This window comes from Roseibium sp. AWQ4_290 (assembly GCF_056160985.1).
In genome coordinates, this window is record NZ_JBSWYG010000013.1 from 114,235 (window position 1) to 171,905 (window position 57,671).

Consider the following 57,671-nt stretch of genomic DNA (forward strand, 5'->3'; position numbering starts at 1 on the left):
ACATCCCAGACCAGAAACGGGCGGCCGGACACATCCAGCGCGCAGCGGGTCAATGCTTCATCCATGGCAAGATGGGTGTCGGCATAGCGGGTGATGCCCGCCATCCCGCCCAGCGCCTTTGAGACCGCCTGACCCAGCGCAATGCCGGTGTCTTCCACCGTATGATGGAAATCAATATGGGTGTCGCCCTCGGCGCGGATCTTCATGTCGATCAGGGAATGGCGCGCGAGCTGCTCCAGCATGTGATCGAAAAACCCGACGCCTGTCTGGACGTCATAGGCCCCGGTTCCATCGAGATTGATCTCGAGGGAGATACGGGTCTCCTTGGTGTCGCGCGATACACTCGCTGTGCGCATGGGATGCTGTCCTTGCTGAAACTTGCGGAACGGCGGTGTTGTAGCAGCCTGAACCTGCTAATGAAATAGCAACATAAAGCACCGGGTGAGAACAGCGCTCCAAACGGGGCTGAATTTGCCTGACCCCGGGGCCAGGCGTATCATGGCCGGTGGCCACAATGGCAAGGGAGGCAGGGCAGATGTATCGTCAAGCAGTTGCACAAGGGGGACTGGCGGTGGTGACCGGAGCCGCGAGCGGGGTCGGATTGGCCGCCGCAACCCGGTTTGCCGAAGCAGGGCTCGGCGTGATCCTTGCGGATCTGCCCGGCGACGCGCTGGAGAGCGCAGCGAAGACGGTTCGCGAGGCCGCCAGGACAGACGTCCCCGTTCTGGCCGTTGCAGCCGATGTCTCCGACACGGACCAGGTCAACGCCCTTGCCGAACGCGCCTTTGAGACCGGTCCGGTTGCGGTGCTGATGAACAATGCAGGCATCGGACAAGCCTCCACCTGCCTGGACGGGTTTGACGCCTGGGCCCGCCTGATGGATGTCAATTTCTTCGGGGTCCTGCGCGGCGTTCAGGCCTTTGCCCCGCGCATGCGCGCCGCCGGGCGCCCCTCCGTCATCATCAACACCGGTTCGAAACAGGGCATCACCACCCCGCCCGGCAATCCGGGCTATAATGTCTCCAAGGCCGCCGTGAAAGTGCTCAGCGAACAGCTGGCCCATGAATTGCGCGAGGCCGGTGCCCCCATCTCCGTGCATCTGTTTGTGCCCGGCTTCACCTATACCGGCATGACCGCCGCGCATTTTGCCGAAAAACCCGCCGCCGCCTGGACCAGTGAGCAGACCGTCGACTATTTTATCGGCCGGATGGCGGAGGGAGATTTCTATATCCTGTGCCCGGACAATGATGTCGACAGCACCCGGGACCGGCGCCGGGCGGAATGGGCCATCGGCGACATCATTGAAAACCGGCCCGCCCTGTCCCGCTGGCATCCGGACCACAAGGACGCCTTTGCGGTCTTTGAAAAAACCGGGGCCTCCTGATCCGGCCTGCTCTGGCCACGACGCAGGCAGGATGATATGCAAAGGGCGCCTTCCGAACATCCTGACAAGGAGCCTGCTCCCTCATGCCGACCAGCCCGTTTGCCCCGAAAACCGCGCGGGACCGCCTCATGCTGCCTGTCGATGTTCCGACCCTGAAGGAGGCCGAGCAGCTTGTCCGCCAGACGGAGGGCAAGGTGGGCGTCTACAAGATCGGCATGGAACTGCAATTTGCAGGCGGACTGGAATTTGCCCGGGATCTGGCCGCCGACGGCAAGAAGATCTTTCTGGACGTCAAACTGCACGATATCGACAACACGATTGCCAAGGCCGTCCGGAACGTGGCCAGGATGGGCATGACCTTCATGACCCTGCACGGCTATCCGAAAACCATGCGGGCCGCCGTCCGGGGGCTGGCGGAAGAGGGCAATCCCGGCCTGTGCCTTTTAGGCGTCACGGTGCTGACCTCCATGGATGAAGATGACCTCGCGGCCGCAGGCTATCGCGGCCCGCTGGCCGATCTGGTCGAGGCGAGGGCCCGGGATGCCCGCGCCGCCGGCATGGGCGGCATCGTCTGTGCCGCGACGGAAGCCACCAGGATGCGCACGGTCCTGGGGGAGGATCTGGTCATCGTCACGCCCGGCATCCGCCCTTCAGGCAGCGCGGCAGACGACCAGCGCCGGGTCATGACCCCGGAAAAGGCCATCCGCGCCGGCAGCGACTATCTGGTGGTCGGCCGCCCGATCAGCCAGGCGGCAGACCCGGGTGCAGCGGCGGATGCTGTGGTGGCGGAAATCGAAGCGGCACTGGCATAAGGCGCATAGCGTCTGCGGCGCGTTTGTTTCCCGTTCAGATCTTTTTTGAGCCTGCCGGTTTTTCGGCGTATTTTGGGTGGTTTCCGCTAGCGGGCAGGATCGTCTCTCAAGTCTTGGAATTTCTGCCTTGCGGAAGATGTTTCCTTCGAGCCCTTCCTTCGGTGCCAGCTTCCGGCTAGGTCTGTGGCTCTCAGCCCTTAGGAGAAGTCCAACGAAGTAGTCGATACTGCGTCGCAGCTTCTCCAGAGCGGACATTGACCTACCAATTCATACGCATTGTGGCACTATCGGAGCGAATGCCGAGGGTTCTTCATGCAGCTATTAATCGTCTTCCTTGTTTTTCTCGCGACTTCGTTGGCCTCGGTTTTCTTGTTGTCAAAGCGCTCGGATCGATTTTGGGAGGTTACAGAGTACATACTTTTGTCAGTTGCATTGGTCGGTATTGCTGCAGCGGTTGCCGACATAACTGCATCCCGGAAGCAACAGGCGATTTCTGACGCTGCAGCTGCTTCCCTGTCCGCCAAGTCCAGTCTCAACTATCGCACGGAATGGGTGATGAATTCCTGCGGGGTTTGGTGGGATGACGTTTTGAACCAAACCAATGATACGCCGCCAGCGTGTTTTCGAACTCATCCAACGATAGTCGGCACAACCTGCGAGTCTTCGTGTCGCGCAGCTCACTTTGTCGGCCAACATAGAATGCAAACGTATTCTCCGACCGAAGAGCATGAGGCTGCCTCAGGTCTATATATGAACATCTGCTACGATGGTGCGGAAGATATTGGCATGTGCTCCAACTTGGCTTCCTATCTCGAACTGGCTGCCAAGCATGCCGAACTGAGCAACTCAAAAACTCTCTACGACTACTTTTTTGGCGGCCAAGCGTCCTTTTGGATCCAAGTTTTGTTTGCCCTGACACTTGGGATTCAAGCAGGAAAGATCAGAAGAGACACAACGAGCAGAAAAGCTTGATTTGGAACGGCCCCAACCTGCCGTACGGGCGAAATAGTTCTGGTGACCGCTCTCGGCCCGTAGCTGCCTTTCATCACGTTATCGAAATGCTACGATGCTCCCTGTTATAGCTGCCGTTCGCAGCGAGTGGGAAATCTATGTTTCTACAGCGCCAAGTCAGTGGGATTTGAGAACTCGTTTGCGATATGGCACTCAACTTTGGTGACTGTTCATGCTTGCGCTGTCGCCATGAAGGATCATCTGGACCATATATAGCGTTCCGTTTAACATACCCCCTGACAATTTTTAGTGGTGTTGCTGTGGCTAAACCTCTTTCACGGTCAGCCGTAAGAATTTACGGCGCTCTTTCCGCTCTAGGCGATGGTTCGTCGGATGTTTTGACAAGGCTTTTGCCTTTCTTCGAACCCGTGCTTAGCGAATGTAACGGGAAACGATTTGATCCTGAGGAATTTGCGTCCTCTGTGCGGGCTGCATACAAATGGAACTTCAACACTGATGTAGTCGAAGTTTTTGTTCCAAGGTTAGAAGAAGCCGGTTGGCTAACTGCCTCGGAGCCCCAAGGGCAATCTCAATCCTATGTAGTTTCAATACCAGAAGAAATTCCAGAAACTGAAAGCGAGAAGACAGCAAGCGAACATCTCAGAGAAATTGCCGAACGCTTTCGTAGTTTTGCAAAGGAGCTTTCTCCACTTACGGCAATACCGCTCGAAGTCGAAGAATATGAAGACATGCTCATCGAGTGGCTCATCTACGTCGAAGCCTACAGTGAGGATAGTATTGATTTTAGACAGTCTGTTAGGACTGACGGTTCCGGTACGTTGCGGCAAATCGTGGAGGTGCCAAACACAACATCCCTGGATGACGAGCAAAAGTTTCTTTGTGCAAGGTTCGTTCAACATGAAATTGAGCAAGGTGGTACGGCTGCAGAAACGTTGGCGGGTATCGCATCAATCGGTTTGCTAACAGAGGTTGTACAAGACTTTGTGCGGCCGTCCGATGCCGTCGATGAAACTGACCTTGTTGTCTATTTGGACGCGCCGATCGCAATGGAGATGTTGGGGGTCTCCGGTCGAGCAGCCCGGGAAAACACTGTTCCAGTAATCCAAGAACTTCAACGCATTGGTGGGAAAACAAGGATTTTTTCGCAGAGTCTGGATGAAATGGGTGCTGCTTTAAAGGCTGTGCTTCAGAACCCACGACCTACAGGACCTACTGCGCAAGCACTCGCTCGGGGTGAAGTTCTCAGGGATTTCGTTGCGCAAGTAGCTGCAAATCCGGCACCGTTTCTAGAAGAACAAGGTGTTGTAGTGGTCTATAGAACACTTGAACAGACTCCTTCTGAACATCGGCATTTCACAGCGGAGCAGCGGGAAGAGATTTTTGCGGCGCAAAATTTTCAACAAAACATGAATGCTCGCGCTCATGACGCTGACATCACAACCTTCGTAATGCGCCAGCGTCTCGGAAGGTTCGATAGCGACATATTCCGCTCTCGATTTGTTGTGATGACGCGAAACGGTCTATTGGCACAGGTTGTGCGCCGAGTTTGTCTAGATATGGGGCTTGTTGGACGAACTCAAGTACCGCCCGTTGTCCATCGCCGGGTCTTGGCGGCGGCAATGTGGCTGAGAACGGGCCTCGGCGCAAGTGAACTGGAAATACCAAAGCGGATGCTTCTAGCAAATTGCGAACGTGTGCTTGCGGTCCGAGGAGGAGTTGTAGAAGCGGTCAAGAGGCTTACTGACGCTCTACATGACGAAGAAAAGGTGCGTCAGTTGGACATACTTATTCAGCAAGACAGAAGCACACAGATGCTGATGGATAAGACACTTGGGGCCGCGAGCGTAGTTACGGAGCAAAACCTGTCTGTTCTGTTGACGGAGATGCTGCATCCGCATCTTGAGGAAGAACGCGAAAAAGCACAACAGGCAGTCCTAGAAGAGAAACAGCGTGGAGGCGAAAAGGCGAAAAAGCTTCGCGGCCAATTAGAAATAGCTCAAAGCGAAGCAAAGTCGGTGGAAGAGAAACTGCGGAAGAGTCTTGCAGAAGATCGCGCCGCCGTAGTCGCTCTCGCAAAGGATGTTGCTAAGGACCTTGTCTCCAAAAACAATTGGCGGCGAATATTAGCCTCATTACTTGCCTTAGCTTCATGTGTGCCTGTGGCATTATCCCAAACGCCTCTTAGTATTGGAATTGCAGTGGCGGTGACCGGTCCGTTGGCTTACCTAACGATAACTGGAAGCGGTTTGATTGGAGTAACGACTGAGCCCAAGAAAGCACTTGCAGCGCTAAGGAGCGAAGCCAGACGGCGCATGTTGGATGCAAAAGTCAATCGCTTTTCGGTCACATGGAAGGGAGACCGTTTTGGTGTGGAAGAGGTTGCTGATGCGTCCGCCGAGGATCTACTGACTAATGTTGACGACAATCTTCATAATTGACGAAAGTGATTGTTTTGGCTGGGACATTGCAAATGTCCGCTTTCGCGTTGCCCACAGGTTCTTGCCGCACGGCAGCGAATTCACACTCCCCGCCCGATTGAGACCTTTGGCACTTTAAAGTGAATGTCTCGAATCTCCGCTTAGCGGACCTTTGCCGTATCAGGTGAACGAGTGATTGTTAGCGGCAAATTCCGCGCCGGCAAAATCAAGGACTTGCAAGACGACACTCTGTGGAGCCTCAACTGGGACACTGCGAGGGGCGGATTGTGCCGTGTGCTGGACACGGCCGTCAGGCTGCCCGGTCATCCCCATTGGCGGCAGAGCGCAGGACCATGCCGTAAAGATCGCGCGGGTCGTCCGGGTCTGCCAGAAGGTCCAGCTTTTCAAAATGGCCCGTTTGCGGCAGAAGATCGCGGATGTAGCGCAGGGCCGCAAAATCCTCGATGGCAAAGCCGACACTGTCGAAGAGGGTGATCTGGTCCCTGGAGCTGCGGCCCGGGGCCTTGCCCGCATAGACCTGCCACAGCTCTGTCACCGGATGATCCGGGGCAAGCTGCTGCAACTCGCCTTCAATGCGCGTCTGCTCGGGAAATTCAACAAAAAGGGCGGACCGCAGCAGAATGTCCCGGTGCAGTTCCGTCTTGCCGGGGCAATCCCCGCCGACTGCGTTGATATGAACCCCGGCGCCGACCATGTTGTCGCTCAAGATGGTGGCGCATTTTTTGTCGGCGGTCACCGTGGTGATCACCTCCGCACCTTCAATGGCATCTTCCGGGGTCTTGCAGATGGTGAGGTTCAGGCCGGACCGGGCCAGATTGCGCGACAGGCGCAGGCTCGCCTCCGGGTCAATGTCATAGGCCCGGATCTCGGTGATCCCCAGAACCTCCTTGAAGGCCAGGCACTGGAAGTCGGACTGGGCGCCATTGCCGATGATGGCCATGGTCTTCGCGCCCTTCGGCGCCAGGTATTTTGCCGCCAGAGCCGATGTCGCCGCCGTGCGCAGGGCCGTCAGAATGGTCATTTCGGTAAAAAGCACCGGATAGCCGGTGGCAAGCTCCGACAGGACCCCGAACCCGGTCACGGTCTGGCGCCCGTCGCGGGTGTTTTGCGGGTGGCCATTCACATATTTGAAGCCGAAGGTTTCCCCGTCATCGGTCGGCATCAGCTCGATCACCCCCTGGGGCGCATGGGCGGGAATGCGCGGCTTCTTGTCGAACCGCTCCCAGCGCAGGAAATCCTGCTCGATATAACCGGCAAGGCCGACCAGCATCTTTTCAATGCCCACCGTGCGGATGGTGCGCATCATGTTGTCGACGCTGACAAAGGGCACATAGGCCAGATCCGAGGGCTCTGCGTTAAACCGGGCAATCGTCATGTGCCTTCCTCCTTTAGAAACTGTGTGTGGGGCGGTCGAACACCCGGCGGCCGAACAGGCTGCCGGTGAGATCCACCATCAGCCGGGCGGTCTTGCCGCGCTCATCGAGAAACGGATTGAGTTCGACCAGATCCAGCGACGTGACCAGCGCGCTGTCATGGAGCATTTCCATGACCAGATGGGCCTCGCGGAAACTGGCGCCGCCTGGCACCGTGGTGCCCACGGCCGGGGCAATTTCGGGATCGAGAAAATCCACATCCAGACTGACATGAAGCAGGCCGCCGGCCGCCGCCACCCGGGCAAGGAACGGCGCGAGCAGGGCGGCAATGCCGCTTTCGTCAATCCGGCGCATGTCGCTGACGCCAACCCCGTGGCCCAGCAGCAAGTCCCGTTCGGCCGCATCAATGGACCGGACCCCGAATATCTCCACATTCTGCGGCGCGACCGGTGTTTCCAGCCGGGCGCCAAGCACGGTTTCAAACCCGGGCAGACCGCAGGCAAAGGCGAGGGGAGTGCCGTGCAGATTGCCGCTGCCGGTGCTGTCAAATGTGTGAAAATCCGAATGGGCGTCCAGCCAGAGCACGAAGAGCGGGCGGCCCAGACTTGCGGCCGCCCGGGCGTGGCCGGACACTGTTCCGGCGGCCATGGCGTGATCGCCGCCCAGATAGATTGGAAAGACCGGCCGTGTGCCCAGCTCTGCCGCCTTGGCATGGAGCGTGCGGGCCCAGCCCGCATAGGCCTTGAAATTCTTCAGGCCCGGCCTTGGCGCTTCAAGGCTGCCCACATCGGCCGGCCGCAGATTGCCGAGATCCTCAACCCTGTGGCCAAGGGCCTCAAGCTGGGTGGCAAGGCCCGCCGTGCGGACCGCATCGGGGCCCATCAGGCAGCCTTTCTGGCCTGCCCCTTCATCCACCGGCGCCCCGACCAGCACGATCTGTTGTGTCTGTGGTGCCATTGCCTGCTCCGCCCGCTGTCACCTGTTTCAAGCGTGCCGGACCGGCGCGGCGGAGTAAATCCGGCCACTTGATCAAATGTGCAGCTCTTTTTATCATTTTGATATGTTGAATTTGGCAAAATGAGACAATGGACGATCTGGACCTGCGATTAATCGCGCTTCTGCGCCATGACGGGCGGCGGTCCGTTTCCGATTTGGCAACTGACCTCTCCGTCTCCCGCGCCACCGTGCGTGCGCGCATGGAAAAGCTGAGCGAGACTGGCGAGATTCTCGGCTTTACCGCCGTCTTACGGGACGATTGGCGGGACCTGCCTATCCGGGCCATCACGCTGGTGGTGGTGGCCGGGCACAACACGGACCCGGTCATCCGCGCCTTGAGCGCCATGACCGAGGTGCGCGCCATCCATTCCACCAATGGCAAGTGGGATCTTGTTCTGGAGATTGCGACCCGCGACCTGACCGCTTTTGACGATGCGCTGAACCGCCTGCGGCTGATTGACGGCATCACCGGATCGGAAACCAATCTTCTGCTTACGACCCGCAAGGGCCCGGCGGTGGTTCCCAACGCTTGAGGGCAGGGACCTTTGCCTCGCAAAACGGGTCGCCTGGTCCGCCGAGAGCGCCTAGACTTGGCCAACACGAACACAAGGTGGCCCAAATGACAAAGGCACTGGATCTAATACCAACCTCACTAGATAGAAACCCATCTGATGGCGCTGGTCCGGATTGGCCGGCAAGGCGCGTTGCGCAGGACGGCCTTTTTGGCCGTTCAAGCGGCGCAACGCAGTCCGGCGGGCCGGAGCAGGCCACCGAGGCCGTGTTTGAGGTTGGTATTAGCCGTCTCACCAGCCCGCCGGAACCGGTTGCTGTTGGCACGGAGGCCGCGGAAAACTACGACATTGTCCGGAAAACCCTGCAGCGGATCACCGGCGACTGGCGGGCGCAGCCTTCCTTGGAGGAACTGGCGCGGGACGCCGGATTGCAGCCCATCCAGCTGCAGCGGGTCTTTGCCCGCTGGGCCGGGCTGACGCCGAAACAGTTTCTGCAGGCCATCACGCTGGATCATGCCAAGGCCCTGCTGCGCGACACCGCCAGCGTTCTGGACACCTCCTATGAGGTGGGGCTGTCCGGGTCCTCACGCCTGCATGATCTCTTCCTCACCCATGAAGCGATGACACCGGGGGACTACCGCGCCCGGGGCAAGGGGCTCAGGATTGCCTATGGGTTTCACCCGTCTCCCTTTGGCCAGGTGCTGATCATGGCAACAGACAAGGGGCTCGCCGGTCTCGGCTTTGCCGATCCGGGGGAAGAAGACCAGGCGCTGGCCGATATGTGTGGCCGCTGGCCTGCGGCCGGGTTTGAAGAGGACCCTGCGGCAACCGCCGCCTATGCAAGCCGGGTGTTTGACCCGGGCCAATGGCGGCAGGACCAGCCCTTGAACATTGTCATGATCGGCACGGATTTTGAGATCCGGGTCTGGCGGACCTTGCTGAAGATCCCCATGGGTCAAGCGGCAACCTACTCTCAGGTCGCCGCCTCGCTTGGCAACCCGAAAGCCTCCCGGGCCGTAGGCTCGGCGGTGGGCCGCAACCCGATCTCCTTCGTCGTGCCCTGCCACCGGGTGCTGGCCAAGGGCGGCACCCTCGGCGGCTACCACTGGGGTCTCACCCGCAAACGCGCCATCCTCGGCTGGGAAACCGGTCTCACCGGTCCGGTGCTGGAGAGCCTTTAGAGGCTCTGGCGCAACGCTGCCAGGAAAACAGACGCTCATCCGGAAACGGCTATGCCGTTTACCCCCATCCCTAACCCTTCCGCCCGCAGCCAGGTTTCGCGCACCCGGCGGCGGGTTTCATGGGACGGTTCTGAAGGAATGTCCCCATCGATTTTAATGACCCGTCTTCTGGAAAAAAATTGCAAAGTCAACGACCTAGGGGCCGAAAGCCGCTTGGCTGCGGACATGAAGACCTTCAGGCTCACCCGTTGCCAGACCGGATCAATGCACCGGCCCTTCGGGCATGGGAAAGTCGCCGGTAATGTCCCAGCCGAAGGAAGCCAGCCGCTCGGCGGCCATGGGGGTCAGATCGCCCGTAATCAGGAAATCGACCCCGGTCGGCGGAAAGGGCAGCCCCCCCATGCCTTCATGGAGAGATGAAAAGGTTTGGGCGGCGGTTTCCGTCCAGGCCACCAGATCCAGCGGCAGTACAATGGCGGCCAGGCCATCCCGGCGCAGGGCCACCGGAATGCCATTGACCTCCCGGATCTGGGACAGGCCGGCAATCGTGCGGTGATAGGTTTCCAGAAGCACCACCCGGCGCAGCTGGAAATAGGCCAGATCCCGGCTTTGGGCCTCCGCCGCCTTGGAGGCGATCAGATCCAGATCCTGGACGTTGGTCATGGCCTGAAGCTGATAGGCAATCGCCGCTTTTTCCGAGGCCGTATAGTTGGGATTGGCCGCAAGCCGGGCAATGGTCGCCTCCGAAACTCCGGCCGCACGGAAGGCTGCCGCCGTGCGCTCCTTGAGTTCCGCAGGTGTGCTGTCGACGATCACGGTTCTGAAATTATCCGCCTGTCGGGCGGCAGAGACAATCATGCCCCCGGGCAAAAGCGCAGTGATGGCACTGACCGTCCAGTTTCCGGCCGTTGTCACGCTGGCGGTTTCGTTCAGCTTGTCCGACAGGGGTTTATAGAAGGTGTAAGGATCGACACCGAGATCAAAGGCCAGCTCCCGTTCGGCCCGGGCCTGACCAGTGATCGATTTGGCCAGCTGCGCCGGAGAGCCCGCTTTGCCGGAGACCGCCTCTTCCACGCCCTTGGTCAGACGGCCAAACATGCGCCCAACTCCGGAGACGGTGCTTTTCGCCGTGCCGACCGGATCGGTCACCGTGCTTTCCACGAATTCCACAGGCTTCATGGCCGCCTGCTTGAGCCCATCGACGAAGCTGGCGTCATTTTTAAGGCTTTCCAGAGCGATCAGAACCTTGAGTTCGGACAGCCTGAGCTTCAAAAGACCATCGCCTTCCACCTGCTGGACGCCCTGGTCGGTCTGAAGCTGGTAGATGCGCAAGAACCCATCGCTGCGCACCGGTGAAAGCACCGCATAGCCGGGGCCGTTTTCCTTGCCTTCCAACACGACTGCCGGGTCCTGTTCCGGCGGCGTTTCATATTGTTCTGACAGGGAAAAGGCCGGTGCGGCGGAGAAGACCAAAGCGGCCTGAAAGGCGGTTGCGGTCAGAAAAACGGTGCATTTGCTACGCATCAACTGGGCTCCTGAGACTGGTCCCGGCGGCAGCGTCAGTCCGGCGGCGTTCCGTTCCGGGCCAGGGCTTCGCCGGCAAGATAAAGCGAGCCGCAAATCAGAATTCTGGGCGGCTCCCCATCCTTGAGCGCACAAGCTGCCACATCTGCCAGCGCCGCGTCCAGTGAGGGAAAGGGGGTTGCTTCCAGGCCTGCGCAGCGGGCGAGATCAGCCAGCTCTTCCGGCGTTCTCGCGGTCGCCGTGGATGAGATCGGTACCGTGCCCACATGGCGCACGAGACCGTCAAACGGGCGGAAAAAACCAACCGGGTCCTTGGTGGTCAGCATGCCGGACACCAGATAGAGCGGACGCGGCGAGCGCTCCTCCTGCTCGCCCATGAACCGGGCAATCGACACCCCCGCCCCCGGATTGTGACCGCCGTCAATCCAGATTTCAGCCCCTTTCGGGCACATCTCCACCAGCGGCCCTTGAATGACGGGATGGAGCCGCCCGGGCCAGTTGACCGCTTTCAGGCCTTTGGCAATCACGTCGTCCTCCGGCAGCAGGCCGACGGTTTTCAGGGCTGCCAGAGCCAGACCCGCATTGGCAAACTGGTGATTGCCGCCAAGGCTGGGGGCCGGAAGGTCGATCAGGCCGTCCTCATCCTGAAACACCATCCGGCCGAGATCGGGCAGGGCCACAAAATCCTGACCAAATGTGGTCATGGGCGCCCGGCAGCGCGCCGCCTGGCGCTCAATCGCCGCAAGAGCCTCGTCAGCCTGCTCGGCCGACAGCACCGGCACACCCTGCTTGATGATGCCAGCCTTTTCCGCCGCAATCGCCGCCAGATCATCGCCCAGGAATTTTTCATGATCCATGGACACCGGCGTGATCACCGCCGCCAGCGGCCGGTCAATGACATTGGTCGCATCCAGGCGCCCGCCAAGCCCCACTTCCAGAAGCAGGATATCCGCCGGATGCTCGGCGAAGATCAGGAAGGCGGCTGCCGTGGTGATTTCAAAGAAGGTGATCTCCGCACCCGCATTGGCTTCCTCGCAGCGCTGGAGCGCGTCGAACAGAACCGGGTCCGTGACGAACCGCCCATCCGTGCCCAGACGGATGCGCTCGTTGAAGGACACCAGATGCGGAGATGTATAGACGTGGCAGCGCTTTCCGGAGGCTTCCAGCACCGCGCGCAAGGTGGCCGTGACCGAGCCCTTGCCATTGGTTCCGGCAATGTGGAGGACTGGCGGCAGCTTCCTTTCCGGATTGCCGAGTGCGCCAAGCAATCGGTGCATCCGGCCAAGGGACAGGTCGATTTCCTTGGGATGCAGCGCAAGCAGCCTGTCCAGGATTTTCGTGACTTGATCCAAAGCGCCCTCCGAAGGGTCCTTTGTCCTGTAAGTTTAAACGTGCCTGCGGCGGGCACCGCCATCAACTCTGATGGCTGCCCGTTCCTCCCTCTATCGCCTTAGGGGATGACCGCCTGCTTGACAAGCCGCTCTGCCGGATTTCTCCCGCTTATGCCGCAAATAGGACAGTCGGCAGACTGGTGCAGAGGCCGTGCGGCCTGCTCAGCTGACCGGGTCCGCGTCCTTTTTGCCTTCTGCCTCGGCGGCGCCATCCCCGCCGGATCCGTCCGATGCCTCGGCTTCTTCTGCCGGTTGCGGTTTCGGCGCTTCCAGCTTCGGCAGTTCCACGTCCCGTTTCAGCAGAATTCCACAGATCCGGGCGATGGTTTCCTTCATCTCCTGACGCGGCACAACCATGTCGACCATGCCATGCTCAAGCAGATATTCTGCGGTCTGGAAATCTTCCGGCAGCTTTTCACGGACGGTCTGCTCGATCACCCGGCGCCCGGCAAAACCGATCTGCGCGCCCGGTTCGGCAATATGCACGTCGCCAAGCATGGCATAGGACGCTGACACGCCGCCGGTGGTCGGATTGGTCAGGACAACGATATAGGGCAGGCCCGCCTCGCGCAGCATCTGCACACCGACTGTGGTGCGCGGCATCTGCATCAACGAGAGGATGCCTTCCTGCATGCGCGCGCCGCCGGAAGAGGTGAACATGACAAAGGGGGTCTTGTCTTCAACCGCCTTCAGCATGCCTGCCAGAATGGCTTCCCCGGCGGCCATACCGAGCGATCCGGCAATGAAGTCGAAATTCTGCACGCCAATAGTCATGTCCATGCCATTGACCTTGCCTTTGGCGACGATGACCGCTTCCTCTTCACCGGATTTTGCCCGGGCTTCGCGCAGCCGGTCCGTATACCGCTTGGAATCACGGAATTTGTGCGGGTCGGCCTGAACGCCCGGGGTCTCGATATCGGTATAGGACCCGTTGTCGAAAAAGGCTTCCACGCGTTTGCGCGCCGGAATGCGCATATGATAGCCGGAATTCGGGATCACCCAGAGATTGGCTTCCAGATCCCGGTGAAACACCATTTCCCCGGTTTCAGGGTCCTTGATCCAGAGGTTCTCAGGAACCTCGCGCTTTTTCCAAAGGTCGCGGATCTTGGGGCGTACGATAGAGTTGATCCAGTTCACGTCTAACGTGTCCGTCTTTTCGAGTTATGACCAGGGTGAGGGCTCTCAATCCGGCCCGGTGTTCCTTCGCGGAAACAAATAGGTGTCCGCTGCAAATCCTTTAATTCAAACCGTCCGGGTCAGCCCGTCCGGGCCCGTGCACAGCCTGCGGCCAGATCTGCCACAACGCCGCTCACCGCTTTCACGGTCTTGTCCGTCGCCCGGCCTGCCTCGTCCAGGCTGTCCTTGATGGCATTAACCAGAACCGATCCGACAACCACGCCGTCCGCATCCTTGCCGATCTCGGCGGCCTGTTCGGCGGTCTTCACACCAAATCCGACCGCCACCGGCAGATCCGTATGGCTCTTGATGCGGGTGACCGCTTCTGCGACCCGGCCGGTATCGGCGATCTTGGCACCAGTAATGCCGGTTACGGAGACGTAATAGACGAAACCGGACGTGTTGGCCAGAACCGCCGGCAGACGCTTGTCATCGGTGGTCGGAGTGGCCAGGCGGATGAAATTGAGACCGGCTTCGAGGGCGGGCAGGCAGAGCTCGTCGTCAGCTTCGGCCGGAATGTCGACAATGATGAACCCGTCAACGCCCGCATCCCGGGCAATCTCCACGAACTGCTTTGGATCGCGCACATAGATCGGATTGTAATAGCCCATCAAAATGACCGGGGTGTCCTGATCCTGGTCGCGGAACCGGCGCACCATTTCCAGCGTCTTGTCCATGGTCTGGCCTGCGGCCAGAGCCCGCTGGTTGGCGAGCTGGATCGGAATGCCTTCGGCCATCGGATCGGAAAACGGCATGCCGAGCTCGATCACATCAGCCCCGGCTGCGGGAAGCGCGTTCAAAACCGCCTGGGAGGTCTCAAGGTCGGGATCCCCCGCCGTGACGAAGGTCACCAGAGCCGGCCGGCCAGCCTCGGCACAAGCCTTGAAGCGGCGGTCGATACGCGTTTCCGTCATTCAGTATCACCCTTGCCGCAGTGAAGGCGGCCCTTGCGTTTCCAGTTCAAACCCTGTGCGATGTAGGGGAGCGGGCCAGCTTATGTCAATCAAGAACCTCCAAAAGCCCTCCTTTTGCCAAGGACGTGCCGTGCCTTGGACGCATACCAGTCTTATCAGACAGACACCCGTCTTACCGGTTTGGAGGTTTATCGGCACGGTCAGACCCCGGCAAAAGGGCAATGCAATGACGGACTAGCAGACCTGCAAAAATATAGGCTGGAAAAGCGCACAAGGTGCGTCTATGTTAGCTCCCACACACACAAGGAGCTGTAAATGGCCCATTCACTTTTTGAACCTACGCCCCCTCCGCTGCATGAGCAGATCTGGCGGCGGGTGCAAGACATCAAGACCAGCATGTCCCAGCAGGTCGCCGGCAATCGCCCCATCGATCACACCGAACCTGCCCTGCTGCAACAAGCCAGACAGCTGGATGCGCGCGGGCGCTACCAGTTGCTTCAGGCCGTTTTGACGGCCAAACCAATCGCACCCCGCAATCCGGAAAGGCGTTAGAGCCTTCCAGCAAGCACACGCCACGTTCTCATGACTGCGGATCGTTTTGTCTTTTGCGGTGTCCTCTTTGTTATCGGGAAGCGAGAGGCAACTCAGGTGAAACGCGGCCTGCCTTAAAGTGGATACCGGTCTGGCCGGTGCATCAAAAAAGCCGCGTGCCAAGAGCATGCGGCTTTTTCAAGCAAACTGCTGAAACCAACAGGGTTTCTACATGTCAAAGCCCAGCATTTCGCCAACGGCAAACACGTCCTTGTCGCCACGGCCGCACAGGTTCATGACCAGGATCTGATCCTTGTCCATCTGCGGAGCCAGCTTGACCACATGAGCAAGGGCGTGGGCTGGTTCGAGCGCCGGGATAATGCCTTCAACACGGGTCAGCAGCTGGAACGCGTCCAGCGCTTCACTGTCCATCACCGGCACATACTCCACCCGGCCGATCTCCTTGAGCCAGGAATGCTCCGGCCCGATGCCGGGATAGTCGAGGCCGGCGGAAATCGAATGGCCTTCGAAAATCTGGCCATCATCATCCTGAAGCAGATAGGTGCGGTTGCCGTGAAGCACGCCCGGCTTTCCAGCCGTCAGCGAGGCGCAATGTTCTTCACCCACAAGCCCGCGGCCACCAGCTTCTACACCATAGATCTTGACGTCCTTGTCATCCAGGAACGGGTGGAACAGGCCTATGGCATTGGACCCCCCGCCCACAGCAGCCACCAGAGCATCCGGCAGGCGGCCTTCGGCTTCCAGCATCTGCTCACGCAATTCCTTGCCGATCACAGATTGAAAATCGCGAACCATTTCAGGATAGGGATGGGGACCAGCGGCTGTGCCGATCAGGTAATAGGTGTCCTCCACATTGGTCACCCAGTCCCGCAGTGCCTCGTTCATGGCATCCTTCAAGGTGCCCGCCCCGGCTGTTACCGGCACGATTTCGGCGCCCAGCAGCTTCATGCGGAACACATTCGGCTTTTGCCGTTCCACATCGGTCGCGCCCATATAGACAACGCAGGGCAGGCCGAAACGGGCGCAGACGGTGGCCGTTGCCACCCCGTGCTGCCCGGCGCCGGTCTCCGCAATGATGCGGGTCTTGCCCATGCGCTTGGCCAGAAGGATCTGGCCGAGACAGTTGTTGATCTTGTGGGACCCCGTGTGGTTCAGCTCGTCCCGCTTGAAGTAGATCTTCGCACCGCCCAGCTCTTCCGTCAGGCGTTCGGCGAAATAGAGCGGCGAGGGACGGCCGGTATAATGCGTGTTCAACGTCTCGATCTCGGCCTGAAAGGCCGGATCGTGCTTGGCGTCCTTATAATGCTGTTCCAGGTCGAGGATCAGCGGCATCAGGGTTTCGGCCACATAACGGCCGCCGAAAATGCCAAAATGGCCACGGTCGTCCGGTCCGGTCCGGATACTGTTCGCCATATCGTTCACGCGTTTACTCCTTCACCCGGTCCCGCCGGAAATCAGGCGCTTTTGGCAGCTGCCACAAAAGCGCGAATTCGCTCTGCGTCCTTGACGCCCTTGTCCCGCTCCACGCCCGAGGAGACATCGACGGCCCGGGCGCCGCTCTGGCGGATTGCCTCGCCAACATTGTCCGGGTCGAGCCCGCCGGATAGCAGGAACGGTTTTTTCAAATTCAAGGTTTTAAGAAGTGTCCAATCATAGCACACGCCGTTGCCCCCCGGAAGCTCCGACCCTTTGGGCGGTTTGGCATCAAACAGCAGCCAGTCCGCCACAATGGAATAATATTCGGCCCGTTCCAGATCTTCCTGCTCGCCGACGGAGAGCGCCTTGATGACCTTCTTGCCATGCATGACCTTGGCGGCCGCCAGCGCTTCCGGGGCTTCCTCTCCATGGAACTGGAAACTGTCCGGATCGACAAGCTCGCGGATGCGCGACAGGCCGTCAGGATCCATGTTGACCGTCACCGCCACGATCTCCGCCTTGCCGCGCGCCATATCGGCCAGCTTGCAGGCCTGGGTCAGCGACACATGCCGGGGGCTCTTGGGAAAGAACATCAGCCCGACCATGTCCGCGCCGGCCTCGAGTGCGGCTTCCATGGTCTCCTCGGTCGACAGACCGCAGATCTTGACGTGAATATCAGACATGGGATCGAGGTATCGCCGCTGGGAAGCGGTTTGTCAAAAGGCGATTTGCCGCCTGATCCAGCAAATTTCCCTTATGCCACTTTAAAGCGTGGTTCCACAGGTCACATGCCGATCTCTTGCCGCCCATCCCCGCGAGGGCGTTCGCCGGTTTCAAAGCCTGCGGCCAGCACAGCGCAAGGGACTTTAAACGAGGCTTTGAGGCTGAAGGCTGCTGCCCTGCCTACGGTTCGAACCCTATGCGAAGCGGATCTGGTTCCGGCCTGCTTCTTTTGCCGCATACATTCTGGCATCGGCCAGGGCGAAAACGGCATCCGGGTCACCATTGACCTCACGCATCATGGCAACTCCGATGGACACCGTCATGCCAATCCTGACCCCCCCGGAGACAAGCGGGTTATCTTCAACCGTGTTCTTGATGGCTTCCGCCACCTGAAGCGCTTCGGCATGGTCGTCCCGGTCCAGAAGGATAGCGAATTCCTCACCGCCAAACCGGCAGACCGTATCGGCTTCCCCCATCTCAGAGCGGATCAAAGACGCCACATGATAGAGGGCCTGATCGCCGACCTGGTGGCCAAACGTGTCGTTCAGCTTCTTGAAATTGTCGAGATCGACTATCAGAAGCGCCATGTCCCGGCCCCCCGAGACATACTGTTCAGCGCTGCGGGTCAGGACATTGCCAAAATAGCGCCGGTTATGGGCGTTGGTCAGTGGATCGAAGACGGCCGCATCATACATTTCCTCCAAGAATGCGATTTCCGTGGAGGACAGCCAGGAAAAGCGCAAGGTCAAATCACCGCCAAGCCGAATGATATCACCATGCTTGATATAGCAGCGCTGAACCCGGCTTTCATTCACAAAGACCCCGTTGCGGGACCGGAGATCGACAATCTGCACGCCGTTCATCGACAGGTCGAACAGGGCATGGCGCCGGCTGACATCCTTTTCCTGTACCCTGATCTCGCAGCGTGATGCGCGGCCGATCACCGTATGCGGCCGGTCAAGAACAAAGGACTGCCCGGCATCCTGCCCGTTGACAAAAACAATACCTGGGCGCCGGCTGAGGTCCGGTGACCGGTTCCCCTCTTCGTCGTCAGCGACCAATGTCTGGTCGCCATCAATAGTAATGTCATCTGCTATCATGAAGCCTGCTATCTCGCTTGTCCCTGACACCGCGTCCGGGGAGCCGCTTCCCTGGGCCGAACTCGAATCCCTCTTCGTCAGCAACAAAACGCCCCCTGTCTCAACTTTCCCAAGCTTCCCGCTTCGCCTCGACAATTATGACATTGTAACTTACCAAATCCTATAAAGAACCGTCATTTCCAGATATTAGTAGTAAATAATAAGTCTGATAGGCTAGACGCCCCGCAATGGGATTACGAAATTTTAACCCTGATCTAGTTTCTTTTCATTTGGAATGGTTGATATTTATGACATGTTTTGATAGTCATAAGTTGATAGAATCACCAATATAGATCAGGAGTTGAGAATGTCGTCTACTTCAGATGAAAACCCCGTATACAAACAAGATATCCTGATTGTTTTTGGGGAGGATTATTATCACATTCCGGCGGCTACTTGGAAATCAATGGAAAAATATAAGGTGAGCGAAAATGATCGCGTTAAACACCTTGTTGTAAATGGTGCTGCAGCTGCGAGCATTCCTGAAGTCCCAGGCGAAACAGACCTTACCATCATGCCGCCCGCCACATGCTTTCTGCTGAATCTCGACGTCATGAAAGGCGGCTACTAAGTTTCCATCATGACGCTCTCCTCCCACCAGGATGAGCTTGACGGCCCTGGCCGGGATCCTTCCCAAGGACCCCGGCTTTTTGATCTAGGCTCACAGGACACCGGCAAAGTCCATACGCGGGGCACCCACCGGCTGATTGCCCCGGAAGAGACCGTTGAGAAAATCCGGCCGCACCTTAAACGCTTTGGCATCACCCGGGTTGCCAATATAACCGGGCTGGACACGATCGGGCTTCCGGTGATCGCGGTTTACCGGCCCAATTCTAGATCTCTTTCCGTATCGCAGGGCAAGGGGCTGGACCTGGCCGCCGCAAAGGCGTCCGGCTTGATGGAGTCAATTGAAGGCTATCATGCCGAACATGTGAAACTGCCCTTGCGTCTTGCCCATCTCAACGAAATGCGCGACGTCGGGCCGGTCGCCGATGTCGCCAGGTTGCCGCAGGTTTCCAGTACCCGGTTCGATCCCCAGCGGCCCGTCTTGTGGTGCGAGGGGGAAGATCTCCTCTCCGGTGAGCGCATCTGGGTGCCCTATGAGATGGTGCACACGAACTATTCCTTTCCCCTGCCCCAGGCGAGCGGCGCGCTGCAGATGAATTCCAACGGGCTCGCCAGCGGCAATCACCCACTGGAAGCGGCCAGCCATGCGATCTGCGAACTGGTCGAGCGGGACGCGATCACGCTGTGGATGGTCAGTGGCGGCTCCGGCAATCCGGCACGGGGCATCGATCTGACCACGATTGATGACGATCTTTGCCGCAATGCGCTTGCCTTGCTTGAGGACGCCCAGCAGCATGTCGGTGTCTGGTCGATTGCCAGCGACATCGGATTGCCCGTGTTTTATTGTCTCATAGCCGACAAGACCCCCAATCATCTGGGGGCCGTCTATTCCAGCATCGGCAGCGGCTGCCATGCGTCGAAAGAAATTGCCCTGCTGCGCGCCCTGACCGAGGCGGCGCAAACCCGCCTGACCTATATTGCCGGGGCCCGGGACGATGCGCACCGGGATTTCTTCAAGGCCGCCCGCAATCCCGAGCTTGTGCGCCGCCATCAGAACCACATCCTGCAGCTGGCCGAAACACCGTGCCAAAGCTTCCAGGATGTGGAAACATTCCAGACGACCAGTCTGGCCAGCGACGTGGAGCTGCAGGTCAGCCTTTTGAAAAAGGCCGGGATAGACCAAGCCGTCGCGGTCAATCTCGGCGGACTGGTGCCGGGCATTGAGGTTGTGCGCATGGTGGTGCCCGGTCTGGAAGGCATTCATGAAGCGCCCGGTGCCATGCCCGGCGCGCGGGCACGGGCGGAACTGCAACGGATCAAGGCGGCAGCACAGGCATGAAACCGGTCATTTTTCTAGGCCCGACCTTGCCGGTGGCAACAGCCGCCAAAGAGCTGGCGGCGCAGTATCTGCCGCCGGTCTCTCAAGGGGATCTCTACCGTGCCGTTGAAAACGGTGCCCGGATCATTGGCATCATTGACGGGCATTTCGAGCAGGTGCCTGCGGTCTGGCACAAGGAAATCCTTTATGCCATGAGCCAGGGTGTGCATGTGTTCGGCGCGGCCAGCATGGGCGCCCTGCGGGCTGCTGAACTCGCTGATTTCGGTATGACCGGGATCGGAACCTGTTTTGAGTGGTTCCGTGATGAGCTGCTGGAGGATGACGACGAAGTTGCCATCGTCCATGGCCCAGCGGATGTGGGGTATCCGGTGCTGTCCGAAGCAATGGTCAATATCAGGGCCACACTGGACCGAGCCGTTCAGGACACGGTCATCCCGGCTGAGCTGAAGAACGGGCTGATCCAGGCGATGAAAGCCCTGCATTTCTCCAAAAGGTCTTACCGGGCCGTGGTGGCCGCCGCCCAGCACCTTGCCGATGCGGACACGGTAAACCGCCTGCGTGACTGGCTCTCCACCGGTGCCGTTGATCTCAAACGGCAGGATGCACTGGACCTGCTCAAAGAGGTGGCTGCCTTTGCGGTGGGAGACGTCCGGCCGAAAACGGTTACCTATGCCTTTGAACACACGGACACCTGGGAGCGGATGATCCGCCAGGCGAACCCACCCGCTGGGGAGGAGCTTGCACCAGAACATCTGCTTGAAGAACTCCGGCTCAATCCGCCCGTTTTCGAACAGATTTCAAAATTGGCCATGGCCCGGGCCTTGGCCCTGCGCGCCAGCCGCCGGGGCGGGTCTTCGGACACAGGCCGGTCCTTTGACGCGGTGCTGAACACCTATTTCCTGAAGCGAAATCTGGCCGCCCCAGACGCCATTCAGGCCTGGATGGCGGCGCAGGAACTCGACACGGACGGCCTGACCGCCTTCATGAAACGCGAGCACGCAAGTGAAAGCGTGCGCTTGGAAACACAAAATGAAATCGAAGCTGCCCTTCCCGACGTGCTGCGGGACCTTGGCCAATATGGTGCCATTGCGGCACGGGCCCGCCAGAAGGCCCGCTGGCTCAAGGATACGGGCCGCGAGGCCGCAGATCCGGCCTCAACAGGCTTGAGCGATCAGGAACTGGTGGCCTGGTTCTTCAAGAAGCGCCTCCAGATGGACGCCCCGGCCCATCTCGACAGCCTGCTCAGAGGACTTGGTCTCGGCAGCCGTCAGGCATTTTTGCAAACGCTTGCCCGGGAATATCATTTCGTGATGTCAGCAGCTCAATCTTGAGCCGCTGACATTCCGAGCATGCACCGCGTTCATCGCAGCTTGCTTTTGTCCTCAGGACTTTGACAGGTCTGCAGCGAGCTGCTCCAGAAAACCGCTCAACGGGCGCGGCGCAAAGTCCAGGATCTCCCGGGCATCGCTGTCGTCGATCACGCAGCCGTCTTCCGAACAGACAAGCATGAGCCCGGCAAAGGTGCTCAGGAGCGGGTCACCGGACGCAGCCATATCTTCAAGCGCTGCGCGCGGTGTGTCTTCGCGCTCCAGAGACCGCCCGGCCAGATGTTCGCACCGCGCGATGATATCGGACTGGCTGACGGCCTCATCGCCGCCGATCTGCAGGATCTTGTTGTAAGCCGCCGGCCGGTCAACGGATGCGCAGACCGCATCACGCACGTCTTCCAGAGCGATCCAGGAAATCGCGCCCGCGCCGCCGCCACAGGTTTTCAAGGCACCGGTTTCCGGATTGACACCCAGCGGGGCCGTCAACCAGCCTTCGCGGAAATGCGGCGGTTGCAGAACCGTGTGGGCCAGGCTGGACGCTTCAAGCCGGGCTTCCACCGCACGCTTGGCCGTCTGCAGTGGAAAATCACCGGCAAACGGTGGGAAGGACAGGTAGATGAACTGAGTGGCGTCGGCCTGTTCCGCCGCCTCAATCAGGTCCAGCTGCCCCTGGCGGTCGACCGTTTCAAAACTGTCGCTTTCCTTGCGCATCCCAACGGACGTTGCCGTGGAAATGACCGCCTTGACGCCTTTGCAGGCCGCCGCCAGCGATCCCTTGTCAGTGAGGTCTCCCAGCACGGTCTCCACACCGAGCTTGGACAAAGCCGCAACCGTCTCCGGATTGCTGTCCGGCCGGACCAAGGCCCGCACCGGTTTTCCGGATGCGGCAAGTTTCTTGCAAATCTCCCAGCCCAACACTCCGGTTGCGCCAACTACCAGGATCATTCCAGTTTCTCCAGTTCAAAAAGGTGGAAACACGTTACAGAAATCCAAGCTCTTCAGCCGCCCGCAGCGCCTCTTGCGCGTGCCGGATCACGTCCTGATCCTGCAAGGCTTCATGAGCTGCAACGGCGTCTGTGAGCGCATCGTTGATGCGGTCCGGCAATTTCATCTGCACCGGGTGCAATAGCTGCTCCGCCGTTTTGGCCGCCTCAGACGGATCTTTGCCGGACACCGCCAGATGAAGGCCGGTCAATAGGCCGGTCCACTGCATGGAATAAATGAAGGACAGGCTGTCCCAGCACGCCTGGGCATCCCGCGTCTTTTTGCGGGCCCCTTCCAGGTCCCCGCGTTTGAGCGCGGCCCAGCCCGAAAGCGCATGGGAAATCCCGACATAATCGGTCATCCGGTCCGCCCTGGCCCGGTCTTCCAGTTCGCGGGCAAGGGTTTCAACCTCCGCAACCCGCTTCATGCGGCGGAACAGAATGGTCTGATAGCAAAGCGCCCGGGTTTCCCCGCTTGCTTCACCGATGGCCCGGTACATGGTCAAGGCAGACTGTAATTCGGGCTCCGCTGCCTCTAGCTCCCCGGCAAAGAGCAGCAGAAAGCCAAGCTCGAACTGGGCAAAGGCAATATCCGCTTCCCCTTGAGCCTCCATGGCAGCCGCCAGCAAATTGGTGCCAAGCTGAACCGTTTCAGAATCCACCTGATAGCGCTGGCGGCGCAACCGGCTCAAGATCTGGGAAAAGTAGAAGCCATAGCGATGGGCCGGACGGCCATGCTCTTCGATCAGAAGGCGCGTTTCGGCAAGTTCTGCATCGACCGCTTCCGCCTTTGCGGACCAGTAATGAACCCAGAGCCGCCGCAGCTTGATGTCGATCTTCTCGTCCATCCATGCGGCATCCGGCTTCTCGCTGGCAACCAGCAAGGCTTCTGCGTCCGAATAGGTGGCCAGTGCCTTGTCATGCTCGTGGGCATCTTCAAAGGTCTTGCCGGTCATCCGGGTCAAACGGACCCTAGTGAGGGCTGGCAGGCCGGGCTCTGCGAGAGCTTCTTCCAGAGCCGCGCGGGCATCTGCGTGCCGCCGTTTCAGCATCAGGAGATCAGCCAGCTTTTCATTCAGCGCGATCAGCTGATCCCGGAAGAAAGCCGGCCGGGTGGCCCGGTCCGGCGCCGCCCGGGAGATTTCCGCAAGCGCTGCCTGCAGATATTGTGTCGCTTCCTCAACCGCATGGTAGCGATGGGCCTCTTCCCCGGCGCGGCGCAAATGATGGACCGCCTTGTCCGAAATTCCGGCGCCTGACCAATGGCGGCCAAGGCGCCCATCCAGAAGCTCGCGGGTGCCCAGCTCGCCTGCCCCGCTGTCAAGCGTCTCGGCGATCCGTTTGTGCCAGCTGCGCCGGATATCCGCTTTGAGAAGGCCGTCGGCCACTTCGCGGATCTTATCATGCAGAAACCGGAAGCCGGTGTTTTCGTCTGGTTCCAAAACCTGCCGGCCAACCAGCTCATCGATCACATCGGCCATGGCTTCCTCATCATAGCCGGTCACCTGGCTGATCAGGCCGATCTCGAACTGGCGCCCAGCCAGGGCTGCGCAATCGGCCGCCTGCCGCGCCTTTTCGCTCAGGCCTGCCAGACGCATGTCGATAAGATCCCGGATGGACTCCGGCAGCGGCAGCGCCTCGTAGCGGGTTTCCAGCTCCCGGTCGGTTCCGGCAAACACCCACTTGCCTTTGGGGCTGCGGGTCAGAACCTGTTCGGCCACGGCGCTGCGCAGATATTCCGCGATGAAAAACGGATTGCCATTGCTGCGAATCATCAGAAAATCGGCAAAAGACTGGGGCAGGGCAGGCACGGCCAGCATACCTTCTGCGAGGGCTTCGGTTTCCGGCCGTGCCATGCGGCTCAGCACAATCTCGCACACCGCAGGCGCTTCCAGAAGCGTGTCCAAAGGCGCGTTGCGTTCTTCGGATCGGAAACTGCCAAGGATCAGAACCGGAACCGCGTCCAGACCGGTCTGGGCCACATGGGATAAAAAGCCCATGGTCAACTCATCCGCCCATTGCAGATCATCCAGGATCAGAAGCAGCGGCTGCTCCTGGGCATAGGCGGCAACAACATCCTTCAAGGCCCTGAAAAGCCGGTTGCGCGCATCTTCGATCGGCAGTTCCGGCACCGCCGGCCAGACCGCCGTCAGGGGACAGGCTTTGATGTTGTCGGAATAGTCCTCCAGCACCCGGCAATGGCCCCCGAGAATGGCCCTGAAGCGGGCGACACCGCCTTCGGTGCAATAATCGGCAATCTGATCCAGCAGCGGCAAAAGCGGGGACAGGGGTTTTGCGGCGGCATAACCGGTCACGCCCGGGAGGCCCTGGGGCAGGCATTGTCCGCTTGCCGTGGCCATCTCGCTGCGCAAGGCGGCTTTCGCCGATTCAACCAGCTGCCGGGTTTTGCCTGCACCACTTTCGCCGGACAGCAGCAAAACCTGCCCGGCCGCGGAGCGGGCCGCTTCCAAGCCTTGGGTGATGCGCCCGCGGGCCCTGGCCCGGTCCACATAGGACGCGCGGTAGAGATAGGGTTTGATCTTGGCAGCAGCGGTCTCCGCACAGGGCCGGGCGCCAAGCTCCTCCAGTACAAGCGCGACATTTTCCGCATAGCCAAGCCGCTTGTCGCGCGTCTTTTCAAGCAGGCTCAAAATAAGCTCTTCAAGGGCTTCCGGGACACCGGCCACCAGATCGGACGGCCTGACCGGGACCCGGTTCAAATGGCCGTCCAGGATCTGCTGCCGCGTACCAGAGAACGGGGTCAGCCCGGTGACCATGAGATAGAGAATACAGCCCAGCGCATAAAGGTCACAGCGGGCATCCAGGGCGTCGCCACGGATCTGTTCGGGCGCCATGAAGGCGGGCGATCCGCCGAACTTGTCCGTCTGATCAATAGACTCCCGGGCAGTGCCCCCATGGGTGTCACTGACCAGGCCGAAATCCACCAGAACAGGCTGGTTGCCACCTTTCAAGAAGATGTTTGAGGGCTTCAAGTCCCGGTGAACAATCCCTTCTCCGTGAATAAAAGAACAGGTCTGGCTGATATGGTGGACAATCTGAAGCGCGTCTGCCAGCCGGCCGGCTGCCGCCTGGGGCCGCTGCAGCCTCGGGGCCATCCCGGCCGGTAACAGGTTCGCGGCGGCCACGAACCCTGGTCCGGTCTCCAGCATCATTGTCTGATCGACGCCTTCGGTTTCCAGTGTGGGGTCTTCATCGTCTTCTGAGGGTGCCGCCGGCTCCGCCTCCCCCCAAAGATGTTTGATCACATCGGCAAGCGTTGTGCCGCTGAGCTGCTCCATTGCATACCAGGGGCCGCCCTCATAGATCCCGTGATCGAGGATCTTGACGACACCTGGATGGTCGAGCCGGGCGAGCGCCCTGGTCTCGCGCCGGATCTGGGCAAGTTTCGAAACTTCCGGGGATGTAACGGTTTTGACTGCGACAGGCCGGCCCGTGTCCTTATGGTGGCCTGCATAGACAATTCCCATATTCCCGCGGCCCATCTCACTCAAAAGGTGATACGGCCCGATCCGGGGCAAGGTCTCCTGGCGCATGAAGTTCAACTCCGCTGCGGACAATGGACCCATCGGACGCAACCAATCCGGACTAAGCCCCCGCGTTCTCCACCTTCCTGTTTATTGGCAAAAGTGACCAATTGCCAGCTCGTCGCGACAAGTTTCGAACGATTTTTACAGAAGCAAACGCAGCTTTCAGCCTCTCTTCCCAAGAGACAGCAAATGGATACCGTAAGAGACGCTCCCGGGAAAGGCGAACGGCCTCTGGAAGCTCCCCGTTCCCGGCACAGTCCGGGCCGGGAACGGGGCTCCAGAGGTCCTTTGACCTTGGAAAGATCAGGAAACGTTGAAGGCCGCGATGGCGGCCATATTGACGATCTCACTGTCCTTGGCGCCGATGGGAACGATCTGGATGGATTTGTCGAACCCGGTCAGAAGCGGGCCGATCACCGTTGCCCCGCCCAGCTCCTGCAGCATCTTCGTAGCAATCGACGCGGAGTGGAACGCCGGCATGACCAGGACATTGGCCGGACCGGACAGGCGGCAGAACGGATAGGCGGCCATGCGGTCCATGTTCAGGGCCACATCGGCAGCCATGTCGCCATCATATTCAAAATCGACCCGGCGCCGGTCGAGGATCTTGACAGCCTCGATCACCTTTTCCGAGCGCTCGCCGCGCGGATGGCCGAATGTGGAATAGGCCAGCATGGCAACCCGGGGCTCATAGCCGAGCTTGCGCGCCACATGAGCGGCCTCTTCAGCAATATCGGCCAGCTCTTCGGACGTGGGCATGTCGATGACCGCCGTATCTGCAATCAGGACCGTGCGCCCGCGCACCAAGGCGAGAGAGACACCGATGACCCTGTGGCCGGGTTTGGGATCAATGGTTGCCTTGACCGTATCCAGAGCCACCGAATAGTTCCGGGTCAGGCCCGTGACCATCGCATCCGCATCCCCACGGGCGACCATGATGGCGCCCCAGTAGTTGCGGTCATTATTGACCATGCGCTGGCAATCGCGCAGCAGATAGCCCCGGCGCTGCAGGCGGCCATAAAGATATTGCGCGTAGTCCGCGTTGCGGTCGGACAGGCGCGCATTCTGGATCGAGATGCCCGGCCGGTCGATATCGACCCCGGCCTGATGAGCCATGGATTGGATCTCATCTTCCCGGCCGATCAGGATCGCCTCGCCCAGCCCCTGGGAGACAAAGGCCGCCGCCGCGCGGATCACCGGTTCTTCTTCGCCTTCGGCAAAGACGACCCGCTTGGGCTGCTGGCGCACCTTTGAGAAGATCCGCTGCAGCGTTCCGGCAATCGGATCGCGCCGGGCCGACAACTGGTGCCGGTAGGCCTCCATGTCTACTATCGGGTGTTTGGCGACACCTGAATCCATCGCCGCCTGGGCGACCGCCGGCGGAATGGTGGAAATCAGGCGCGGATCAAAGGGTACCGGGATAATATATTCCGGCCCGAATTTCGGCCGGTTGCCCCGGTATGCGGCAGCCACTTCATCGGGCACTTCCTCCCGGGCCAGCTGGGCCAGGGCCCGGGCGCAGGCCACCTTCATGTCGTCATTGATGGTGGTGGCATGCACATCCAACGCGCCCCGGAAAATATAGGGAAAGCCGAGCACATTGTTGACCTGGTTGGGATAGTCGGACCGGCCGGTGGCCACAATGGCATCATCACGCACGGCGGCGGCCTCTTCCGGCGTGATTTCCGGATCCGGATTGGCCATGGCGAAGATGATCGGATTGGGCGCCATGACCCGCAGCATATCCGGAGTCAACGCCCCCTTCGCCGAAACACCGAAAAAGACGTCCGCGCCTTTCATGGCGTCATAAAGCGAACGGTCACCAGTTTCGATGGCATGGGCAGACTTCCACTGGTTCATGCCTTCCGGGCGGCCCTTGTAGATCACACCTTTGGTGTCGCAAAGGGTTACATTCTCATGGGGCACGCCCATGGCCTTGACCAGTTCGATACAGGCAATCCCCGCCGCACCGGCCCCGTTGCACACCACCTTGGTGGTTTTCATGTCCCGCCCGGTCAGGTGCAGGGCATTGAAAAGCCCTGCTGCGGCGATGATCGCCGTGCCGTGCTGATCGTCGTGGAAGACTGGAATATCCATCAATTCACGCAGGCGTTGCTCGATGATGAAACAGTCCGGCGCCTTGATGTCCTCCAGATTGATGCCGCCAAAGGACGGGCCGAGATAACGCACCGAATTGATGAATTCCTCAACGTCCTGCGTGTCGACTTCCAGATCGATGGAATCCACATCCGCAAAGCGCTTGAACAGGACCGACTTTCCTTCCATCACAGGCTTGGAGGCGAGTGCCCCCAGATTGCCGAGCCCCAAAATGGCCGAGCCATTGGAAATCACCGCCACCAGATTGCCCTTGGTGGTGTAGTCATAGGCCCGGCTTGGATCATCCGCTATCGCCAGCACCGGCACTGCCACCCCCGGCGAATAGGCGAGCGACAGATCCCTCTGGGTGGCCATGGGCTTTGTGGGGGTGACTTCCAGCTTGCCGGGACGGCCCTGCTGGTGGAATTGCAGCGCTTCGGAATCTGTGAAGCTGACGCTGGTTTTGGATGAAGATTTGTCGGCGGACATGGTGCGGGCGTTTCCTCTTGATCGCGCCACTTAACGGGGCTGGACTTCGACCATATAGACTTGAAAAGAAAGCTCAAGCCGTCCCGAAGCCCGTTTCTCCCCTTCCTGCAGGCTGCCGTTTGCAATCAGTCAGGTCTGGTGGAAAGCGGGAACAAGCACATTTCCCTTTGGATCGATCCCCTTATTCCGTCCCGAGCGCTTTCCCTTGAATCCCCGTTGATCTACCAATCAGGCATGAGTGGACAAAGCGCGCAAAAACAAGCCCCGGCCGACCAGAAGGTCACGCCGATGATGGCCCAGTTTCTTGAAATCAAGACCGCCAATCCGGACAGTCTCCTGTTCTACCGGATGGGCGATTTCTACGAGTTGTTCTTTGAAGATGCGGAAGTGGCGTCCAAGGCCCTTGGCATCACCTTGACCAAACGCGGTAAGCACCAGGGCGATGACATTCCCATGTGCGGCGTGCCGGTGCATGCTGCCGACGATTACCTGCAAAAGCTGATCGCCAAGGGACATCGCGTCTCGGTCTGCGAGCAGACGGAAGATCCGGCCGAAGCCAAAAAGCGCGGCTCCAAATCCGTGGTCCGGCGGGACGTGGTCAGGCTGGTGACCCCCGGCACCCTGACAGAAGAACGCCTTCTGGATGCGGGCGCGAACAACTATCTGATGGCGCTGGCCCGGTTGAAGGGCGGGTCTTTGACCGGCGATGCGGTCTATGGGCTGGCCTGGATCGACATGTCGACCGGCTCGTTCCAGGTCGCGGAAACCGACCACCAGCGGCTGGCTGCCGATCTGGCCCAGGTGGCCCCGCGCGAACTGATCCTGGCGGACAGCCTGCTTCAGGAGGCCGAGCTGCGCCTGACCGCCGAACAGTCCGGCGGGGCTTTGTCCCCGGTTCCACGGGCCTTTTTCGACAGCGCCACCGCTGCCGACCGGCTGGCCCACTATTTCGGCGTCAAGACGCTGGACGGGTTTGGCACGTTCAGCCGGGCGGAACTGGCGGCTGCCGCCGGCATCCTGTCTTATGTGGAACGGACCCAGCTGGGCGAGCGCCCGCCGCTTGACCCGCCCGTGCGCGAGGCCGGGGCCGGGCGCATGCTGATTGACCCGGCCACCCGGGCCAATCTGGAACTGTCCCGCACACTTTCGGGCGAAAAGCAGGGGTCCCTGCTGGCGACCATCGACCGCACGGTGACCGGCGGTGGCTCAAGACTGCTGGCAAGCCGTCTTGCCGGACCACTGGTCAATGTGGAGGCCATCCAGCACCGCCATGATTCCGTGGCGTTTTTCCTCGACCAGGAGCTGATGCGCGAAGGCTTGCGCCAGACCTTGAAAGGCGCTCCGGACATGGCCCGGGCCTTGGCAAGGATCGCGCTCAACCGGGGCGGGCCCCGCGATATTCTGTCCATCGCCCAAGGTCTGGCGGCCGCACGCGCCGTGCTTGACCAGACAGACCATGATGCCATTCCGGCCGAAATTGCGGCTGCGCGGGCAAGCCTTGATCAGGCCCCCCATGATCTGGGCGCAGAGCTTGTTGCCGCCATCAAGGACGAGCCACCGCTCTTAAAACGTGATGGCGGGTTCATTGCAGGCGGCTACCACGCCGATCTTGACGAATTGCGGGCCCTGCGCGACGAAAGCCGCAAGGTGATTGCCAAATTGCAGGCGGATTATTCCGAAGAACTCGGCCTGCGCTCCTTGAAGATCAAACATAACAATGTGCTGGGCTGGTTCATCGAAGCACCGACAGCCCAGACCGACAAACTGACCGCCGATCCCGCCCGGTTCATTCACCGCCAGACCATGGCAGGCGCCATGCGCTTCACGACCACCGAGCTTGCGGATCTGGAGTCCAAGATCGCAAGTGCGGGGGAACGGGCCCTCGCCATCGAGCTGGAGATTTTTGACCGGCTGGCCCAGGCAATCATCGAAGCGGGCGAGGCCATCAAGGCCGCAGCCCAGGGCCTGAGCCTTCTCGATGTCTCTGCCGCGCTTGCAAAGCTTGCCCAGGAAGAAAGCTATGCGCGGCCCCAGGTGGATGACAGCCGGGCCTTTGACATCAAGGGCGGCCGTCATCCCGTGGTCGAACACGCCCTGAAACGCTCCGGCGGCGACAGTTTTGTGGCCAATGATGCGGAGCTTGGTCCGAAAACCGGGCAGGATACCGGCTGTATCTGGCTGATCACCGGCCCGAACATGGCCGGTAAATCCACCTTCCTGCGCCAGAACGCGCTGATTGCCGTCCTTGCCCAGATGGGCTCGTTCGTCCCGGCCCAGTCTGCCCATATCGGTGTGGTCGACCGGCTGTTTTCCCGGGTCGGGGCCGCCGACGATCTGGCCCGCGGCCGCTCCACCTTCATGGTGGAAATGGTCGAGACCGCCGCCATTCTCAATCAGGCGGGGGACCGCTCCCTGGTCATTCTGGACGAGATCGGACGGGGCACCGCCACCTTTGACGGGCTCTCCATCGCCTGGGCCACGATTGAACATCTGCACGAGGTCAACCGGTCGCGCGCCCTTTTTGCGACCCACTATCACGAGCTGACGGCGCTTTCGGCCAAGCTGAAGCGGCTGTCCAATGCCACGGTATCGGTCAAGGAATGGAACGGGGAGGTGATTTTCCTCCATGAAATCGTGCCCGGCGCGGCTGATAGGTCCTACGGTATTCAGGTGGCCAAACTGGCCGGGCTTCCGGCCACGGTCGTCGCACGGTCCCAGCAGGTCCTCAGCCAGCTGGAAGAGCAGGACCGGCGCGCACCGGCCGAAACACTGATTGATGAATTGCCCCTCTTTGCCAGCCTCGCCCCGCCGCCACCCGGCGCAGGGCCAAGCGCGCCGGACCCGGTGCGGGAGGCCCTGTCAGAGATTGATCCGGATGACCTGACCCCCAGAGAAGCCCTTGATACGCTCTACCGGCTGAAGACACTGAAGACTGCGGAGTAGAGCAGGTCAAATCCAGCCTGAGGCTGAAAACAAAAAAGGCGGCCCGTGAGCCCAGCCCCGACCCTAAGTGTGGTTGCAAGCAAAGCGGCTCCGGCGGCGTTTAGCGACGCAGACATTTGCGCCAGAGAGGTTCGTAAACGCTTCCCGGCCCAACGGGAGGGTCGATCAGTCTGCGGCGAAAGTCTGCTTGGAGCCCAAATTGACCAGCAGTGCTGCGGAGCGTTCGAACGTGAGCTTTGCGCCCCAAAGGGGCCATTGGTGAATAACAGCTCATCCCTTGCTAGCAACCGCTCCATAAACGGAGGTCAAGGGTAAGGAAACAGACCCCGCTGTTGCCGAATGCCCGACTTCGATGTGAAAGGCCTTCGTTACCTTCTCTAAGGACAGGGACCGGAGGGTCGCTTCAGATATCGTCCGGGTGTCGTCCCGAAGTGCTCTCGAAACAAATCGATAAATGAGCTGACCGTTTCGTAACCAAGATCAAACGCGACTGTAGTGACAGGTCGCCCCTCAATTAACATTTCCACCGATCTCAGCAGGAGCGACCGCTGACGCCAGGCCGTGAATGTGAGGCCGGTCTCCAGAACAAAACGCCGACTGAGCGTGCGTGGCGCTACACCCGCCCACGCCGCCCACGCTTTCATAGGCCGCCGTTCGGAGGGATCGTCCGCCAGAGCGCGAGCAATTTTCTGTAACCGGGGATCCAACGGCATCGGCAAGCTGAACGGCTCTTCCGGCGTCGAGGCGATCTCGTCCAGTATGACGCCCGTAATATGCCCCTGTGCTTGAGTTGACGGGGGGGCTTTCCAAGTGGCCGCGCGCGCTACCGCCTCCTGAAGGAGTCCCGAAGGACTTATGACGCGTACGGAGTTTGACAGTGTTGCGCACGCCTCCTTTGCCACATAGACGCTCCAGCCGCGAAACGCGCCAGAAGACGTAAGCCAATGCTCAGCATGCGGAGGAAGCCAGACAGCGTTGACGGGAGGAACAATCCAATGGCCTTGATCCGTGCCCACGCTTATCACGCCCCGCAGGGTGCCCAGCAGTTGGCCCTGCTCATGGCTGTGTCTGTCAGTCTGTCGCCGATCCGCCTGCTCCTGTCGAACGGCCAGTATGACTGGACCTCCACAAGAGGTGAACTGAGAAAGCGCTGAAAGAACGTCAAACATGGCCTCGAAACCGTATTGAATGGCTTTGTTACGTTAGTGGCGCAACAATCAGAAGGCTAATGTCATCTTACACTGGAAACACAGCTTATAATGGTGACCCCATGACGACCGATAAAGCAATGACGCCGAGCGAAGCATACGATCTTTTGCAACGAGTGTTCGCAGTATTCATGAATCCAAAAACCAAGCAGGATGATCTTGCTGAATTTTTGACGCCTGACTACGTCCAGCGGGTTGACGGCAAGCAACTCGACTATAACGAATTTCTCACGCATCATCAGGCCCTTCAAGGAACGATTTCATCGGGAAGTGTCAATTTCGAGCATTTCGTAACGGACGGCGTTTCGGCGGCAACGGTGCATATTGCCGAGGCGGTAAAAAGGAACGGCGAACGAATTCGTTTCAGGGTGATCGCCTATTATCAGTTTTGCGGCAACCGCATCAGCCTTGTCGATGAACTGACCCAACTTCTTAGTGGCGAGCAGGAAGATCGGGATCTGGGGTCTAGAACGATGCCCGCATAGGAGCGCAAACGGGCTTCGTCTCATTGCTGGCGCAGCTGCATTCTCATCGACTGTGCCACGAAAAATGGCAATTTTCGATCGCAGCCACCCGTAAGCGGACAGTCCGCTTACAGCCCAAAGCCGCGATTGCCTCGGGGAGGACGAACGGCAGCTTCGTCCGCTTTGCTGCCGTTCGTTCACGTCGCGACGACTACCCAGTTCTCGTACAACAAACGGCGGCTTTCATGACAAGCTCGAGCACTGGTGAATGATCAATTTGCGGGCGCGAAGCGGGCGATTTGCGTTCATACTGGCGCAGGGCCATGGAAGTCACAGATTCTTACTTGTTTCAAATTATTGAAGCATGCCCGAACCCCGACATGCCCTCTGGACAAAAGGGTTCGGCTTAATCTTTGACTGCACGCCCACATTTAGGTGAGGGGCTAGGCCCGTGAGCCGCCTTTTTCTTAGTCTGTAACCTTGCATCGGATCAATCGGACTTGGTTTCCTGAACCTTCAGCTCTTCCAGACGCGGCATGGACATGATGTTGTAGCCGCTGTCGACAAAATGCACCTCGCCGGTCACGCCGCCCGACAGGCTGGACAGGAGATAAAGCCCTGTGCCGCCGATTTCGTCCAGGGACACTGTCCGGCATAGCGGCGAATTGCGTTTCTGGAAATTGAACATCAGCCGGGCGTCGGACACGCCGGACCCTGCCAGGGTGCGCACCGGGCCGGCGGAAATCGCATTCACGCGGATATTCTGTTCGCCATAGTCGACCGCCAGATAACGCACCGAGGATTCCAGCGCTGCCTTGGCAACTCCCATAACGTTGTAATTCGGCATCACCTTGGTGGAGCCGCCATAGGTCAGCGTCACCATGGAACCGCCATTGGGCATCAGATCCGCCGCACGCCGGGCAATCTCGGTAAAGGAATAACACGAGATCAGCATGGTGCGGGTGAAGTTCTCCCGCGTCGTATCGGCATATTTGCCGCGCAGTTCCGCCTTGTCGGAAAAGGCGATGGCGTGGACCAGAAAGTCGATGCTGCCCCACTTGTCTTTCAACGTGTCGAACACCGCATCAATGGACGCGCTGTCTTCCACATCACACGGCAGAAGCAGCTCGGAGCCAACGGAGTCGGCCAGCGGCCTGGTGCGTTTGCCGAACGCCTCTCCCTGATAGGTGAAAGCCAGCTCGGCACCTTGGTCAGCAAGTGTCTTGGCAATGCCCCAGGCAATTGAGTGGTCATTGGCAACGCCCATCACAAGGCCGCGTTTGCCTTTCATAAGATCGGACATGTATGGTTCCTCAGCCGTGGTAGTGCGACAATGCAAGGGAGGCGTTGGTGCCGCCAAAACCGAAGCTGTTGGACAGCACCGTGTCGAGGCCGGCATCGTCCACCCGCTCCGTCACGATCTCGTCCTTGTTCAGGGCCGGATCGAGCTCGGCAATGTTGGCGGACGCGGTCATGAAGTCGTTCTGCAGCATCAACAGGCAGTAGATCGCTTCTTGAACACCGGTCGCGCCCAGGCTGTGGCCGGTGAGGGACTTGGTGGAGGAGGCCGGCGGCTGGTTGTCGCCAAAGACCCGGCGGATCGCTTCGATCTCGCCGATATCGCCCACCGGCGTGGAGGTGCCGTGAGTGTTGATATAGTCGACCTTGCGCTCGCCAAGGGTTTCGATGGCAAGGCGCATGCAGCGCTCTCCGCCTTCGCCAGACGGAGCCACCATGTCATAGCCATCGGAATTGGCGGCATAGCCGGTCACTTCGGCGTAGATCTTCGCGCCGCGCGCCTTGGCATGTTCCAGCTCTTCCAGAACCACAACGCCGCCGCCGCCGGCAATGACGAAGCCATCGCGGGTCGCGTCATAGGCGCGGGAGGCGGTTTGCGGTGTGTCATTATATTTGGAGGACATGGCCCCCATGGCATCGAACAGGCAGGACAGGGTCCAGTCCAGTTCCTCGCCGCCGCCGGCAAACATCACATCCTGTTTTCCAAACTGGATCTGCTCGGTGGCCGCGCCGATACAATGGGCGGAGGTGGAGCAGGCTGAGGTGATGGAATAGTTGATGCCCTTGATCTTGAAAGGGGTCGCCAGACAGGCCGAGTTGGTTGAGCTCATGCCCCGGGTCACCATGAACGGGCCCATGCGCTTCGGCGAGCCTTTTTCCAGAACGATCTGGTGCGCCTGGAACAGGTTTTTGGTGGACGGCCCGCCCGAGCCCATAATCAGGCCGGTCCGCGGGTTGGACACATCACTGTCCTCAAGACCGCTGTCGGCAATTGCCTGCTGCATGGAAATGTAGTTATAGGCCGCACCGTCACCCATGAAGCGCAGCTGGCGCTTGTCGATCAGGGACGGGATGTCGACATCCGGCATACCGTGGATCTGGCTGCGAAAGCCATGCTCGGCATAGTCGGGTGCAAAACTGATCCCGGACTTGCCTTCGCGAAGGCTGGACAGCACTTCTTCTGCATTCGATCCGATGGATGACACGATTCCGATACCGGTGACGACAACGCGTCTCATTGCGGTCTCCTACTTTCTATTGGGCACAAGCGGTATGTTCGCATTCGCCTGAGCCTTATCATAATACGGAAACCGGCGTTCCCAAGAACAGAAACACCGGCCAAAATTCGATTTCTGAGAAAAGCCTCAGGTCTGGGCCAGGCCCACCCGCAAATCGGTCGCCTTGTAGATCTGTTCGCCATCGGCTTTCAGCCAGCCATCGGCAATACCCAGAACCAGGCGGCCCTTCATGATCCGTTTGAAGTCGACACCATATTCGACAAGCTTCACATCCGGCGTCACCATGCCCTTGAACTTGATTTCGCCGGTGGACAGCGCCATGCCCTTGCCCGGCAGGCCGAGCCAGCCCAGGAAAAAACCGGTCAGCTGCCAGAGCGCATCCAGGCCAAGGCATCCTGGCATAACGGGGTTGCCCTGGAAGTGGCACGGAAAGAACCACAGATCCGGCTTGATATCGAACTCGGCGCGCGCAAAGCCCTTGTCATATTCGCCGCCCGTTTCGGAGATTTCCGTAATCCGGTCGAACATCAGCATCGGCGGGAGCGGCAATTGCGCATTGCCGGGGCCAAAGAGCTCGCCGCGGCCGCAGGCGAGAAGAGCTTCGTAGTCGTAGCTGGAGCGGCGCTCGGTCATACAGGATCCGTTTTCTAGTTTCCTACCCGGTGTCCCAGGTGGAACGGGTTTGTTTTTCGTTGTGATAGCGGCGCCTTCCTACCACAGGGGAACCAGCACCGAAAGATGTCAGTTACGTGAAATTTCCTGTCTTTACGGGCAATTCGGCCGGTTTTGAGCGAAAGTCGCGACGTCGGATTGCCATGCCGGGAAGTTGCGTCGGACCGGAAAAACTTGCATTTTAAGCACAAGAAATGGCACAACAGGTCAGGAAGGTGCAGGAGACAGCGCTTGAATGGTCCGGTTTGAACTGAAAACAGTCAAGCAGGGCAAAGACTTAAAGGTTGGATCGAGCTGGAATGACAATACACAGCGTACTGGAATTCGCAGACAGAAACGTGACCGATATGCTGCGCACGGCAGGTCTTCGGCCGACGCGTCAGCGCGTGTCCCTGGCTGAATTGCTCTATTCCAAGGGTGACCGGCATATCTCCGCAGAGCTTCTGCACGAGGAAGCCGTGGCCGCCGATGTGCCCGTTTCCCTGGCCACGGTCTACAACACGCTGCACCAGTTCACCGAAGTCGGACTTCTGCGCGAAGTGGCCATTGACGGCAACAAGACCTATTTCGACACCAACGTGTCCGATCACCACCATTTCTTCATTGAGGGGGAAAACCGGGTGATTGATATTCCCGGTGAAGGCGTTGGTGTTGGCGAGCTTCCCGAAGCCCCGGAAGGTATGGAAATCGTCCGGGTGGAAGTGGTAGTGCGGGTCCGCAAGAAGAGCTGAGCGTCCTCACGTCCTCAGTGCGGGCCATTGAAAGTTCCGACCAAACACTGCCTCGCGCCGTGACCCGGTGTCAGCTGAACTCTCGACAGAGAAAATAGAGCCCTGTCGCAGATATTGTCGTTATAATTACGCCTTGAGATTTGACTGTTGAAAGAGCGCTCCTGTCGGTGGAGTTCCGCGTCATGATTTTCTCTGCAATGGTTGAAAACCTGAAACGGCAGCCGTGGAATGTCCGCGAGCAGCACGATCTGCTGGCGGTGTTCTTTGGAATTGAAAAAGGTTATGAAGCCTGAAAGGCGCTCCCAGAACGGGAGAAAGCTGTCCGTCAGCGAAAGTTGCGGCAGGCCCTCTTTTCACGCCGGCTTCCTGCGCCATGGGTCCGCATCCTCTTGCAGGGTGCAAGACAGCCCCCGTCCGGTTTATGCAGAGGCCGGGTCCCGGGCCGCGTGCCAGAGGAAAAAATCAGCAACAGCGCCGATTTCTTTCAGATCCCGCTGACCTTCATGCTGGAACCCGAGCTTTTTCAGCGTATGGGCCGATCTGGTGTTTTCCGGCGCAGTGATGGCGCACAAGCGGTCAAGTTTCAGGTGCTGGTGCGCAAACTGCTGTACCGCGCGGCCCGCTTCGCTGGCCAGACCCTGACCGCGAAACGTCTCCAGAAGCGCATATCCCAGATCCGGGCAGGGCAGCTCCTCACGCACAACCAGACCGCAAATGCCGACAGGCACGCTGGTTTCCTTCAGCTCGATGATCCAGAGCCCGACCCCGAAATCCTCAAAGCGCTTCAGAACCTTATCGCGGATATAGGCTTGCGCGTCCTCTTTCGTTTTAAGCCCGGCATCGGAAATGAAGCGGATGTAGTCCGCAGACTGCGTGAGCGATAGATAGAACGCCGTATCCGTGATCAGCGGCAGACGGAACCGCAGGCGGGCGCTGTCCTGCGGCAAAAAGCGGCTGTCAAATCTCAAGCCGTTTCCCCCCGCTGCGCCAGGGCCCGCGTCTTGACGGCGACTTCGGGCAGGGTATCGAACGGTTCCCTTTCCGGGCTCTTGCACAGATCATAAATGACACAGCGCCTGCACTCCGGCTTGCGGGCCTTGCAGATATAGCGGCCATGCAGGATCAGCCAGTGGTGGGCATGAAGGGAGAATTCCTGCGGCACCGCCTTTTCCATGGCCTTTTCCACGTCAAGAGGCGTCTTGCCGGGGGCGATGCCAATGCGGTTGCCTAGCCGGAACAGATGGGTGTCCACCGCAATTGTCGGGTGGCCAAAGAAGATGTTCAGCACCACATTGGCGGTCTTGCGCCCGACACCGGGCAGCTTCTCCAGCGCTTCCCGGTCCTCCGGCACCTCGCCGCCATGATCCCTGAGGAGCTGCTCGGACAGGAGAATGACGTTTTTGGCCTTGGTTTTGAAAAGACCGATGGTGCGGATTTCCTCACGCACCTTGTCTTCGCCAAGCGCCACCATCTTTTCCGGCGTGTCCGCGATCTGGAAGAGATGCTTCGTCGCCCGGTTGACGCCAACATCGGTCGCCTGGGCGGACAGAACCACCGCAACAAGGAGCGTATAGGCATTCACATAGTCCAGCTCGCCTTCCGGTTCCGGATTGTCCGCATGGAAGCGCTGAAAAATCGCATAGGTCTCCGCCTTGGTGTAGCGGGACCGTTTCAGCACCTTGCCGGGATTGTCAACGGACGGGGCTTTTCTGGCGGGCTTTTTCGATTTCGCCGTGCGGGTCTCGGCCTTGGCGGTGGCTGGGCTCTTTGCTTGGGTCATGATCCCTCTATAATCAATCCGCATGAGCAAGAACACTCCGAAACCTGAGGAAAGCGCACAGCATGACGGGGCAGACACGCCCTTCTTTTCAGCTGTGCTGACCCCCTACCGGTCCCTGGGGCCGGATGGGTTCTTGATCCTGATGATCTGTTTTGGCGCGGTCAGTTTTGTGGCAGGCATTTTGTTCTGGCGCCTTGGCGCCTGGCCGGTTTTCGGCTTTTTCGGCCTGGACGTTGCTCTTCTATGGGCCGCCTTCCGGCTGAATTACCGCTCGGCCCGGACCTTTGAGGAGATTATTGTCTCCCGCAATGCGCTGACCGTGCGCAAGGTCGGGCCCGGCAAACGGTTTCAGGAATACAGGTTCAATCCGGTCTGGGTCCGCCTTTCGATAGAGCGGGTTGAGGATGAAGGGGTTGTGAAAATCCAGGTGACAAGCCGTGGAGAAACTGTGGATCTTGGTGCCTTCCTCAATCCGGACGACCGGACCAGTTTTGCCGGTGCCATGGCCAATGCACTCTCCGTAGCGCGGGCCGGTGGGGTTTAAGGCCTTATTTTGAGGGCCAGTCCTGGAAGCATCTTGCTGAGGAAATTGACCGGGTAAGCGACGCGACGATGTCCGTTGGCCGGAAATGGGTCACCGGAGGCCGCACTAGGTATCTGCAGCAGGCTCTTCTTCCACAGGCGGCTGAACCTTGAGCGTTGCGATCAGAACCAAAAGGGCCACCACAGAGCTTGCCGCCGCCACATAGAGCACCGCTTTGAAATCCAACGCGCTTGCAATCAGGCCCATGGAGATACTGCCGATCATGCCTCCCAGAAACAGGCTGTTCATATAGACGGCCGTACCCCGGCCAGGCCTGCTGGGAGCAAAGCTCTGCACGAAACTGATCGAGACCCCGGCAAAAAGACCATAATAGGTGCCTTCCAGCGCCGAAATGAAAATTACCTGCCAAATCTGCGTGACTTCCGAATATAACAGCATGCTGACAACCGCGAGACCTGCCGCCACCAGCAGCACCTGCCGCAGACCGATCCGCTCCGCCAGCTTGACCGAGGCGAAAATCACAAACACTTCCAGAAGACATTTCACCGACAGCGCCAGCCCCGGTGCGTATCCGGGCAGGCCTGCCTCTTTGACAAAAAAGAGCGGCATCGCGCTGAGAAAGAGGGAATTGGTGACGACAAAGCCGAGACAGATGGCCCCCGCAACCAGCAAGCCCCAATTGACCGGATCCTTGTCTGTTCCACCGCCCCTGGGCCGGTTGGATCGGAAACCGTCCGGCACCAGTGTCCACCCAAGGGTCAGATAAACAAGACCGATGCCAAAGGCAGTCAAAAACGCGGCTGTAAAGCCAAACAGGTCCACCAGCAAATAAGCCAGAGCGGGCCCGATCATCCAGGCCAGTGACACGGTCATGCGCAGCCAGGAATTGATTTTTACACTGTCCAGCGCATTGCGCTCCGCATAAAGGCGGCAAAAAGTGAAGATGGTTCCTGTTCCGGTATTGGACAAGGCCATTAGCGGCGGAATGGTCAGCACCAGCATCAGAAGGCTGGAGATCTGCGTCAGCAGCGCGGTCAGCCCCAAAAAGGCACAGATGGAAATCAGCAGCAGACGTTTGACCGGAAACCCACCATCCAGGCGTTCCCCCGAAATCCGGTTGGCGGCGAGGGTGAGCGGCATCACCAGACCGGAGTAAAGCCCCACCTGCCACGGGGCAGAACCAAGGCCCTCCACGATGAAGAAGCTCATCAGCGGCACCAGAGACGAGACGCCGAGACTGTTCGTGAACTGCAACAGTAAGATGAGCACCACCTGACGCGGCAGGTGTGGCAAAGAGATCATGGACGGCCTGACGGGTTTGATAGCGGACTGAGGAGGCAACTCTCTAGACCGGCGCGCCGAAAAAGTCACGCAAAAAGAAACCCCGCGTTTTTCCCGAAACCGGTTTTGGCGCAGGCCTTCCCTTTCCGCCCAAGAAAAACCGCCGGAAGCGAACATTCAGAGGTTTTTCTTCTCTTGTGCCCCTGTCTGCTGCACTCTTTCGATAAAAGGCAGAGCTTCGGGCACACACCTAGGAGACCCAGCCCACCGTTTCTGCGGGGTACTGGGTCCCGGATCTCCGCGATGCTGCGCCCGGGATGGCAAAAGCGGCAGGGCCTGTTGAAAGGTTTGAATCAGCCAGAACTCCGATGCCGTCCCGGCCTCGAGCCGGGACCCTATTGGCCTTTGATGAGGTAAAATCCAGCGTTCGGCTTCACCGGCAGTGCTCCCGGCTCAGGGCCGGGAGCGCACAGCGAGGGATGCTCGCAAAGCCTCTCTGCCGACTTCCCGCAAAACCGGATGTGAAGTCCTTATTCGCCGATGACTTCGTCCGGATAGACACCAAAAAGACGGGTTTGGTCGAGCCAGCCGTCATACTCCTTGCCGCTGACGCGGCACCAGCCGCCGGCGCATTCGGAGACGGTGGTCAGCACAAAGGGCTCCAGTTCGGCAACAATATCGGCATCGGACCTTGAGCGGGCCCGCAGCGGGGTACGGCTGTCTTTTTCCCAAGGGGTGACCAGCGCAGTGCGGCGTCCGGACAGGAGGGAGTGGAACACCCAGCCGACTTTGCCCTCCCAATCGCGGATACGGCGCCAGTTCTCGAACTCCTGGATGATTTCCACCGGCAGGCCGGATTTCACGAAGGTCCAGGCAACCGCATGTTCCCGGGACGGCCCGACGCGCACATTGACCCGGTCGGATTTCAGGCTGACAAACCGGGGGATCGGCAACCCGGACGCCCCGGTCGTGGTTCCCTGCGCAAACGCCGCTCCCTCCGGCCAGCTGAAGGCACAGAGAAGGGCCATCATGCACAAAAGAAAACGGGCGGCTGGAATCGAACGGGTCATCGTGTCCGGTTGTCCAATTGTTTCGAGGCGTTGAGGTACGTCAAACCTGTACCGAAAAAAATGCGTGAAAACCACCATGCAAGCCCCGGCTCGTGGGGATTAAGCTGCGAATGACACCCATCACTTGTTTCTGCCGAACCATCTGGTAAGGAAAAGGGAGAGGTCTCGGGCGCTCGCGCAACGCGCAGCATCAAGTTGGAACCGTTTGGGTTAACAGAACCTCAACGAAGCGCGAAAGGCAGTAGGTATGGGGAAAAAGAAGCCTGTCGTTGTCGTCACCCGGAAACTTCCGGATGTGGTCGAGACCCGCATGCGCGAGCTTTTTGAAACGCGTCTGAATGAACATGACAGGCCTTTCAGCCAGGCCGAACTGGTTGAAGCGGTGCGCAGCGCCGATGTGCTGGTGCCCACGGTGACGGACCGGATCGATTCAGCGGTTCTTTCCCAGGCTGGGGAAAACCTGAAACTGATCGCCAATTTCGGAAATGGCGTCGACAATATCGATGTGGTCACGGCGAACAACCGGGGCATCAATGTCACCAACACGCCGGGCGTGCTCACCGAAGACACGGCCGACATGACCATGGCACTGATGCTGTCCGTGCCGCGCCGGCTGGCCAGCGGCATTCAGGCGATCGAAGCTGGCGACTGGGCCGGCTGGTCGCCCACCTGGATGCTGGGCCACCGGATCTGGGGCAAGCGCCTTGGCATCATCGGCATGGGCCGGATCGGGCAGGCCGTTGCCCGGCGGGCAAAAGCCTTCGGCATGTCGATCCATTATCATAACCGCCGCCGGGTCGCCGAAGAAATCGAGGAAGATCTGGAGGCCACCTATTGGGACAGCCTTGACCAGATGCTGGCGCGTATGGATGTGGTCTCCGTACATTGCCCGCATACTCCGGCAACCTTTCATCTTCTGTCCGCCCGCCGGTTGAAACTCCTGAAACAGGGGGCCTATGTGGTCAACACCGCCCGCGGGGAAGTTATTGATGAAAACGCCTTGATCCGGATGCTGGAAGCAGGGGATCTGGCCGGCGCCGGTCTCGATGTTTTTGAACACGAGCCTGCGGTCAATCCCAAGCTGGTCAAGCTTGAGAATGTGGTGCTGCTGCCGCATATGGGATCAGCCACCCTGGAAGGGCGGATTGAAATGGGCGAGAAAGTCATCATCAATATCAAGACCTTCATGGATGGTCACCGGCCGCCCGACCGGGTCCTGCCGTCCATGCTTTGAGGCGGATGTTCCCTTAGTACGCACACTGCACTGGAGCCCGAGTGCCAGACCTGACCCCGCCCGTTTCCCCACCGGACAGTCTCACCTGGCTGGAAGGAAAAGCGGATGGGGCGTCCTGGCTAAAAGCCTTGCCACATCTGCTCAATCAGGCCCGGGACCGGTTTCAACTAGACAGCATCGGGGCGCCCTATTCCGGCGGCTGCGTGTCTTATGTGGTGCCCGCCCGCCGGGACGGCGGGGACGTTGTTTTGAAACTGCAATTCGTTGACCGCTCGACCCGCCATGAAGCGGACGCGCTGCGCCACTGGAACGGGCAAGGCGCAATCTGTCTGCTGGACCATGCCCCGGATCTCGGCGCCCTGCTGCTGGAACCCTGCAGACCGGGGCGGTTTCTGGCAGATGACCAAGCAGCGGATACGATCGCCATCTTATCAGACCTGTTGCGGCAGCTGCTGGTTCCGGCCGCAGCGCCCTTCCTATCCCTGAAAGAAGAAGCCGCCCTTTGGCGGGCAAATCTTCAGAAGGACTGGCTGAGGGCGGGACAACCTTGCGGCACATATCTGGTGGATCTTGCTCTTGGGGCCTTGAAGGATCTTCAGGCTGAACCTTCTGAACAGGTGCTTTTGCATCAGGACCTTCATGGCCACAACATCCTGTCGGCGGAGCGGGCTCCCTGGCTGGCGATTGATCCAAAACCCCTGGTGGGCGATCCGGCTTTTGCGCTGAGCCCGATTGTCCGCAGTTTTGAATTCGGCCATTCGAAACAGGCCGCCCTTTACCGGCTGGACCGTCTGTCGGAAGAGCTGGATCTGGACCGGGAGCGGGCCCGGCTCTGGACCATTGGCCAAACCATGGCTTGGGCCTTTGATGGCTCAACCACGTATTCCAGCCGGCACCTGGACACTGTCAGCTGGCTGGCGGACTGATCGTCTTCTCCTTGGCTGTGTCCGCTGCGGTTTGCTCTTCGTGCTCCCTCTGGCCCTTGGGCGACAGGCCGTAAATCCCCCGCTCCACCCGTTCAAACCAGCCATAATGGTCATCGGCCATCATTCTGGTGGCGCGCTTCACACCGGTTGCCTTGGCCACTGCCGCGCCCCGGCTGGGACCCTTGGCGCCCAGATGCGCCAGACAGCGCATGGCATCCTGCCGGTAGGCGGTCACAAGCGCGACCCGTGTGGAGCCGCCGGTGTTCGGGTCACCCTCCCGGCGGGCAAATTCCCTCAGCAGGCGGTCCTTGCGGGGCTTTGATTTGCGCGGGGTGAAGGGCGCCGGATCGCAGTGCACCTCAACCAAATTGTCGGAAAGCCGCACGGTGATCAGGCCGAGCCCAAGCCGGCGGGCCAGCTTGAGATTGCTTTTCAGCGCAGCCAGAAACCGCCGTCCACTGCCTCGCGCCACCGCCACATAAACCGCATCGGTCACCGCCTGCCGATCAATCGCCTGATGAAACAGGGTGAGGGTGAATCCGGTTTTCAGCTCCACAATCACCGGGTCCTCATCGCCCCGGCAGGCCACAAGATCGGCGGCCCCGATTTCCGCCTTCACCTCATAGCCCTGGCCGGTGAGGAAGTCTTTGACGGGCTGATAAAGATCGGTTTCCAGAAGTCGAGTCATTTGGGAAAGCTACGCGGGCCGGCCCAAAGCGGCAATCGGGAAACCTCTGTTCTGGCCGGACGAGCGTGCTCTTTTGTCTTCGAGGATGCTGCGCCACAACTGGACCGGACATTTCATCCAATTGCCGGTCACGGTTTTCGGGACAGGATCAACACAAAAGGTTCAATATTTCCGGCCAGTCCGGCTCCTTCGCCCTCATAATACTCGATCATCACAAACCCGGCTGTTTCCAAAAGCCGGATCAGTTCTTCAGTCTGGAAATAGGTGTAGTAGCGGCCAAACTTGTCGCGATGCGCGCCGGTCCCCCGCTTCATGCCAATGTGAAACAGGCCGCCCGGCGCAAGTGCGCCGAAAAGGCACTGCAAATGACCCGGCATGGCGTCGCGGGGAGCATGGAGCAGACTGAAATTCACCCAGGCGCCCTGATAGGCCTCAACAGGAAGGGGATCTTGAAATGTGCCCAGCCGGGCGGGCAGAGCAAACCGGTCCCGTGCAAGGGCAACCATTTCTGCAGATGCATCTACCGGATCGGGCACAAACCCGGCCGCTTTCATGTGGAAAGAAGCATCTCCCGGTCCGCAGCCCCAGTCCAGGACATGAGCCCCTTCCGGCAAGTGCGACATGAATTTTTTCAGATGTCCGCTGGGGCCTTTGCCCGAAAAATTCCTGACATAGTCCCCGGACTTGGCGTCATAGACGCGAATGGTTTTTTCATCGGTCACATTGATCGTGTTCCGGCTCGTTCATCTGCGTCCGAAGGCCATGGTAGCAAAGGATCTTTAGAAGTTCATCCGCCGTATTTCCCCCAAAGAGCATTCTCTCCCATCCCTTCAATGAAGGCTTTGTGCGCCGCATATTCGTCCTGTGACAAACGGGAGGCAAGCGGGGTGGGACGCGGGGCAGCATTGAAGGTGCCCAATTCGCCTGAGACCACAGACGCCCCGCCGGTGGTGGTTTCCTCCTCTTCCGGCATGAGGCCGAGGGCGGTCTGACGGCCGCCGATCATTTCCAGATAAACTTCAGCCAGAATTTCCGCGTCGAGCAAGGCCCCATGCTTTACGCGTTTGGAATTGTCGATGCCGTAACGCGAACACAGGGCATCGAGAGAATTCGGCCCGGTCGGGTGTTTGCGGCGAGCGATTTCCAGCGTGTCCAGAACCTGATCGTTGCCAATGGTCCGCCGCCCGGCGCGCTCCAGCTCCATATTGATGAAGCCCATGTCAAAGGCCGCGTTGTGGATGACCAGCGTGGCATCGCCGACAAACTCCAGAAATTCATCCGCAACCTGCGCAAATAACGGCTTGTCAGACAGGAACTCTTCAGACAGCCCATGCACGCGGAAAGCTTCTTCAGGCATATCCCGCTGAGGGTTGATATAGACGTGATAGGAATTTCCCGTCGGAATATGGTTCCAGAGCTCAACCCCGCCGATTTCCACCAGCCGGTCCCCGCCCCGGGGGCTCAGACCTGTTGTTTCCGTATCGAAGGAGATCTCGCGCATTTTGCTCCACCTTTCCAATTTGCTCCCACTGTGCAGCCACATGACGCTCTGGCAAGCCTGAGCAAGGGTTTTCCCAAGGAGTTCTAAGAAGGGTCAAGCCTTTTGGGCGAGCGCTTCCAAAATTTCATCCACCCGATCCTCCGCCGCTGCCAGCCCCAGGCCGGTATCGATCAGAAAATCGGCCCGCTCGCGTTTTTTTGCATCCGGTACCTGTTTGGTCAGGATCGCCTGAAAACGCTCTTCGCTCATGCCGGGCCGGGCCAGCACCCGCTCCCGCTGGATTTCAGCGTCGGCGGTCACAACGACAATCACATCCACCCGGTCCTCCGCCCCTGTTTCAAACAAAAGCGGAATGTCCATCAGGACCACGGGCTGGCCATCAAGTCTGGCCAGTTCCAGAAAGGTCTGTTCTTCTTCCTGTACTAGGGGGTGAACGATCTCTTCCAGCCGCTTGAGAGCTGCCGGGTCGCCCAGCACCTTTTTGGACAAGAGAGCCCGATCGACCTTGCCATCGGCAACGGTTCCGGGGAAGGCCTCGGCGACAAGCGGCGCCGCCCGGCCTTCATAAAGCGCATGAACACAGGCATCGGCATCATGAACCGGCACGCCGCGGGCTGCGAACATCTTCGCGGTGGTCGATTTGCCCATGCCGATGGACCCGGTCAGCCCGATGCGGATCACGCGGTCCCCCCCAGGTCTTTCAACACGAGCGCGCGCAACTCTTCGGTTACCTCCGGCCGGATGCCGAACCAGCGTTCAAAGCCGGGCACAGCCTGATGCAAAAGCATGCCGATCCCGTCCACCTTGGGATTTCCCCGGCCGGCGGCCTGTTTCAAGAGATCCGTCTCCAGCGGTGCATAGACAATATCATTGACGAGAGCTGTTTCCGGCAAAGACGCAAGATCGATTTCAAGCGGCGGTTTGCCGGTCATGCCAAGGGACGTGGTGTTGACCAGAAGATCGGCTTCTTCAAGTACTGTCCCCAGCTTATCCCAGCCATGGGCAATCGTTTTGGTGCCAAATTCTTCAGCGAGTTGCCTGGCTTTTTCTTCCGTCCGATTGACGATATGCACCTGTGTGAAATTCCGGGACAAAAGCGCCCATACGATCGCCCGCGCCGCACCGCCCGCGCCCAGCACAACGGCTTTGCCGCCCGTCCTGTCCCAACCGGGAGCCCGCTGATCGAGATTTCCCAAAAAGCCCAGACCATCCGTATTGGCCCCGCAGAGTTTTCCGTCTTCGTCCAGCCAGAGCGTGTTGGCAGCCCCCATGGCCCTGGCCGCAGCGTCCAGCCAGTGACAGGCTTTGGCTGCAGTTTCCTTGTTCGGCACGGTGACATTGGCGCCGATGAGGCCGGAGGCAGCAAAGGAACGGTAAAAATCCACCGCTTCATCTGCCGGGACATCAACCCGGCCATAATCGCCGGAAAGGCCGTGCGCTTTCAGCCAATAGCCATGGATGATGGGAGAGCGGGAATGGCTGACCGGGTGGCCGGTGATGGCCGCTTTCTTCAAAGGACCGCTCATTCCTCAATTACCTTCAAGTTCCGCAATTCGCCCAGAAGGGGCAGAAGCGGCAGGCCCAAAATGGTGAAATAGTCGCCTTCAATCTTCTCAAACAGCTGAACTCCTAAACTTTCCAGCTGATAGGCTCCGACACTGGACAGAACCTTGTCGCCTGCATGGGCCAGATAGTGACCGATAAATTCCGGCGTCAGCGAGCGCATGGTCAGGCGGGCCGTGGATACATGCCGCCAGATGGCTTCGCCATTCCTGGAGATAACGACAGCCGAATGCAGCTCATGGGATTTGCCGGAAAACGCCAGAAGCTGGCGCCGGGCCGTCTCCATATCTTCAGGCTTTGTGCGGCGTTTGCCTTCAAAGGCCAGGATCTGGTCGGCTCCGACGACCAGATCTCCGCCGCGCCGGGCGCTGACATCATTGGCTTTTGCTTCCGCCAGAACGCTGGCCAGATCTTCCGGCGGAAATCCCGCCTCCAGAAGCGGGGCTTCCACGGCCCGTTCGTCAACATCTGACCGATCGACCGTGACCGTCAGACCCGCATTTGTCATCAGTTCCGCCCGGATTCTGCTTCCGCTCGCCAATACGAGTGCCATTCCTATCCTCTCTGCCGTCCCGGCCGTCTCACCAAGCGCGCTAAACGCCCGGGACCGGATGTTTTTTGTTTGATTTGTAATCCTTGAACAGGGTCAGAATTTCCGCCGCTGTTTCTTCCACCGACCGGCGTGTCACGTCAATCAGAGGCCAGCTGTTTTCCGAACAAAGACGCCGGGTCATGTTGATTTCCTGGGAAATTTCCTTTCGGTCGATATAGGTGTCGTTGTACCCGTCGGAATTCAGCGACAAGACCCGGTTGCGCCGGATCTGCTGGATGCGCTCCGCGGAGGCAATCAGACCGACGATCATCGGCTCCTTCAGGGTTTTCACGTGGTCCGGCAGGGGAATGCCCGGAACCAGCGGAACATTTGCAGCCTTGATACCCCGGTTGGCCAGATAAATGCAGGTCGGCGTCTTGGAGGTACGCGAAATTCCGATCAGCACGATATCGGCGGATTCCAGGTCCTCCCAGACCTGACCGTCATCATGCAGCATTGTGTAGTTGAGCGCTTCCATCCGCTGGAAATATTCCGCATCCAGTTCATGCTGCCCCCCGACCCGGTGGGTCTGCGTGACATTGAGATAAGACTGGAAGACGGCAAAAACGGGATCGAGAATGTTGACGAATGGAACGCCGAGTTCCCGGCATTTGTATTCCAGCCGGCTGGAAATCTCGTCATCGACCAATGTGTAGAGCACGATGCCCGGGGCATTCTCGATTTCCGAAATGACCCGGTCCAGCTGTTTCGACGAGCGCACCAGCGGATAGACATGCTCGATTTCCTGCACATTTTCATACTGAACCGTTGCCGCGCGGGCCACGGTCATCAAGGTCTCGCCGGTGGAGTCGGACACAAGATGCAAATGAAAATAGTGTCTCGACTTGTTCACGATATCATCCCCAGGGCTGTTGACGGATTGGGTGTAAGCGCACCAACCGGACATATGGCACGCAGTTTATGCCCGGTCGCCCGATTTTGTTAACAGGGCTTTAAGACGCGGAAACTGTTTCCGAAACGGTTGTGCATTGATGTGGATTCACAGAGGGCCTGTGACATATCGACAAAGTTTCCACCTGCGCCTAAAGTGTTAACACTTGGTAAACAAACTTATAAATTTATGATTTTAAATAGGTTTTTCTTCTTATCGACTCCTGGGGAGGGATTCTGAATGAAATCAGCGCTGGTTTATCCCGGCAAGAAAATTGAGCCAACGCATTGTGGATGAAAAATGATCCCGGTAATCCACTCACAAATAGAAAAAACAGATAAAATTAAGAATCTTATTTGATTTGGAATGTGGGAAAGGCGCGACCTTATGAAGTCTCAGGACAGAACCGTGATGCGGGTACTCTCTGGAGAAAAAATCTGGCCACCTCCCATTTGGATGATGCGTCAGGCAGGACGCTACCTGCCGGAATACCGGAAAGTCCGGTCCCAGGCCTCTAACTTCCTGGAATTCTGCTATACTCCGGACCTGGCAACAGAGGTCACTCTCCAGCCGATCCGCCGGTATGGTTTTGATGCAAGCATTCTCTTTTCCGATATCTTTGTCGTTCCTGACGCAATCGGATATCCGGTCCGGTTTGAAGAAGGACGGGGTCCAGTTCTGGAACCACTATCTGCCGATCTTCTTGACCGTCTGGAACAGGATCGTGCGGAGGATCATCTCAAACCGGTCATAGAGACGGTTTCACGCCTTCGCTCTGAACTCCCTTCAGAAACAACGCTGCTGGGCTTCTGCGGCGCTCCCTGGACCGTTGCCTGCTATTCTGTGGCCGGACACACCACTCAGGATCAGGTGGCCGCCCGTGTGGGCGCCTACCGGGATCCGGATCTAATGCAGCAGTTCATTGATCAGCTTGTGACCGCGTCGATCCGTTATCTGGTCCGCCAGCTGGATGCGGGCGCAGATGCGGTCCAGATTTTTGACACCTGGGCAGGGGTTCTGGACGATGCCGGCTTCCGGCGCTGGTCGATCGGCCCAACCCGGCGGATTGTTGACGGGGTCAAGGCGGCGCGGCCAGCGGCAAAGATCATTGGTTTTCCCAAAGCCTCATCAGCACGGATTGCCGCCTATATCGAAGGAACCGGTGTGGATGCGGTCGGTTTTGACTGGACGGCGCCGGATCACTTGGCCCTGGAGATCCAGAAAAAGGTTCCGGTCCAGGGGAATCTTGATCCCATGCGGCTGGTCGCCGGGGGCAAGGCGCTGGAAGAGGGTGTCGCCCATATCCTGAACACCTTCGACAAGGGCCCGCTGATTTTCAATCTTGGCCACGGGGTGACTCCGGATGCAGATCCGGACAATGTGGCACGCATGGTCGATCAGGTGCGGAGGGGCTGAGGCGTGGACCTATATCTTTGGATCAAGTCCCTCCATGTGATTTCGATTATCGCGTGGATGGCCGGGATGCTCTATCTGCCGCGGCTCTTCGTTTACCATGTAGATGCGGAACCCGGGTCCCAGCAGTCGGAAACCTTCAAGGTCATGGAACGCCGCCTGCTGAAGGCGATCATGAATCCGGCAATGATTGCTTCCTGGATCTTCGGCCTGTGGCTGGCCTATGACCTTGCTGCCTGGCAGGACGGCTGGTTCCACGCCAAATTCACGCTTGTTTTCATCATGTCCGGCGTTCACGGATATTTGAGCAAATGTGTAAAGGCCTTTGCCCGGGACGAAAACACAAAGACGGCCCGTTTTTACCGGATCCTCAATGAGGTTCCGACCCTTCTCATGATCGTCATTGTGATCCTCGTGATCGGCAAACCATTCTGATCGAAGATGTTTTTGAACGGAGGAGCCGTCCGGCGGATGGCTCTTCCGGCAGAAGGTTTTCCAGCATTCGAAAGCTTGAAACCGTCAGATTTGCGCTCTTGCGATTCCGATCGAAACAACGTATGTTCCCGCCACTTCCATTCGGCGTGGGTTTGTTTCAACTCGATACGTTCCGCCGATCCATCTGAACACGTCTAAAAGTTTCTCAGATATCTTCTGACCGTCTCTCTGCTTATCCGGTTCAGATCGACCTTCCAAACCAAATCTCAATAACAATCCAAACCCCAACTCGATGCGGGAAATGAAACTCAAAGATCTAAAAGAAAAAACGCCGACAGAGCTGCTTCAGGTTGCTGAGGAGCTCGAAGTCGAAAATGCCAGCACCATGCGTAAGCAGGAGCTGATGTTCGCCATTCTCAAGAACCTGGCTGCTCAGGATGTTGAGATTATTGGCGAGGGTGTTGTCGAGGTTCTGCAGGATGGCTTCGGCTTCCTCAGATCCCCGGATGCGAACTACCTTCCCGGCCCGGATGACATTTATGTCTCCCCGTCCCAGATCCGGCGCTTTTCGCTGCGCACTGGAGACACGGTTGAAGGCCAGATCCGCAGCCCGAAGGAAGGCGAACGGTATTTCGCGCTTCTGAAGGTCAACACGATCAATTTTGAAGATCCGGAAAAGGCCAGGCACAAGGTCCATTTTGACAATCTGACGCCGCTTTATCCCGATGAACGGTTCCGGATGGAAATCGAAGATCCGACCATCAAGGATCTGTCCTCACGGGTGATCGATCTTGTGGCCCCGCTCGGCAAAGGCCAGCGGGCACTGATCACCGCACCGCCGCGCACGGGTAAAACGGTCTTTCTGCAGAACATTGCCAAGTCAATCACGAAGAACCATCCGGAATGCTATTTGATCGTTCTTCTGATTGATGAGCGACCGGAAGAAGTGACTGACATGCAGCGTACAGTGAACGGCGAAGTCGTGTCGTCCACATTCGACGAGCCGGCTTCGCGTCACGTTCAGGTCGCTGAGATGGTGATCGAAAAGGCCAAGCGTCTGACTGAACATGGACGTGACGTTGTCATCCTCCTGGATTCCATCACCCGCCTCGGCCGGGCCTACAACACGGTGGTGCCATCCTCGGGCAAGGTTCTGACCGGGGGTGTGGATGCCAATGCGCTGCAGCGTCCGAAGCGCTTCTTCGGTGCAGCCCGGAACATTGAGGAGGGCGGATCCCTGACGATCATCGCAACGGCGCTGATCGACACGGGCAGCCGCATGGACGAAGTCATCTTCGAAGAGTTCAAGGGAACGGGCAACTCGGAGATCATTCTCGACCGCAAAATTTCCGACAAGCGTGTTTATCCGGCCATCGACATTCAGCGCTCCGGAACCCGTAAGGAAGAACTGCTTGTGCCGCATGAACGGCTCAAGAAGACGTTTGTCCTGCGCCGTATTCTCAATCCGATGGGAACGGTCGATGCGGTGGAATTCCTGCTCGACAAGCTGAAGCAGACCAAGTCCAACGACGAGTTCTTCGACAGCATGAACACTTGATCTGGCACAGAATGCTGGTTTAGAGACAAAGGCGCGAACCTTCCGGTTCGCGTCTTTTCTTTTTTGAATCCCATTATGCTTCCTGATGTTCCTGCCCGCAGTAGCTCGCGTTACAGAGTTGATCGGCTGCAGGACACGTATGGGAGAGGTTCGGAGCCGAATGAAATGACACGGACAGTTTTTCTTGAAACGGAACGGCTCACTCTCAGGGCGTGGGAGGCGGCGGATACGGATCCTTTTGCCGCCCTATGCGCCGACCCGCAGGTCATGCGGTATTTTCCTGAACCGCTGACCCGGGAAAAATCCGAACTGTTGATTTCCAGATGCATTGAAAAACAGGTCACGGATGGCTTTTCAATGGCGCCTGTCGAGGTGACGGCGACCGGAGAGTTTCTCGGATTTGTCGGTCTCAACCGGCCAAGCTATGCGGCACCACTTCCTTTTGATCCGTGCGTGGAGATCGGCTGGCGGCTCAAACAATCTGCTTGGGGCAAGGGCTATGCAAGTGAGGCGGCAACGGCCTGGCTTCGATTCGGTTTTGAAACCATTGATCTTGAGGAGATTGTGGCCTTTACCATTCCGGACAATCTTCCCTCTCAGAAGGTGATGGAACGCATCGGCATGCGCCGCGATCCGGAGGGAGACTTTCTGCATCCCTCCCTTCCAGCCGATCATCCGGTTGCGCCGCATGTTCTTTACCGGTTGCGCAAGACGGAGTGGCAGGGCGCTGGCACCTGATGCGGTTCCGATCTCCCGGACAGGCGCTGTCTTTCAGATTCACGTGAAACAGAAGGCCATCCCATCGTTTCGGGTGAGGCCCTGTGAGGGCGGTGACATGGTCAAGATCCACATGTGTGCTGCATTCAAGGTGATCGCTGGCATTGGCGGTTTCATGTGGCTCCGCATTTTTTTGAATCGGTGCCGTGTTAAAGGGCTCAAGGGTGTGTGCCAAAAGGTCCCTTGGCAGAGGATCATCTATGCACATCTTTTCCAAAGTTGATTCACGTGAAACAGGGTTTGCCCGGAGCGGCACAATCGAGTCGTTTGCGCAACGATCCGGCTTACCGACCAGGCGCGCCGCGTTCATCCGGATTCAAACTGCTTTGTCTTTGGCATTGGCCTCTTTGGTGTCAGGCAAGGAAAGGCAAATGAGATGCCACGCGGTTTTGCGCCAGGCGGGAAATTGCGAAGATATCGACGGCAGGAAGGCTTCCGGTCTGGAAGACTTGCTGCTAGGAAGCTGCCCCTGGTCCCGGTGATCAGATCCAGCCGGGATGTGGTCATCCGGAGCCAAGTTTTCTCTCCTGCATTGAGATCCGTGAGGTCAGGCAGGGCGGCGAACTCTATAATGCGACATGGCTTGTTTCAAAAGCCAAAGCCCGAAGACAGTAAAAGAGGCCCCATGCGCGATACGATTTATGCCTTGTCCAGCGGTGCTGTTCCCTCGGGTGTTGCTGTTCTGCGGGTGTCCGGCAACAAGGCCGCAGAGATCGTGACCTCTCTGTGTGGCCGCTTGCCTGATCCCCGCAAAACAATGCTTAGCAAGTTGCGAGATCCCGGGACCGGCGATGTTCTGGATGAGGCTCTGGTGCTGTTCTTCAAAGGACCAAACAGCTTTACCGGTGAAGACGTCGCTGAATTCCAGTGCCATGGTGGCCGGGCTGTTGTCGCGCGTATGCTCTCTGTTCTGGCGGCGTTTCAGACCTGCCGTCCTGCGGAGGCGGGGGAATTCACCCGCAGGGCCTTTGACCATGGCCGGATGGATCTGACCGAGGTTGAGGGCCTTGCGGATCTCATTGCAGCGGAGACCGAAAGCCAGCGCAAGCAGGCCCTGCGCCAGATGGGCGGCGCTCTGGGGGCGCTCTATGAAGGCTGGCGGAAAAGGCTCATACATATGCGGGCCATGATCGAAGCGGATTTCGATTTTGCCGATGAAGAAGATGTGCCCGGATCTGTTGCCGACGAGGTTTGGCGTGAAGCTGCGACCCTCCACGGGGAGATAGCGGATCACCTGGACCGCTCGCGCAGCGGGGAGAGGCTGCGCTCCGGTTTGCAGGTTGTTCTGATGGGTGCGCCGAATGCGGGCAAGTCCAGTCTCTTAAATGCCATTGCCGGGCGGGATGTGGCAATTGTCACCGAAGAGGCCGGGACGACGCGCGACGTGATTGAGGTTCACCTGGACCTGGGTGGCTATCCGGTGACGCTGGTCGATACAGCCGGATTGCGTGAGACGGACGGTGTCGTTGAGAAAGAGGGGATCCGCAGGGCCCAGGCGCGGGGGGAACAGGCAGATCTGATCTTGTGGGCGCAAGAGCCGGAGGGCATTCCTCATGATGCTCCGGGCAGTGGCCTGCCGGACAGTCTTAAGGGATCTGTGCCCCTGTGGGTGGTCCGTACTAAGAGCGATCTTGAGACTCTTCCGGAACAAGACTCTTCCGGAACGATTGTTGAAATCCCGACATCGAATGTCTTGCCCGAGGGTATGACCAGCCTGTTTGACAGCCTTACCCGTTTTGCGGAGGAAACAATTTCTCTCTGCGAAGCCCCACTTGCGACCCGTGAACGGCACCGGTTCTTTCTCGGAGAATGCTTAACTGGCCTCAAGACTGCCGTTGACGCGGTGCATCTGCCAGCCGAATTGCGGGCGGAGGACCTGCGGCGGGCGGCGGACGCGCTTGGCCGGATCACGGGGCGGATCGATGTGGAAGATCTACTCGATGTGATCTTCCGGGATTTTTGCATCGGTAAATGATGTTTCACGTGAATCATTGATGGTCCGCCTGGATCGGTTCTGGGCCGGAATATGTTTCACGTGAATCATTTTGCGGTCTTGATAGGGAGGTCTTGCAGTAGACCGGGTTGCCGGTCTGTCTGCTCTGGGGGATTCTGCTTTGACCAGGACAGGTTCTCGCCTTATAAGATCTCTCATGAAAGAGCCGGGTTTTCGGCTTATGATGATCCGGCGGGTGCCGGAAACCGATCCCGAAAATTGATCTGGATGAAGCCGGGCGCAGGAAGTCACAGCGTCCGTGTGAACGGTGAAACTATGAGCGACCAGGAATTGACTGTCGATGTCGTGGTAATTGGAGGTGGCCATGCGGGCTGTGAAGCCGCTGCCGCGTCTGCCCGGGCCGGTGCCCGCACGGCTTTGGTGACCCACAGGTTCGAGACGATTGGAGTGATGTCCTGCAATCCGGCAATTGGCGGTTTGGGAAAGGGGCATCTCGTCCGTGAGATTGATGCGCTGGATGGTCTGATGGGCAGGGTCGCAGATCAGGGCGGCATCCAGTTCCGGATGCTCAACCGGCGTAAGGGACCGGCCGTTCGTGGGCCCAGAGCTCAGGCAGATCGGAAGCTGTACCGCGAAGCGATGCAGAAAGAGATCGCCGCTGTTAAGGGTCTGCAGGTGGTGGAAGGGGAAGCCCATCAGATCCTGTTTGGGGAAGAGGCTGGCCAGCGGGTCGTGACAGGCCTGGTGCTGGCCGACGGCCGGGTGGTCTCCTGTGCAGCGATCGTGCTCACCAGTGGCACCTTCCTGCGTGGGCTGATCCATATAGGCGACAGGAAGATCCCGGCGGGACGTTCTGGCGAAGCACCTGCTCTGGGCCTGTCGGAGTCTTTGGAGGAGATCGGATTTGATCTGGGCCGGCTGAAGACCGGGACACCTGCGCGTCTCGATGGGCGGACGATCCATCGGGATCGGCTGGAAGAACAGCCGGGGGACGCGGAGCCGATCCCGTTTTCCACACTGACAGAGCGGATCAAGACGCCCCAAATCCCCTGCCATATCACACGGACCACCCCGGAGACCCATCGTATTATCCGGGAAAATCTCTCCCGGTCGGCGATGTATTCTGGCGAGATCAAGGGGCGGGGACCGCGCTATTGCCCCTCTATTGAAGACAAGATCGTTCGCTTTGGTGACCGGGATGGGCACCAGATCTTCCTGGAACCGGAAGGTCTTGATGACTACACGGTCTATCCGAATGGTATTTCCACCTCCTTGCCGGAGGATGCTCAGCTGGCTTTTCTGAAGACTATTCCGGGCCTGGAAGACGTGACAGTCATTCAACCGGGTTATGCGATTGAGTATGATCATGTAGACCCGCGGGAGCTGCGCCCAACACTGGAAGCCAAGCGGTGCGGCGGACTTTATCTGGCGGGCCAGATCAATGGGACCACAGGCTATGAAGAGGCCGGGGCGCAGGGTCTTGTGGCAGGGGCCAATGCGGCCTTCAAAGTGGCCGGGAAAGAGCCCTTCGTGATCGACCGGTCTGAAGGTTATATCGGCGTGATGATCGATGACCTGATCACCCGGGGGATTACCGAGCCCTACCGGATGTTCACCTCCCGCGCAGAGTATCGCCTGTCCTTGAGGGCAGATAATGCGGACCAGCGGCTGACGCCCCTGGGCATTGGGCGTGGCCTCGTTTCGGCGCTGCGCCAGGCCGCTTTTCAAGACAAGATGCGCCGGATTGCCGACGCGCGGGATCTGTTGAAGAGCTTGACGGTGACCCCGTCGGAGGCCCAGAAGAAAGGTCTGCCTGTCAACCAGGACGGCATCCGCCGGACCGCCTTTGACCTTCTGTCCTATCCCAATGTGACCTATGAAATCCTGACCCGGATCTGGCCGGAGCTTGAAGAGGTGGATCAGATGGTTGCCGAGCAGGTGGCGACCGATGCGCTTTACGCGGTGTATCTCGATCGGCAGCTTGCGGATATTGAAGCCTTGAAGCGGGACGAGGCCTTGCAGATCCCGGATGGTTTCGACTACGAAGCAATCAC

General features: G+C 59.1%; 51 protein-coding genes (2 of these 51 only partly in view). 23 read left to right on the plus strand and 28 right to left on the minus strand.

What is annotated here, in order from left to right:
• Positions 1-356 carry the 5' portion of an imidazoleglycerol-phosphate dehydratase HisB gene (hisB, locus tag ACXAH0_RS14630; RefSeq protein WP_475192385.1) on the minus strand. It extends 238 nt beyond the left edge of the window, so the window shows 356 of its 594 coding nt (coding positions 1-356); its start codon is at positions 354-356; its stop codon lies beyond the left edge, outside the window.
• A 179-nt stretch (positions 357-535) separates the two neighbouring features.
• On the opposite strand from hisB, the gene ACXAH0_RS14635 reads away from it, so the two are divergent.
• From ACXAH0_RS14635 to ACXAH0_RS14650, 4 genes are all read left to right on the plus strand, one after another.
• A complete protein-coding gene (locus tag ACXAH0_RS14635; RefSeq protein ID WP_475192387.1) occupies positions 536-1,384 on the plus strand; it encodes an SDR family NAD(P)-dependent oxidoreductase in 849 nt (282 codons plus the stop codon).
• 83 nt (positions 1,385-1,467) lie between these two features.
• Positions 1,468-2,196 (plus strand): orotidine-5'-phosphate decarboxylase, encoded by a 729-nt coding sequence (pyrF, locus tag ACXAH0_RS14640; RefSeq protein WP_475192389.1) that lies wholly within the window; start codon positions 1,468-1,470, stop codon positions 2,194-2,196.
• 312 nt (positions 2,197-2,508) lie between these two features.
• Entirely contained in the window at positions 2,509-3,168 is a 660-nt protein-coding gene (locus ACXAH0_RS14645; RefSeq protein WP_475192391.1) for a hypothetical protein, read from the plus strand.
• 299 nt (positions 3,169-3,467) lie between these two features.
• Positions 3,468-5,606, plus strand: coding sequence for a hypothetical protein (locus ACXAH0_RS14650; RefSeq protein ID WP_475192393.1), 2,139 nt, complete (start codon positions 3,468-3,470; stop codon positions 5,604-5,606).
• Between the two features lie 289 nt (positions 5,607-5,895).
• Here the strand turns inward: ACXAH0_RS14650 and ACXAH0_RS14655 are convergent, their stop codons facing one another.
• Positions 5,896-6,981, minus strand: coding sequence for an ornithine cyclodeaminase (locus ACXAH0_RS14655; RefSeq protein WP_475192395.1), 1,086 nt, complete (start codon positions 6,979-6,981; stop codon positions 5,896-5,898).
• Positions 6,982-6,994: 13 nt separating this feature from the next.
• A complete protein-coding gene (rocF, locus tag ACXAH0_RS14660; protein WP_475192397.1) occupies positions 6,995-7,936 on the minus strand; it encodes an arginase in 942 nt (313 codons plus the stop codon).
• A 128-nt stretch (positions 7,937-8,064) separates the two neighbouring features.
• Here rocF and ACXAH0_RS14665 point away from each other — a divergent pair, with 128 nt between their 5' ends.
• Entirely contained in the window at positions 8,065-8,508 is a 444-nt protein-coding gene (locus ACXAH0_RS14665) for an Lrp/AsnC family transcriptional regulator (protein ID WP_475187013.1), read from the plus strand.
• 260 nt (positions 8,509-8,768) lie between these two features.
• Positions 8,769-9,668, plus strand: coding sequence for a methylated-DNA--[protein]-cysteine S-methyltransferase (locus ACXAH0_RS14670; RefSeq protein WP_475186172.1), 900 nt, complete (start codon positions 8,769-8,771; stop codon positions 9,666-9,668).
• 261 nt (positions 9,669-9,929) lie between these two features.
• Here the strand turns inward: ACXAH0_RS14670 and ACXAH0_RS14675 are convergent, their stop codons facing one another.
• From ACXAH0_RS14675 to trpA, 4 genes are all read right to left on the minus strand, one after another.
• Entirely contained in the window at positions 9,930-11,192 is a 1,263-nt protein-coding gene (locus ACXAH0_RS14675) for a hypothetical protein (protein ID WP_475192399.1), read from the minus strand.
• 35 nt (positions 11,193-11,227) lie between these two features.
• Positions 11,228-12,544: a bifunctional folylpolyglutamate synthase/dihydrofolate synthase gene (locus tag ACXAH0_RS14680; RefSeq protein ID WP_475192401.1), complete on the minus strand. Its 1,317-nt coding sequence runs from the start codon at positions 12,542-12,544 to the stop codon at positions 11,228-11,230.
• 201 nt (positions 12,545-12,745) lie between these two features.
• A complete protein-coding gene (gene accD / locus ACXAH0_RS14685; protein ID WP_475186122.1) occupies positions 12,746-13,720 on the minus strand; it encodes an acetyl-CoA carboxylase, carboxyltransferase subunit beta in 975 nt (324 codons plus the stop codon).
• A gap of 119 nt (positions 13,721-13,839) precedes the next feature.
• Positions 13,840-14,673, minus strand: a complete 834-nt coding sequence (trpA, locus tag ACXAH0_RS14690; protein ID WP_475186125.1) for a tryptophan synthase subunit alpha — start codon at positions 14,671-14,673, stop codon at positions 13,840-13,842.
• A gap of 315 nt (positions 14,674-14,988) precedes the next feature.
• Between trpA and ACXAH0_RS14695 the strand changes: the two genes are divergently transcribed.
• Positions 14,989-15,225 (plus strand): hypothetical protein, encoded by a 237-nt coding sequence (locus ACXAH0_RS14695; RefSeq protein ID WP_475186127.1) that lies wholly within the window; start codon positions 14,989-14,991, stop codon positions 15,223-15,225.
• A gap of 207 nt (positions 15,226-15,432) precedes the next feature.
• On the opposite strand, the gene trpB is transcribed toward ACXAH0_RS14695, so the two are convergent.
• From trpB to ACXAH0_RS14710, 3 genes are all read right to left on the minus strand, one after another.
• Entirely contained in the window at positions 15,433-16,638 is a 1,206-nt protein-coding gene (gene trpB / locus ACXAH0_RS14700) for a tryptophan synthase subunit beta (RefSeq protein WP_475186173.1), read from the minus strand.
• A 41-nt stretch (positions 16,639-16,679) separates the two neighbouring features.
• A complete protein-coding gene (locus tag ACXAH0_RS14705; protein WP_475186130.1) occupies positions 16,680-17,324 on the minus strand; it encodes a phosphoribosylanthranilate isomerase in 645 nt (214 codons plus the stop codon).
• 234 nt (positions 17,325-17,558) lie between these two features.
• The gene (locus tag ACXAH0_RS14710) at positions 17,559-18,464 is read right to left on the minus strand and encodes a GGDEF domain-containing protein (RefSeq protein WP_475186134.1); all 906 of its coding nucleotides are present in this window, start codon (positions 18,462-18,464) and stop codon (positions 17,559-17,561) included.
• A gap of 346 nt (positions 18,465-18,810) precedes the next feature.
• On the opposite strand from ACXAH0_RS14710, the gene ACXAH0_RS14715 reads away from it, so the two are divergent.
• The 3 genes from ACXAH0_RS14715 to ACXAH0_RS14725 are packed head-to-tail and all read left to right on the plus strand — an operon-like array spanning position 18,811 to position 21,740.
• A complete protein-coding gene (locus tag ACXAH0_RS14715; RefSeq protein ID WP_475192405.1) occupies positions 18,811-19,074 on the plus strand; it encodes a hypothetical protein in 264 nt (87 codons plus the stop codon).
• Between the two features lie 9 nt (positions 19,075-19,083).
• Positions 19,084-20,409, plus strand: coding sequence for a YcaO-like family protein (locus ACXAH0_RS14720; RefSeq protein ID WP_475192407.1), 1,326 nt, complete (start codon positions 19,084-19,086; stop codon positions 20,407-20,409).
• Positions 20,406-21,740 (plus strand): TfuA-like protein, encoded by a 1,335-nt coding sequence (locus ACXAH0_RS14725; protein ID WP_475192409.1) that lies wholly within the window; start codon positions 20,406-20,408, stop codon positions 21,738-21,740. Before ACXAH0_RS14720 ends, ACXAH0_RS14725 begins: the two co-directional genes overlap by 4 nt.
• A gap of 51 nt (positions 21,741-21,791) precedes the next feature.
• On the opposite strand, the gene ACXAH0_RS14730 is transcribed toward ACXAH0_RS14725, so the two are convergent.
• From ACXAH0_RS14730 to ACXAH0_RS14740, 3 genes are all read right to left on the minus strand, one after another.
• Positions 21,792-22,682, minus strand: coding sequence for an SDR family oxidoreductase (locus tag ACXAH0_RS14730; protein ID WP_475192411.1), 891 nt, complete (start codon positions 22,680-22,682; stop codon positions 21,792-21,794).
• Between the two features lie 34 nt (positions 22,683-22,716).
• Complete coding sequence (locus ACXAH0_RS14735; RefSeq protein ID WP_475192413.1) at positions 22,717-26,274, minus strand: protein kinase domain-containing protein; 3,558 nt, start codon at positions 26,272-26,274, stop codon at positions 22,717-22,719.
• Positions 26,275-26,571: 297 nt separating this feature from the next.
• Positions 26,572-28,854 carry an NADP-dependent malic enzyme gene (locus tag ACXAH0_RS14740; protein WP_475186154.1) on the minus strand — a complete coding sequence of 761 codons (2,283 nt, stop codon included), beginning with the start codon at positions 28,852-28,854 and terminating at the stop codon, positions 26,572-26,574.
• Between the two features lie 234 nt (positions 28,855-29,088).
• Between ACXAH0_RS14740 and mutS the strand changes: the two genes are divergently transcribed.
• On the plus strand, positions 29,089-31,797 hold the full coding sequence (mutS, locus tag ACXAH0_RS14745) for a DNA mismatch repair protein MutS (RefSeq protein ID WP_475192416.1): 2,709 nt from the start codon (positions 29,089-29,091) through the stop codon (positions 31,795-31,797).
• 377 nt (positions 31,798-32,174) lie between these two features.
• On the opposite strand, the gene ACXAH0_RS14750 is transcribed toward mutS, so the two are convergent.
• Entirely contained in the window at positions 32,175-32,843 is a 669-nt protein-coding gene (locus tag ACXAH0_RS14750; RefSeq protein ID WP_475192469.1) for an AraC family transcriptional regulator, read from the minus strand.
• On the opposite strand from ACXAH0_RS14750, the gene ACXAH0_RS14755 reads away from it, so the two are divergent.
• Positions 32,793-32,951 carry a hypothetical protein gene (locus ACXAH0_RS14755; RefSeq protein WP_475192471.1) on the plus strand — a complete coding sequence of 53 codons (159 nt, stop codon included), beginning with the start codon at positions 32,793-32,795 and terminating at the stop codon, positions 32,949-32,951. The genes ACXAH0_RS14750 and ACXAH0_RS14755 overlap by 51 nt on opposite strands.
• Before the next feature lie 116 nt (positions 32,952-33,067).
• Entirely contained in the window at positions 33,068-33,490 is a 423-nt protein-coding gene (locus ACXAH0_RS14760; RefSeq protein ID WP_475186160.1) for a nuclear transport factor 2 family protein, read from the plus strand.
• Positions 33,491-33,959: 469 nt separating this feature from the next.
• On the opposite strand, the gene fabI is transcribed toward ACXAH0_RS14760, so the two are convergent.
• The 3 genes from fabI to fabA form a co-directional block, all read right to left on the minus strand.
• Positions 33,960-34,772, minus strand: coding sequence for an enoyl-ACP reductase FabI (gene fabI, locus ACXAH0_RS14765; RefSeq protein ID WP_475186163.1), 813 nt, complete (start codon positions 34,770-34,772; stop codon positions 33,960-33,962).
• Between the two features lie 10 nt (positions 34,773-34,782).
• On the minus strand, positions 34,783-36,006 hold the full coding sequence (gene fabB / locus ACXAH0_RS14770; RefSeq protein ID WP_475192418.1) for a beta-ketoacyl-ACP synthase I: 1,224 nt from the start codon (positions 36,004-36,006) through the stop codon (positions 34,783-34,785).
• Between the two features lie 126 nt (positions 36,007-36,132).
• A complete protein-coding gene (gene fabA, locus ACXAH0_RS14775) occupies positions 36,133-36,639 on the minus strand; it encodes a 3-hydroxyacyl-[acyl-carrier-protein] dehydratase FabA (RefSeq protein ID WP_475192419.1) in 507 nt (168 codons plus the stop codon).
• A gap of 338 nt (positions 36,640-36,977) precedes the next feature.
• Between fabA and irrA the strand changes: the two genes are divergently transcribed.
• Positions 36,978-37,409: an iron response transcriptional regulator IrrA gene (irrA, locus tag ACXAH0_RS14780; protein ID WP_475192421.1), complete on the plus strand. Its 432-nt coding sequence runs from the start codon at positions 36,978-36,980 to the stop codon at positions 37,407-37,409.
• A gap of 419 nt (positions 37,410-37,828) precedes the next feature.
• Here the strand turns inward: irrA and ACXAH0_RS14785 are convergent, their stop codons facing one another.
• Both ACXAH0_RS14785 and nth read right to left on the minus strand, forming a co-directional pair.
• The gene (locus tag ACXAH0_RS14785; RefSeq protein WP_475192424.1) at positions 37,829-38,377 is read right to left on the minus strand and encodes a GNAT family N-acetyltransferase; all 549 of its coding nucleotides are present in this window, start codon (positions 38,375-38,377) and stop codon (positions 37,829-37,831) included.
• Positions 38,374-39,189, minus strand: a complete 816-nt coding sequence (gene nth / locus ACXAH0_RS14790; RefSeq protein WP_475192426.1) for an endonuclease III — start codon at positions 39,187-39,189, stop codon at positions 38,374-38,376. Before nth ends, ACXAH0_RS14785 begins: the two co-directional genes overlap by 4 nt.
• A gap of 22 nt (positions 39,190-39,211) precedes the next feature.
• Between nth and ACXAH0_RS14795 the strand changes: the two genes are divergently transcribed.
• Positions 39,212-39,733, plus strand: coding sequence for a DUF2244 domain-containing protein (locus ACXAH0_RS14795; RefSeq protein WP_475192427.1), 522 nt, complete (start codon positions 39,212-39,214; stop codon positions 39,731-39,733).
• 105 nt (positions 39,734-39,838) lie between these two features.
• On the opposite strand, the gene ACXAH0_RS14800 is transcribed toward ACXAH0_RS14795, so the two are convergent.
• Together ACXAH0_RS14800 and ACXAH0_RS14805 are read right to left on the minus strand one after the other, a co-directional pair.
• Entirely contained in the window at positions 39,839-41,035 is a 1,197-nt protein-coding gene (locus ACXAH0_RS14800) for an MFS transporter (RefSeq protein ID WP_475192428.1), read from the minus strand.
• Positions 41,036-41,544: 509 nt separating this feature from the next.
• Positions 41,545-42,042, minus strand: coding sequence for an SH3 domain-containing protein (locus ACXAH0_RS14805; protein ID WP_475181081.1), 498 nt, complete (start codon positions 42,040-42,042; stop codon positions 41,545-41,547).
• Positions 42,043-42,331: 289 nt separating this feature from the next.
• Between ACXAH0_RS14805 and ACXAH0_RS14810 the strand changes: the two genes are divergently transcribed.
• Positions 42,332-43,318: a 2-hydroxyacid dehydrogenase gene (locus tag ACXAH0_RS14810; protein ID WP_475180592.1), complete on the plus strand. Its 987-nt coding sequence runs from the start codon at positions 42,332-42,334 to the stop codon at positions 43,316-43,318.
• Between the two features lie 41 nt (positions 43,319-43,359).
• Positions 43,360-44,244: an aminoglycoside phosphotransferase family protein gene (locus tag ACXAH0_RS14815; RefSeq protein WP_475192430.1), complete on the plus strand. Its 885-nt coding sequence runs from the start codon at positions 43,360-43,362 to the stop codon at positions 44,242-44,244.
• On the opposite strand, the gene ACXAH0_RS14820 is transcribed toward ACXAH0_RS14815, so the two are convergent.
• From ACXAH0_RS14820 to ACXAH0_RS14850, 7 genes are all read right to left on the minus strand, one after another.
• Positions 44,225-44,932 carry a DUF2161 domain-containing phosphodiesterase gene (locus ACXAH0_RS14820; RefSeq protein WP_475192432.1) on the minus strand — a complete coding sequence of 236 codons (708 nt, stop codon included), beginning with the start codon at positions 44,930-44,932 and terminating at the stop codon, positions 44,225-44,227. The two genes, ACXAH0_RS14815 and ACXAH0_RS14820, sit on opposite strands and share 20 nt — an antisense overlap.
• A gap of 128 nt (positions 44,933-45,060) precedes the next feature.
• Positions 45,061-45,654, minus strand: a complete 594-nt coding sequence (locus tag ACXAH0_RS14825) for a class I SAM-dependent methyltransferase (protein ID WP_475192434.1) — start codon at positions 45,652-45,654, stop codon at positions 45,061-45,063.
• Between the two features lie 65 nt (positions 45,655-45,719).
• The gene (gene dnaQ / locus ACXAH0_RS14830) at positions 45,720-46,433 is read right to left on the minus strand and encodes a DNA polymerase III subunit epsilon (protein WP_475192436.1); all 714 of its coding nucleotides are present in this window, start codon (positions 46,431-46,433) and stop codon (positions 45,720-45,722) included.
• 93 nt (positions 46,434-46,526) lie between these two features.
• Positions 46,527-47,114 (minus strand): dephospho-CoA kinase, encoded by a 588-nt coding sequence (coaE, locus tag ACXAH0_RS14835; protein WP_475192438.1) that lies wholly within the window; start codon positions 47,112-47,114, stop codon positions 46,527-46,529.
• Complete coding sequence (locus ACXAH0_RS14840) at positions 47,111-47,959, minus strand: shikimate dehydrogenase (protein WP_475192440.1); 849 nt, start codon at positions 47,957-47,959, stop codon at positions 47,111-47,113. Before ACXAH0_RS14840 ends, coaE begins: the two co-directional genes overlap by 4 nt.
• Entirely contained in the window at positions 47,956-48,555 is a 600-nt protein-coding gene (locus ACXAH0_RS14845) for a Maf-like protein (RefSeq protein WP_475181085.1), read from the minus strand. The genes ACXAH0_RS14840 and ACXAH0_RS14845 overlap by 4 nt, the downstream gene beginning before the upstream one ends.
• Before the next feature lie 34 nt (positions 48,556-48,589).
• Positions 48,590-49,441, minus strand: coding sequence for a pyruvate, water dikinase regulatory protein (locus ACXAH0_RS14850; RefSeq protein WP_475180624.1), 852 nt, complete (start codon positions 49,439-49,441; stop codon positions 48,590-48,592).
• Positions 49,442-49,867: 426 nt separating this feature from the next.
• Here ACXAH0_RS14850 and hemE point away from each other — a divergent pair, with 426 nt between their 5' ends.
• The 6 genes from hemE to mnmG form a co-directional block, all read left to right on the plus strand.
• On the plus strand, positions 49,868-50,896 hold the full coding sequence (gene hemE / locus ACXAH0_RS14855) for a uroporphyrinogen decarboxylase (protein WP_475192444.1): 1,029 nt from the start codon (positions 49,868-49,870) through the stop codon (positions 50,894-50,896).
• Between the two features lie 3 nt (positions 50,897-50,899).
• Entirely contained in the window at positions 50,900-51,328 is a 429-nt protein-coding gene (hemJ, locus tag ACXAH0_RS14860; protein WP_475180628.1) for a protoporphyrinogen oxidase HemJ, read from the plus strand.
• A gap of 292 nt (positions 51,329-51,620) precedes the next feature.
• Positions 51,621-52,886: a transcription termination factor Rho gene (gene rho / locus ACXAH0_RS14865; protein WP_475180633.1), complete on the plus strand. Its 1,266-nt coding sequence runs from the start codon at positions 51,621-51,623 to the stop codon at positions 52,884-52,886.
• A gap of 165 nt (positions 52,887-53,051) precedes the next feature.
• On the plus strand, positions 53,052-53,624 hold the full coding sequence (locus tag ACXAH0_RS14870) for a GNAT family N-acetyltransferase (RefSeq protein ID WP_475192447.1): 573 nt from the start codon (positions 53,052-53,054) through the stop codon (positions 53,622-53,624).
• A gap of 664 nt (positions 53,625-54,288) precedes the next feature.
• Entirely contained in the window at positions 54,289-55,638 is a 1,350-nt protein-coding gene (gene mnmE, locus ACXAH0_RS14875) for a tRNA uridine-5-carboxymethylaminomethyl(34) synthesis GTPase MnmE (RefSeq protein WP_475192450.1), read from the plus strand.
• 294 nt (positions 55,639-55,932) lie between these two features.
• Positions 55,933-57,671 carry the 5' portion of a tRNA uridine-5-carboxymethylaminomethyl(34) synthesis enzyme MnmG gene (gene mnmG / locus ACXAH0_RS14880; protein ID WP_475192452.1) on the plus strand. The gene runs 148 nt beyond the window's last position, so the window shows 1,739 of its 1,887 coding nt (coding positions 1-1,739); it begins with the start codon at positions 55,933-55,935; its stop codon lies off the right edge, out of view.

Coding starts and splice junctions, on each gene's coding strand:
- ACXAH0_RS14820 (WP_475192432.1), bottom strand. CDS start 44,932: ATGACTCGACTTCTGGAAACCGATCTTTATCAGCCCGTCAAAGACTTC.
- ACXAH0_RS14705 (WP_475186130.1), bottom strand. CDS start 17,324: ATGTCTGATATTCACGTCAAGATCTGCGGTCTGTCGACCGAGGAGACC.
- ACXAH0_RS14805 (WP_475181081.1), bottom strand. CDS start 42,042: ATGGCCCTTCTCTGTGCCTTCAGCTGGCCGGAGGGAGCGGCGTTTGCG.
- ACXAH0_RS14840 (WP_475192440.1), bottom strand. CDS start 47,959: ATGAGCGGTCCTTTGAAGAAAGCGGCCATCACCGGCCACCCGGTCAGC.
- ACXAH0_RS14710 (WP_475186134.1), bottom strand. CDS start 18,464: ATGATAGCAGATGACATTACTATTGATGGCGACCAGACATTGGTCGCT.
- irrA (WP_475192421.1), top strand. CDS start 36,978: ATGACAATACACAGCGTACTGGAATTCGCAGACAGAAACGTGACCGAT.
- ACXAH0_RS14755 (WP_475192471.1), top strand. CDS start 32,793: ATGGCCTTGATCCGTGCCCACGCTTATCACGCCCCGCAGGGTGCCCAG.
- fabA (WP_475192419.1), bottom strand. CDS start 36,639: ATGACCGAGCGCCGCTCCAGCTACGACTACGAAGCTCTTCTCGCCTGC.
- trpA (WP_475186125.1), bottom strand. CDS start 14,673: ATGACGGAAACGCGTATCGACCGCCGCTTCAAGGCTTGTGCCGAGGCT.
- ACXAH0_RS14720 (WP_475192407.1), top strand. CDS start 19,084: ATGACGCTCTCCTCCCACCAGGATGAGCTTGACGGCCCTGGCCGGGAT.
- ACXAH0_RS14695 (WP_475186127.1), top strand. CDS start 14,989: ATGGCCCATTCACTTTTTGAACCTACGCCCCCTCCGCTGCATGAGCAG.
- ACXAH0_RS14735 (WP_475192413.1), bottom strand. CDS start 26,274: ATGCGCCAGGAGACCTTGCCCCGGATCGGGCCGTATCACCTTTTGAGT.
- mnmE (WP_475192450.1), top strand. CDS start 54,289: ATGCGCGATACGATTTATGCCTTGTCCAGCGGTGCTGTTCCCTCGGGT.
- ACXAH0_RS14760 (WP_475186160.1), top strand. CDS start 33,068: ATGACGACCGATAAAGCAATGACGCCGAGCGAAGCATACGATCTTTTG.
- fabB (WP_475192418.1), bottom strand. CDS start 36,006: ATGAGACGCGTTGTCGTCACCGGTATCGGAATCGTGTCATCCATCGGA.
- ACXAH0_RS14795 (WP_475192427.1), top strand. CDS start 39,212: ATGAGCAAGAACACTCCGAAACCTGAGGAAAGCGCACAGCATGACGGG.
- ACXAH0_RS14730 (WP_475192411.1), bottom strand. CDS start 22,682: ATGATCCTGGTAGTTGGCGCAACCGGAGTGTTGGGCTGGGAGATTTGC.
- ACXAH0_RS14725 (WP_475192409.1), top strand. CDS start 20,406: ATGAAACCGGTCATTTTTCTAGGCCCGACCTTGCCGGTGGCAACAGCC.
- ACXAH0_RS14665 (WP_475187013.1), top strand. CDS start 8,065: ATGGACGATCTGGACCTGCGATTAATCGCGCTTCTGCGCCATGACGGG.
- trpB (WP_475186173.1), bottom strand. CDS start 16,638: ATGGCGAACAGTATCCGGACCGGACCGGACGACCGTGGCCATTTTGGC.
- fabI (WP_475186163.1), bottom strand. CDS start 34,772: ATGTCCGATCTTATGAAAGGCAAACGCGGCCTTGTGATGGGCGTTGCC.
- ACXAH0_RS14655 (WP_475192395.1), bottom strand. CDS start 6,981: ATGACGATTGCCCGGTTTAACGCAGAGCCCTCGGATCTGGCCTATGTG.
- hemE (WP_475192444.1), top strand. CDS start 49,868: ATGAAGTCTCAGGACAGAACCGTGATGCGGGTACTCTCTGGAGAAAAA.
- nth (WP_475192426.1), bottom strand. CDS start 39,189: ATGACCCAAGCAAAGAGCCCAGCCACCGCCAAGGCCGAGACCCGCACG.
- ACXAH0_RS14675 (WP_475192399.1), bottom strand. CDS start 11,192: ATGCGTAGCAAATGCACCGTTTTTCTGACCGCAACCGCCTTTCAGGCC.
- ACXAH0_RS14740 (WP_475186154.1), bottom strand. CDS start 28,854: ATGTCCGCCGACAAATCTTCATCCAAAACCAGCGTCAGCTTCACAGAT.
- rho (WP_475180633.1), top strand. CDS start 51,621: ATGCGGGAAATGAAACTCAAAGATCTAAAAGAAAAAACGCCGACAGAG.
- ACXAH0_RS14870 (WP_475192447.1), top strand. CDS start 53,052: ATGACACGGACAGTTTTTCTTGAAACGGAACGGCTCACTCTCAGGGCG.
- ACXAH0_RS14800 (WP_475192428.1), bottom strand. CDS start 41,035: ATGATCTCTTTGCCACACCTGCCGCGTCAGGTGGTGCTCATCTTACTG.
- pyrF (WP_475192389.1), top strand. CDS start 1,468: ATGCCGACCAGCCCGTTTGCCCCGAAAACCGCGCGGGACCGCCTCATG.
- rocF (WP_475192397.1), bottom strand. CDS start 7,936: ATGGCACCACAGACACAACAGATCGTGCTGGTCGGGGCGCCGGTGGAT.
- ACXAH0_RS14715 (WP_475192405.1), top strand. CDS start 18,811: ATGTCGTCTACTTCAGATGAAAACCCCGTATACAAACAAGATATCCTG.
- mutS (WP_475192416.1), top strand. CDS start 29,089: ATGAGTGGACAAAGCGCGCAAAAACAAGCCCCGGCCGACCAGAAGGTC.
- ACXAH0_RS14635 (WP_475192387.1), top strand. CDS start 536: ATGTATCGTCAAGCAGTTGCACAAGGGGGACTGGCGGTGGTGACCGGA.
- dnaQ (WP_475192436.1), bottom strand. CDS start 46,433: ATGCGCGAGATCTCCTTCGATACGGAAACAACAGGTCTGAGCCCCCGG.
- ACXAH0_RS14810 (WP_475180592.1), top strand. CDS start 42,332: ATGGGGAAAAAGAAGCCTGTCGTTGTCGTCACCCGGAAACTTCCGGAT.
- ACXAH0_RS14645 (WP_475192391.1), top strand. CDS start 2,509: ATGCAGCTATTAATCGTCTTCCTTGTTTTTCTCGCGACTTCGTTGGCC.